Annotated in this window: 50 protein-coding genes (2 of these 50 cut by a window edge); 30 read left to right on the top strand and 20 right to left on the bottom strand. The window is 66.0% G+C overall.

Annotated elements, in window-relative coordinates:
* A protein-coding gene (locus QQL87_RS20805) for an NAD(P)-dependent oxidoreductase (RefSeq protein ID WP_284418281.1) crosses the window boundary here: on the top strand, window positions 1-513 show its 3' portion. Its footprint begins 453 nt before the window's first position; 513 of the gene's 966 nt are visible here — the last part of the coding sequence; its start codon lies beyond the left edge, outside the window; the stop codon is at window positions 511-513.
* A gap of 6 nt (window positions 514-519) precedes the next feature.
* Here the strand turns inward: QQL87_RS20805 and QQL87_RS20800 are convergent, their stop codons facing one another.
* From QQL87_RS20800 to QQL87_RS20790, 3 genes are all read right to left on the bottom strand, one after another.
* A complete protein-coding gene (locus QQL87_RS20800; protein WP_284418280.1) occupies window positions 520-1,830 on the bottom strand; it encodes a tetratricopeptide repeat protein in 1,311 nt (436 codons plus the stop codon).
* A 1-nt stretch (window position 1,831) separates the two neighbouring features.
* Window positions 1,832-2,842, bottom strand: a complete 1,011-nt coding sequence (locus QQL87_RS20795; RefSeq protein ID WP_284418279.1) for an aldo/keto reductase — start codon at window positions 2,840-2,842, stop codon at window positions 1,832-1,834.
* Between the two features lie 229 nt (window positions 2,843-3,071).
* Window positions 3,072-3,494 (bottom strand): PaaI family thioesterase, encoded by a 423-nt coding sequence (locus tag QQL87_RS20790; RefSeq protein WP_284418278.1) that lies wholly within the window; start codon window positions 3,492-3,494, stop codon window positions 3,072-3,074.
* A gap of 80 nt (window positions 3,495-3,574) precedes the next feature.
* Here QQL87_RS20790 and QQL87_RS20785 point away from each other — a divergent pair, with 80 nt between their 5' ends.
* A complete protein-coding gene (locus tag QQL87_RS20785; protein WP_284418277.1) occupies window positions 3,575-4,204 on the top strand; it encodes an NUDIX hydrolase in 630 nt (209 codons plus the stop codon).
* 25 nt (window positions 4,205-4,229) lie between these two features.
* Window positions 4,230-5,411, top strand: coding sequence for a hypothetical protein (locus tag QQL87_RS20780; protein ID WP_284418412.1), 1,182 nt, complete (start codon window positions 4,230-4,232; stop codon window positions 5,409-5,411).
* A gap of 209 nt (window positions 5,412-5,620) precedes the next feature.
* Here the strand turns inward: QQL87_RS20780 and QQL87_RS20775 are convergent, their stop codons facing one another.
* Entirely contained in the window at window positions 5,621-5,923 is a 303-nt protein-coding gene (locus tag QQL87_RS20775) for a hypothetical protein (RefSeq protein WP_284418276.1), read from the bottom strand.
* Between the two features lie 190 nt (window positions 5,924-6,113).
* Between QQL87_RS20775 and QQL87_RS20770 the strand changes: the two genes are divergently transcribed.
* From QQL87_RS20770 to QQL87_RS20725, 10 genes are all read left to right on the top strand, one after another.
* Entirely contained in the window at window positions 6,114-6,590 is a 477-nt protein-coding gene (locus QQL87_RS20770; RefSeq protein WP_284418275.1) for a hypothetical protein, read from the top strand.
* A gap of 234 nt (window positions 6,591-6,824) precedes the next feature.
* The gene (locus QQL87_RS20765; RefSeq protein ID WP_284418274.1) at window positions 6,825-7,787 is read left to right on the top strand and encodes a TAXI family TRAP transporter solute-binding subunit; all 963 of its coding nucleotides are present in this window, start codon (window positions 6,825-6,827) and stop codon (window positions 7,785-7,787) included.
* A 160-nt stretch (window positions 7,788-7,947) separates the two neighbouring features.
* Window positions 7,948-10,041, top strand: a complete 2,094-nt coding sequence (locus tag QQL87_RS20760; protein WP_284418411.1) for a TRAP transporter permease — start codon at window positions 7,948-7,950, stop codon at window positions 10,039-10,041.
* Window positions 10,038-10,412 (top strand): DUF1850 domain-containing protein, encoded by a 375-nt coding sequence (locus QQL87_RS20755; RefSeq protein ID WP_284418273.1) that lies wholly within the window; start codon window positions 10,038-10,040, stop codon window positions 10,410-10,412. Before QQL87_RS20760 ends, QQL87_RS20755 begins: the two co-directional genes overlap by 4 nt.
* Before the next feature lie 22 nt (window positions 10,413-10,434).
* Window positions 10,435-11,235 (top strand): SDR family NAD(P)-dependent oxidoreductase, encoded by an 801-nt coding sequence (locus QQL87_RS20750; protein WP_284418272.1) that lies wholly within the window; start codon window positions 10,435-10,437, stop codon window positions 11,233-11,235.
* A 70-nt stretch (window positions 11,236-11,305) separates the two neighbouring features.
* Window positions 11,306-12,073 carry a tetratricopeptide repeat protein gene (locus QQL87_RS20745; protein WP_284418270.1) on the top strand — a complete coding sequence of 256 codons (768 nt, stop codon included), beginning with the start codon at window positions 11,306-11,308 and terminating at the stop codon, window positions 12,071-12,073.
* 101 nt (window positions 12,074-12,174) lie between these two features.
* Window positions 12,175-13,551, top strand: a complete 1,377-nt coding sequence (locus tag QQL87_RS20740; RefSeq protein ID WP_284418269.1) for a tetratricopeptide repeat protein — start codon at window positions 12,175-12,177, stop codon at window positions 13,549-13,551.
* 123 nt (window positions 13,552-13,674) lie between these two features.
* Window positions 13,675-15,579, top strand: a complete 1,905-nt coding sequence (locus QQL87_RS20735) for a propionyl-CoA synthetase (protein ID WP_284418268.1) — start codon at window positions 13,675-13,677, stop codon at window positions 15,577-15,579.
* Between the two features lie 241 nt (window positions 15,580-15,820).
* Window positions 15,821-16,093 (top strand): hypothetical protein, encoded by a 273-nt coding sequence (locus tag QQL87_RS20730; protein ID WP_284418267.1) that lies wholly within the window; start codon window positions 15,821-15,823, stop codon window positions 16,091-16,093.
* 183 nt (window positions 16,094-16,276) lie between these two features.
* The gene (locus tag QQL87_RS20725) at window positions 16,277-17,008 is read left to right on the top strand and encodes an OmpW/AlkL family protein (protein WP_284418266.1); all 732 of its coding nucleotides are present in this window, start codon (window positions 16,277-16,279) and stop codon (window positions 17,006-17,008) included.
* A 300-nt stretch (window positions 17,009-17,308) separates the two neighbouring features.
* On the opposite strand, the gene QQL87_RS20720 is transcribed toward QQL87_RS20725, so the two are convergent.
* Complete coding sequence (locus QQL87_RS20720) at window positions 17,309-18,004, bottom strand: DUF1013 domain-containing protein (RefSeq protein ID WP_284418265.1); 696 nt, start codon at window positions 18,002-18,004, stop codon at window positions 17,309-17,311.
* Between the two features lie 278 nt (window positions 18,005-18,282).
* On the opposite strand from QQL87_RS20720, the gene ispH reads away from it, so the two are divergent.
* From ispH to rnhA, 3 genes are all read left to right on the top strand, one after another.
* Window positions 18,283-19,251 (top strand): 4-hydroxy-3-methylbut-2-enyl diphosphate reductase, encoded by a 969-nt coding sequence (ispH, locus tag QQL87_RS20715; RefSeq protein WP_284418264.1) that lies wholly within the window; start codon window positions 18,283-18,285, stop codon window positions 19,249-19,251.
* Window positions 19,252-19,408: 157 nt separating this feature from the next.
* On the top strand, window positions 19,409-20,380 hold the full coding sequence (locus QQL87_RS20710) for a homoserine kinase (protein ID WP_284418263.1): 972 nt from the start codon (window positions 19,409-19,411) through the stop codon (window positions 20,378-20,380).
* Entirely contained in the window at window positions 20,377-20,841 is a 465-nt protein-coding gene (rnhA, locus tag QQL87_RS20705) for a ribonuclease HI (protein ID WP_284418262.1), read from the top strand. The genes QQL87_RS20710 and rnhA overlap by 4 nt, the downstream gene beginning before the upstream one ends.
* A 61-nt stretch (window positions 20,842-20,902) precedes the next feature.
* On the opposite strand, the gene QQL87_RS20700 is transcribed toward rnhA, so the two are convergent.
* The 6 genes from QQL87_RS20700 to QQL87_RS20675 all read right to left on the bottom strand — a co-directional run bounded on the left by QQL87_RS20700 (window position 20,903) and on the right by QQL87_RS20675 (window position 29,484).
* Window positions 20,903-22,048 (bottom strand): NAD(P)/FAD-dependent oxidoreductase, encoded by a 1,146-nt coding sequence (locus tag QQL87_RS20700; protein WP_284418261.1) that lies wholly within the window; start codon window positions 22,046-22,048, stop codon window positions 20,903-20,905.
* Window positions 22,049-22,402: 354 nt separating this feature from the next.
* On the bottom strand, window positions 22,403-22,888 hold the full coding sequence (locus QQL87_RS20695; RefSeq protein ID WP_284418260.1) for a peroxiredoxin: 486 nt from the start codon (window positions 22,886-22,888) through the stop codon (window positions 22,403-22,405).
* Between the two features lie 156 nt (window positions 22,889-23,044).
* A complete protein-coding gene (locus QQL87_RS20690; RefSeq protein WP_284418259.1) occupies window positions 23,045-24,736 on the bottom strand; it encodes a long-chain fatty acid--CoA ligase in 1,692 nt (563 codons plus the stop codon).
* Window positions 24,737-24,933: 197 nt separating this feature from the next.
* Window positions 24,934-26,352, bottom strand: coding sequence for a serine hydrolase (locus tag QQL87_RS20685; RefSeq protein WP_284418258.1), 1,419 nt, complete (start codon window positions 26,350-26,352; stop codon window positions 24,934-24,936).
* Window positions 26,353-26,526: 174 nt separating this feature from the next.
* Window positions 26,527-28,317: a glucan ABC transporter ATP-binding protein/ permease gene (locus QQL87_RS20680; protein ID WP_284418257.1), complete on the bottom strand. Its 1,791-nt coding sequence runs from the start codon at window positions 28,315-28,317 to the stop codon at window positions 26,527-26,529.
* Window positions 28,318-28,422: 105 nt separating this feature from the next.
* Window positions 28,423-29,484, bottom strand: coding sequence for an ABC transporter substrate-binding protein (locus QQL87_RS20675; protein WP_284418256.1), 1,062 nt, complete (start codon window positions 29,482-29,484; stop codon window positions 28,423-28,425).
* A 260-nt stretch (window positions 29,485-29,744) separates the two neighbouring features.
* Here QQL87_RS20675 and QQL87_RS20670 point away from each other — a divergent pair, with 260 nt between their 5' ends.
* The 5 genes from QQL87_RS20670 to QQL87_RS20650 all read left to right on the top strand — a co-directional run bounded on the left by QQL87_RS20670 (window position 29,745) and on the right by QQL87_RS20650 (window position 33,041).
* Window positions 29,745-30,149 carry a hypothetical protein gene (locus QQL87_RS20670; protein ID WP_284418255.1) on the top strand — a complete coding sequence of 135 codons (405 nt, stop codon included), beginning with the start codon at window positions 29,745-29,747 and terminating at the stop codon, window positions 30,147-30,149.
* A gap of 103 nt (window positions 30,150-30,252) precedes the next feature.
* The gene (gene hisE / locus QQL87_RS20665; RefSeq protein WP_284418410.1) at window positions 30,253-30,654 is read left to right on the top strand and encodes a phosphoribosyl-ATP diphosphatase; all 402 of its coding nucleotides are present in this window, start codon (window positions 30,253-30,255) and stop codon (window positions 30,652-30,654) included.
* Between the two features lie 64 nt (window positions 30,655-30,718).
* Window positions 30,719-31,300, top strand: a complete 582-nt coding sequence (locus QQL87_RS20660; RefSeq protein WP_284418254.1) for a YqaA family protein — start codon at window positions 30,719-30,721, stop codon at window positions 31,298-31,300.
* Window positions 31,300-31,914, top strand: a complete 615-nt coding sequence (locus tag QQL87_RS20655) for a hypothetical protein (RefSeq protein WP_284418252.1) — start codon at window positions 31,300-31,302, stop codon at window positions 31,912-31,914. Before QQL87_RS20660 ends, QQL87_RS20655 begins: the two co-directional genes overlap by 1 nt.
* 158 nt (window positions 31,915-32,072) lie before the next feature.
* Complete coding sequence (locus QQL87_RS20650; protein WP_284418251.1) at window positions 32,073-33,041, top strand: NAD(P)H-dependent flavin oxidoreductase; 969 nt, start codon at window positions 32,073-32,075, stop codon at window positions 33,039-33,041.
* A 218-nt stretch (window positions 33,042-33,259) separates the two neighbouring features.
* Here the strand turns inward: QQL87_RS20650 and QQL87_RS20645 are convergent, their stop codons facing one another.
* The 6 genes from QQL87_RS20645 to QQL87_RS20620 form a co-directional block, all read right to left on the bottom strand.
* Complete coding sequence (locus QQL87_RS20645) at window positions 33,260-36,397, bottom strand: autotransporter outer membrane beta-barrel domain-containing protein (RefSeq protein ID WP_284418250.1); 3,138 nt, start codon at window positions 36,395-36,397, stop codon at window positions 33,260-33,262.
* Between the two features lie 138 nt (window positions 36,398-36,535).
* Window positions 36,536-37,348, bottom strand: a complete 813-nt coding sequence (locus QQL87_RS20640) for a helix-turn-helix transcriptional regulator (RefSeq protein WP_284418249.1) — start codon at window positions 37,346-37,348, stop codon at window positions 36,536-36,538.
* A gap of 479 nt (window positions 37,349-37,827) precedes the next feature.
* Window positions 37,828-39,399 (bottom strand): ABC transporter substrate-binding protein, encoded by a 1,572-nt coding sequence (locus QQL87_RS20635; protein WP_284418248.1) that lies wholly within the window; start codon window positions 39,397-39,399, stop codon window positions 37,828-37,830.
* A gap of 222 nt (window positions 39,400-39,621) precedes the next feature.
* Window positions 39,622-41,148, bottom strand: coding sequence for an ABC transporter substrate-binding protein (locus QQL87_RS20630; protein ID WP_284418247.1), 1,527 nt, complete (start codon window positions 41,146-41,148; stop codon window positions 39,622-39,624).
* A gap of 138 nt (window positions 41,149-41,286) precedes the next feature.
* Window positions 41,287-42,918, bottom strand: coding sequence for an ABC transporter substrate-binding protein (locus tag QQL87_RS20625; protein ID WP_284418246.1), 1,632 nt, complete (start codon window positions 42,916-42,918; stop codon window positions 41,287-41,289).
* A gap of 46 nt (window positions 42,919-42,964) precedes the next feature.
* Window positions 42,965-43,420, bottom strand: coding sequence for a hypothetical protein (locus tag QQL87_RS20620; protein ID WP_284418245.1), 456 nt, complete (start codon window positions 43,418-43,420; stop codon window positions 42,965-42,967).
* Window positions 43,421-44,127: 707 nt separating this feature from the next.
* Here QQL87_RS20620 and minC point away from each other — a divergent pair.
* From minC to QQL87_RS20600, 4 genes are read left to right on the top strand one after another with little or no spacing between them, the layout of a single operon-like run.
* Window positions 44,128-44,823 (top strand): septum site-determining protein MinC, encoded by a 696-nt coding sequence (minC, locus tag QQL87_RS20615; RefSeq protein ID WP_284418244.1) that lies wholly within the window; start codon window positions 44,128-44,130, stop codon window positions 44,821-44,823.
* Window positions 44,824-44,843: 20 nt separating this feature from the next.
* A complete protein-coding gene (gene minD / locus QQL87_RS20610) occupies window positions 44,844-45,659 on the top strand; it encodes a septum site-determining protein MinD (RefSeq protein ID WP_284418243.1) in 816 nt (271 codons plus the stop codon).
* Entirely contained in the window at window positions 45,656-45,931 is a 276-nt protein-coding gene (minE, locus tag QQL87_RS20605; RefSeq protein WP_284418242.1) for a cell division topological specificity factor MinE, read from the top strand. The genes minD and minE overlap by 4 nt, the downstream gene beginning before the upstream one ends.
* A gap of 3 nt (window positions 45,932-45,934) precedes the next feature.
* A complete protein-coding gene (locus tag QQL87_RS20600) occupies window positions 45,935-46,726 on the top strand; it encodes a thioesterase family protein (RefSeq protein ID WP_284418241.1) in 792 nt (263 codons plus the stop codon).
* A gap of 252 nt (window positions 46,727-46,978) precedes the next feature.
* Here the strand turns inward: QQL87_RS20600 and QQL87_RS20595 are convergent, their stop codons facing one another.
* The gene (locus tag QQL87_RS20595; RefSeq protein WP_284418240.1) at window positions 46,979-48,670 is read right to left on the bottom strand and encodes a methyl-accepting chemotaxis protein; all 1,692 of its coding nucleotides are present in this window, start codon (window positions 48,668-48,670) and stop codon (window positions 46,979-46,981) included.
* A 247-nt stretch (window positions 48,671-48,917) separates the two neighbouring features.
* Between QQL87_RS20595 and QQL87_RS20590 the strand changes: the two genes are divergently transcribed.
* Together QQL87_RS20590 and QQL87_RS20585 are read left to right on the top strand one after the other, a co-directional pair.
* The gene (locus QQL87_RS20590; protein WP_284418239.1) at window positions 48,918-49,331 is read left to right on the top strand and encodes a DUF1801 domain-containing protein; all 414 of its coding nucleotides are present in this window, start codon (window positions 48,918-48,920) and stop codon (window positions 49,329-49,331) included.
* Between the two features lie 428 nt (window positions 49,332-49,759).
* The gene (locus tag QQL87_RS20585) at window positions 49,760-51,391 is read left to right on the top strand and encodes a porin (protein ID WP_284418237.1); all 1,632 of its coding nucleotides are present in this window, start codon (window positions 49,760-49,762) and stop codon (window positions 51,389-51,391) included.
* 175 nt (window positions 51,392-51,566) lie between these two features.
* On the opposite strand, the gene QQL87_RS20580 is transcribed toward QQL87_RS20585, so the two are convergent.
* The gene (locus tag QQL87_RS20580) at window positions 51,567-51,968 is read right to left on the bottom strand and encodes a hypothetical protein (RefSeq protein ID WP_284418235.1); all 402 of its coding nucleotides are present in this window, start codon (window positions 51,966-51,968) and stop codon (window positions 51,567-51,569) included.
* 291 nt (window positions 51,969-52,259) lie between these two features.
* Between QQL87_RS20580 and QQL87_RS20575 the strand changes: the two genes are divergently transcribed.
* Window positions 52,260-53,339: a hypothetical protein gene (locus tag QQL87_RS20575; RefSeq protein ID WP_284418234.1), complete on the top strand. Its 1,080-nt coding sequence runs from the start codon at window positions 52,260-52,262 to the stop codon at window positions 53,337-53,339.
* Between the two features lie 131 nt (window positions 53,340-53,470).
* Window positions 53,471-53,950 (top strand): DUF5680 domain-containing protein, encoded by a 480-nt coding sequence (locus QQL87_RS20570; RefSeq protein ID WP_284418233.1) that lies wholly within the window; start codon window positions 53,471-53,473, stop codon window positions 53,948-53,950.
* 1,074 nt (window positions 53,951-55,024) lie between these two features.
* Here the strand turns inward: QQL87_RS20570 and QQL87_RS20565 are convergent.
* Complete coding sequence (locus tag QQL87_RS20565; protein WP_284418232.1) at window positions 55,025-56,587, bottom strand: AMP-binding protein; 1,563 nt, start codon at window positions 56,585-56,587, stop codon at window positions 55,025-55,027.
* 164 nt (window positions 56,588-56,751) lie between these two features.
* Here QQL87_RS20565 and QQL87_RS20560 point away from each other — a divergent pair, with 164 nt between their 5' ends.
* Window positions 56,752-56,934: the 5' end (the start) of a hypothetical protein gene (locus QQL87_RS20560; protein ID WP_284418231.1), read on the top strand. The gene runs 447 nt beyond the window's last position; only the first 183 of its 630 coding nucleotides appear in the window; the start codon lies at window positions 56,752-56,754; its stop codon lies beyond the right edge, outside the window.

Raw genomic sequence — 56,934 nt, 5'->3', positions numbered from 1 at the left:
GCGCCGTATCTCGCCAAGATCGCCGTCTCGGGCGTGTCCTATGTCGGTGAGGGCGAGCTCGCGCGCATCTGCAAGATCGCGCACAACGTGTTCCTCGGCGTCGTCATCCAGAACCTCGCCGAGATCACCATCCTGGCGCAGAAGGCCGGCGTGCCGCGGCATGCCTTCCTGAACTTCATGAATGCCAGCGTGATGGGCTCGACCTTTACGAAGTACAAGAGCAATGCTCTGGTCAATCTCGACTGGACCACGACCTTCACGCCGCCGCTGCTGCGCAAGGATCTCGATCTCGGCCTGTCGGCGGCGCGCCAGCTCGACGTTGCGATGCCGGTGACGGCAGCGACGCGCGAGGCGCTGCAGGCCCATGTCGGCGCCGCCTCGCTGCAGGCCGATCCCGCCGCCTACCTGGAAAAGGATTTTGCCGCGCTGCTCGAGACCGTGGCGCTGGCCGCCGGCCTCAAGCTGCAGCCGGAGAACGTGCCGATGCCGACCGGGCTGGAGACGGAGGGATAGCCTCCGTCATCCAACCGTCAGCGCCCGCCAGCGCGTGTCGCGGGCGGAGGGGCGGCGGTGCAGGCGGGCATCCAGCAGGTCGCGCGCCTGCGCGAGCGAGCCGCTCCGGATCAGGGACAGGATGTAGGTATCCTCGATCACCTCGCGCTGGGCATGGCTGCCGCCGAGGCGAGCCATCTCTGCCTGCACCGGCGCGAGTTGTTCGGCGCAGATCCGGTAGCTCTCATTGTAGAACGCCTGGAACGCCCGATAGAGCCGCGGCAGCAGTGAGCTGGCCGGCGAGCCGCTGTCCGACGAGGCCTTGAACGTGCGAAGCCGCTGGTTCACGGCAACGTCGTCCTCGGTCACGGCTGAGATCATCGCCCGGTGCATCTCGACGAAGGGAAGCCGTGAGGTCGGAAATCCCGTTCTCGCGTAGGCGTCAATCTCCTTCCATGACTCCCATGCGATCGGATGCTGTTCGAGGCTCAGGCGCCAGAGCAGAGACGCGCAGTCCGAGAGCGTGTTGAGTGGCGGCGCAGCCGCCACGGCCGGGCTCAGGACATCGAGATGGATCGCGATGGCGCGTGCCGCGTCGCCCTTGTCCAGCGCGCCGAGTGCCTGGTGCCAGCGGATGTGACCATGCAGCATCCCGGTGCGGTCGTAGTCGCCGATCCACCCCTCGACCAGCGCATCGGCTTCGTCGACCGCGCCGTCCTCGAACATCGCGTGCAGCAGCGCATGCACGGCATAGGCGTTGTGCCGGCGCAGCGCGAAGCTGCGCTCGGTGACGGCGCGGCCCTTGGCGAGCTCGCCGGCTTCGGTCAGCGCCCAGCCATGGTTCGACATGAACCACCAGTCCTCGCCATAGGCGCCGGCAAAGCGGTCGCAGAGATCGCGGCGCGCGGCGTCGTGATCGGCGCGGCCGGAGAAGGCCAGCAGGCCGAAGGCGCCGAGCGGAAGCGCCATGACCATGGCGTCGCGCGGCCAGCTCGCCAGATGTGTCAGCGTAGAGGTCAGTGCGTCCGCGCCGCGGCCCTCGATGGCGAGCGAGAGCGTCGCGACATGGCTCTGCTCGCGCGCGGTGCCGCGCTTGGCGACGAGGTCGCGGGCCCGCGCGATGGTCTGCAGCGCCGCCTCGCGCTGCATGTAGATGGCATGGATGCGGGCGCGGGCGGCATGCGCCAGCGCAAACTCCGGATCGAGCATGATGGCGCGCTCGAACGCCGCGGCGGCGCCGGGCCAGAACGCGAGCAAGAGATCGATGCCCTCGCGATAGGCTGCGGCGGCCTCGGCCGAGGCGGTCGACAGCGGCAGGCCGTAGCGATCCTCCTCCATGTCAGCCCACCCGCGGCCTGCGGCCTTCGATCGGGTAGGCCGGGTCATTGTAGCCGGGAGTGGAGGCGTGTCCGGTGACGACCAGCCGGTCGATCAGCGCCTCGTCGTCAGCGGCAAAGGGATAGTCCAGCGCATGGATATAATCGTCCCACTGCGCCTCGGTGCGGGGACCGGCGATGACCGAGCTGATGAAGGCCGAGTTCAGCACCCAGGCCACCGCGAACTGGCCGGGCGCAAATCCCTTGGTTTCCGCGTGACGCTTGATCTCCTGCGCCAGCTTCAACGACTCCGGCCGCCACTCGGTCTGCATCATCCGTGTGTCGTTGCGGCCGGCGCGCGTCTCCTTGTCGGGCGGTGCATCGGAGCTGTATTTGGCGGTCAGCACACCGCGTGCCAGCGGGCTGTAGGGCACGACGCCGAGGCCGTAATAGCCGCAGGCCGGCAGATGCTCGACCTCGGGCATCCGGTTCATCGCGTTGTAATAGGGCTGGCTGACCACGGGACGGTCGATGCCCATCCCGTCGCAGAGATTGCAGATCTCGGCGACGCGCCAGGCGCGGTAGTTGGAGACGCCGAAATAGCGGATCTTGCCGGCGCGCAGGAGGTCGCCGATCGCGCGCACGGTCTCTTCCAGCGGCGTCGCATGATCCTCCTTGTGAAGGTAGTAGATGTCGATGTGGCCGGTGCCGAGCCGTTTCAGGCTTTCGTCGGCGGCCTGCAGCACCCAGCGCCGCGACAGGCCGGCGCGGTTGGGATCCTCGCCCATCGGATTGGCGAGCTTGGTCGCGACGATCCAGCGGTCGCGCTCCCCGGCGATCGCGCGGCCCACCACCTCTTCCGAGGCGCCCTTGTTGTAGGCGTCCGCCGTGTCGATGAAATTGATGCCCGCGTCGCGTGCCTTGGCGATGATGCGCCCCGACGTGGCTTCGTCGGTCGGGCCGCCGAACATCATCGTGCCCAGGCAGATCGGCGACACTTTCAGGCCGGAGCGGCCGAGCTGGCGATATTGCATTCGTGCCTCATTTCAACCACCACCACCCGCAGGTGGGGTGGGTACGATAGCTCTCTCAGCGCGTCATTGCGAGCGCAGCGACGTGTCCGCCGAAGCCCGCAGGGCGAAGGCGGAAGCAATCCAGGGCCGGGTCGGGACTCTGGATTGCTTCGTCGCGGAGCCTGTCATCGGGCCGCGCTTTGCGCGGACCCGTTGGCTCCTCGCAATGACGGCTTCAACAGTAGGACCCTCACTCGCTCTTCAAGATCTTGAACACGCCCGAGGCCATCGCGATCACGCGGGTCCCGGCCGTCACCTCGGTGGTGATGAACACCAGGCTGCGGGTGATCCGCACCACATGCGGCCGCGACACCAGCATCTCGCCGATCTTGCCCGCCTCGACGAAATGCGTGTCGAATTGGATGGTCGCCATGTGCTCCTTGCCGGCGGCAAAGCGGGCGGTCATGCCACAGCTGCGGTCGGCCAAGGTCATGATCACGCCGCCCTGGACCAGGCCGCGGCGATTGTGATGCTTGTCCTCGGTCTGAATCGCGTATTCGTGGACGCCATCGACCACCCGCTGCCACAGCGGGCCGATCAGATGCAGGAAGCCCGAGGTGTCGACGATCTCCCAGCCGTCGGACTTCATTCTCGCCGCGGCTGACTTCGTCATGTGTGCGATCCTTCAAAGGCGGTGCCGCACGCCGGCACATGGCCGTTTCATCCGTCGTAGGGCTGGTGTAGTCAAGCTGCATGCCCATGCCGTTCGACGATGCCACAAGGCGGAAAATCGAAAGCTGCTGCGCCGGCTTCGTGCGCCTCGATGCGGCGGCGCCGATGTTGTCGCTGAAACGCGCGGCGGTGGTCATCGCGCTGGCCCCGCAGCCTCACACCGATGCAACGGCGCTGCTGCTGACCCTGCGTGCGGCGAGCCTGCGCAGCCACGGCGGCCAATGGGCGCTGCCGGGGGGACGCTGCGATGCCGCCGAGACCCCCGTCGAGGCTGCCCTGCGCGAGCTGGCGGAAGAGCTCGGGCTCGTCCTCGCGCCGGACGCCGTGCTTGGCCAGCTCGACGATTACCCGACACGGTCCGGCTATCTGATTACCCCCATCATCGTCTGGGCGGCCAATGGCCGCACGCTCCGGCCGAATCCGGACGAAGTCGCCTCGGTGCACAGGATCGGCCTCGATGTCATCATGGCGGATGAGGCGTTCGACTTCACCGTCATCCCTGAAAGTGCGCGGCGCGTGATTCGCTTTCATGCCCGCGAGGGCCTCATCCACGCGCCCACCGCCGCCCTGATCTATCAGTTCCGCGAGGTGCTGGCCGGCCGCGACACCCGCGTCCACGACCTGGAACAGCCGGTGTTTGCCTGGAAGTAGCCGCCGTTTCGGCTACAAGGGCGGCATGCTGCATCAGCCGATTCGCATGCTTGCCCTGATTCTCGCCTGCGCTGTCGCGGGCGCATCGCCATTGCTGGCCGGGGAACCCGGCGCGGCCGCGGCCCCGCGCGACGCCTTGGCCCAGATGGCCTCGCCGGCGGCGATCGCGGAGTACCAGCGCCGGCTCGCCGAGTATCAGCAGGCCCGCGCCGAGTTCGACCAGGAGGCGGGCGCCTATTGGAAGGCGATCTCCGACAAGCGCCGGGTGCGCAATGCCAAGCGCCGCGACCGCCAGCCGATCGGGCTCGACGACTACGTGCTGGAGCAGCCGCCGGTCTATAACGGGCCGAAGCGGCCGGTGAATCCCGAGCCGGAGCCCGAAGGCGAGCCGCGCGAGCGCAAATACATTCCGGTGGTCGCCGATCTGCTCAAGGCGGCGCAGGAGCATTTCCAATGGTCGCCGCAGCGCCCCGCCAACGACATCGATTTCAAGCGCGCCTATGCCCGGTTCGCCGCCGCCGCGGGGTTGACGCGCGAGCAGGCGGTGCGCGTCTATGCGTTCGAGACCGGCGGCAACGGCCGCCACGACTCGCAATCGGGCTTCAAGGGCAATCGCGCGATCTCGACGGCGATCGGCTACAATCAGCTCCTGACCACCAACAGCGTCGAACTGCTGGCAGAGCAGGGCCCGCTGTTCATCCGGCTGCTCGGCGAGCGGGTGGCGCAGACGTCAGGGCCGGCGCGCGGCGCGATGGAGCACAAGCTCGCGGTGCTGAAGAAAATGGTCGCGATCGCGCGCTCGGTGCCGGACGACTGGTCGGCGCATGAGAAGATCGGCAACACGCAGCAGGGCTGGGCCATGCATGCGATGGTGCTCGACATCGACGTCGGGCCGATGCTGCAGACCCACAAGCTGCTCACCTCGGTGCTGTTCGCACGCACCAAGGGCTACACGCGGCCGCTGTCGGCCGCCGAGCTCGAGATGATGAACCTGACCGGCGACGGCACCGGCTTCGACATGGTGACGATGCCGCTCGAGATGCGCGACCAGGTGCCGACCGCCAACTTCTTCCAGCGCGGCGGCTACGAGCGCAATCCCGTCGCCGTGCGCCACAACACCGTGGCGAAGCTGCTCGCGGTCACCGATGCCAGGATGGATTCGCTGAGCAGCCTGCCCGGCGCCAAGGAGCTGGCGGCGGCGTTCTGAGGTGTTCGACAGGCACGATCCCGGCCGCACATTCAACTGTCGTCCCGGGCAAGCCCTGGCGTCGCATCGCGACGCGAGGGCGCTGACCCGGGACCCATAGCCACAAGCCGTCGTGATGACGGAGATCGTAGCTCCAGCAAGTTCGAAAATCGAGGACGGTGGTTATGGGTCCCTGCTTTCGCAGGGACGACACCGTCGACGTAGCGAGATCAATCATCGGCGCCGAACGAGAAGCTGCCGTCGCCCTCGAGATAGGGGCCCGTCCGGATATAGAGCTGGCCGTTCTGGCCGACGAAGAACAGCGTGCCTTTCGGGACCTTCTTGGCGCCCTTCAGCAGCATGTCGGCGTTCTTGGTGCCCATCTTGTAGGCGAGCGTCTTGCCGTCCTTGCCGTAGGCGTAGCCGGTGTCGGGCTTCAGCTCCCACGGCTCCGGTGGGGCGGCCTGCGTCACGCTGGTCAGCGCACACAGCGTTCCGACGGCAATGCAAATCTTCAGAAGCGGCCTCTTCATGTCCTCCTCCACCCATTCACCGAGGTCTGGCATCGGCGACTTGAACAAATCGCGAACGCTGTCCTGACGTCAACCTTGTCCAGTCGCAGCGTCCCGTGAACGTTTCCGGATTTTCCATTCCCGATCTCGCGATTATCGTGCAGCGTGGTCTAGAAACATAGGTCAATAAATCACTTTGGGGATGATTCGGATGAGCCTCGTCACGAAGATCGGTTGGGTTGCGGCGTTGTCGCTGGTGACGTTGGCATCCGCCCGGGCCGACGACTTCAAGCTGTCCAACAACCAGCGCATTGCCTGCAGCCGCGGTCTCTCCGCCGGCAAGCTCAACACAGCCGTCTGCAAGTCCTACGCCTACCTCTTCAACGTCAAGACCTCCGAATATTTCCGCTGCCAGGTCTCGCTGTCGCTGACCCGGGACAACAAGGAGGTCATCAACGTCCAGACCGACGGCGGCTGCACCAGGAAGCCGCGGGTGTTCGATACCGATTCGAAATACGAGTTCGATGCCACCGAGACCGAGCCGGCGAACACCAATTCCTTCTTCGGCAATGGCGGCTACTCGATCTGGGTGGCGGACACGACCCAGCAGAAGGTGCGTGGCTGCATCACGATCTCCTCCGGGCTTGGCTCGGACATCTCCAAATGCCTCGACATGACCTTCCAATGAGCTGGGAGGATGTATCGGCCCGTCGTCGTCGGGAGGAATGATCATCTGCCGATGAAGCCCTGGCAGCCGTCAATGCAGAGTTGAAGCTCGGGCCTGCCGGTTCCGGTCGCGTCACTCGGCCGGACAAAGCCGGCTTGGCCGCCTTTCCTCGTGGTCTTTCTTGGCCGTCTTTCGGATGGGTTGACCCCGCGCCCGCATCCGTCCAATTTGCCGGCAAAATCAATGGGAGGACCCATGCGTTTCTCGAAATTCTTTGGCACTGCAACCGGTTTGGTTCTGGCCGCCGGCTGCCTGCTCGCGGCTCCCGCGGCGCAGGCGCAAAGCTTCATCAACGTGCTGACCGGCGGCACCTCGGGCGTCTATTACCCGCTCGGCGTCGCGATCGGGAAGATCTACGGCGACAAGATCCCGAACGTGAAGACCCAGGTGCAGGCGACCAAGGCCTCGGTCGAGAACCTGATCCTGCTGCAGCAGGGCCGTGGCGAGCTCGCCTTCGCGCTCGGCGACTCCCTCAAATCGGCCTGGAACGGCGAGGAAGAGGCCGGCTTCAAGACCAAGCTCGACAAGCTGCGCACGCTCGGCGCGATCTATCCGAACTACATCCAGATCGTCGCGACCGCCGAGTCCGGCATCAAGACGCTGGCGGACCTGAAGGGCAAGAGCCTGTCGGTCGGCGCGCCGAAGTCCGGCACCGAGCTGAACTCGCGGGCGATCCTCGCGGCCGCCGGCATGAGCTACAAGGACCTCGGCAAGGTGGAGTATCTGCCGTTCGCCGAATCCGTCGACCTGATGAAGAACCGCCAACTCGGCGCCACCTTGCAATCGGCCGGCCTCGGCGTCGCCTCGCTGAAGGATCTGTCGACCTCGTCGCCGATCACGGTGGTGTCGGTGCCGAAGGAGGTGGTCGACAAGATCGGCCCTCCCTTCGTAGCGGCGACCATCCCGGCCAACACCTATACCGGCCAGGACAAGGACGTGCCGACCGCGGCCGTGATCAACTACCTCGTCACCAGCTCGGCGGTGTCAGACGATCTCGCCTACCAGATGACCAAGCTGATCTTCGACTCGCTGCCGGAGCTCGCCAATGCGCACGCGGCCGGCAAGGAGATCAAGCTGGAGACGGCGGCGCAGGACAGTCCGGTGCCGCTGCATCCGGGCGCCATCCGCTACTACAAGGAAAAGGGCGTCATCAAGTAGGGGCGCTGCCTGCCTCGCTCGGATCGCGGGGTTGATCATTCGCCATCGGCTGCGCGGGAGACTCTCCCGCGCGGTCTTATCGTTTCAGGTGGTTGCGGGCATCGTCGGCAGCGCCTGATGGGGCTGCGCTGGGGGGAACATGACGATCGAAGCCGTGAACATGGAAACGCCTGTGAAGGTCGAGTTCGACAATTTCGAGCACGGCTTTCCCGAAGGCTTCGGTCCCGGCCGCTGGGGCTATCTCGCCTACGGCATCGGTCTCGCCTTCGCGGTGTTCCAGCTCTATGTCGCGGCATTCAACTATCTGCCGAGCCAGGTCGTGCGCGGCGTCCATGTCGGCTTTCTGCTGCTCCTGACCTTCGGCCTGATCGGCAATTTCACGGCCAAGACCGATGCCGGGCGCATCGCCGGCTGGGCCATCGGTGCCATCGGTTTCCTCTGTGGCCTCTACCAGTGGATCTTCTACGCCGATCTGATCGCGCGTGACGGCGATCCGACCCGCGTCGATCTCGTGGTCGGGACCTTGCTGGCTGTCCTGATCTTCGAGGGCACGCGGCGGCTGATGGGGCTGGCGCTGCCGCTGATGTGCGGCGCCTGCCTGCTGTACTGGTTCTTCGGCCAGTATCTGCCGGCGCCGCTCAATCATCGCGGCTATGATTTCGATCAGGTGATCACGCATCTGTCGTTCGGCACCGAGGGCTTCTACGGCGTGCCGATCTATGTCTCGGCGACCTACATCTTCCTGTTCATCCTGTTCGGCTCGTTCCTCGAACATGCCGGCATGATCCAGCTGTTCACCGACGTCTCGCTCGGCCTGTTCGGCCGTACCCGCGGCGGTCCGGCCAAGGTCGCGGTGTTCGCCTCGGGCATGATGGGCACGATCTCCGGCTCCGGTGTCGCCAACGTCGTCACCGTCGGCCAGTTCACGATTCCGCTGATGATCAGGTTCGGCTACCGCCGCGCCTTCGCCGCCGGCGTCGAGGCCACGGCGTCGATGGGTGGCCAGATCATGCCGCCTGTCATGGGCGCGGTCGCCTTCATCATGGCCGAGACCCTGGGTGTCGATTACTCGGTGATCGTCAAGGCGGCGGTCATTCCAGCCATCCTCTATTTCGCCTCTGCCTTCTGGATGGTGCATCTGGAGGCCGGCAAGCACGGCCTGACCGGCATGAAGCCGTCGGAAATCCCGAGCGCCTGGAAGGCGCTGGTCGCGCGCTGGTACCTCGTCCTGCCGCTCGCCGCGCTGGTCTACATGCTGTTCGAAGGCTTCACGCCGCTCTATGCGGGATCGATGGGCCTCGCGCTCACGGTGGCCTTGATCCTGGGCACCTCGATCACGATGGGTTTCTCGAACCAGGTGTTGCGCTACGTGTTCTGGATCGGGCTGGCGCTCGTCGTCGGCGCGCTGTCGCGCAACGGGCTGCAGATCGTGCCCGTCGCCTCGGTCGTGGTCGCGCTCGTCGTCGTCACCGGCTTCGTGCGCGGCGGCATGGCGACCTTGCATGCGTGCCGCGACTCGCTCGCCGAAAGCGCGAAGTCGGCGCTCACCGTCGGCATGGCCTGCGCCATCGTCGGCGTGATCATCGGCATGATGACGCAGACCGGCGTCGGCTCGATCTTCGGCAGCTGGGTGATTGGCCTCGGCAAGACCAGCCTGTTCGCGGCGCTGATCATGACGATGCTGCTGTCGATCCTGCTCGGCACGGGCATTCCGACCATCCCGACCTACATCATCACCGCGGCGCTCGCGGCCCCCGCGCTCGCCAAGCTCGGCGTACCCTTGATCGCGAGCCACATGTTCGCGTTCTACTACGGCATCATGGCCGACCTCTCGCCGCCGGTGGCGCTGGCCGCATTGGCCGCAGCCCCGATCGCCAAGGAGAACCCCGACAAGATCGGCTGGGAGGCGATGCGCATTGCGCTCGCCGGCTACGTCATTCCCTTCATCTTCGTTTACTCGCCGGCGCTGATGCTGCAGACGGGCGACCCGATGGAGGCGCAGCTCGGCTTCTATGGCGCGGTCGCCTATGCGACCGTCAAGGCCCTGATCTCGATCGCGCTGTTCGGCATGGTCGCGATCGGCTTCCTGTTCACGCGCATGACTGTGATCGAGCGCCTGCTGTCCTTTGCCGCCTCGGTCTGCCTGCTCGGCGAATTTCCCTATAGCGACGTGCTCGGCTTCGCGCTGGCGGTGGCGATCGTGGCGTGGCAATGGCGGCAGCGGCCGCCGGCTGCGGTGGTGGCGTCAGCTTGAGCCTCTGTCTCGCTTCCGCCGGTGTCGTGAAGGCGCTGACGCTGGCCGGCTTCACCTTGGCCTGGACGCATTCGGTCGAGAAGACGGCGTGGCAGGAGGACTGGCGCGTGACCGCGGACGGGCTTCAGCTCGTTGCGGCGCGCGTCAAGGGTTCGGGCGCCGGCATGGAGCCGCCGCCGGAGGCGCGGCTGGTCGACGGCTGGTTCCAGTGGCAGGTGCAGCGCGAGCCGCTGTCGCGGATCGTGCTCGGCAACTCCGGCGCCGCCGGTGAATGGCGGATCTGTGCGGATGGGCAATGCCGGACGCTGTCGGAGATCTTCGGTCACGACATCGGCGCCACGACAATCATGATGAGCGCCTGCGACGAATAGCGAACAACAACGGGAGGACGCGATGGATCGGCTCAAGGGCAAGGTGGCGCTGGTGGTCGGCGCCGGCTCGATCGGACCGGGCTGGGGCAATGGCAAGGCCACCGCGGTGACCTTCGCGCGGCAGGGTGCCAAGGTGTTCTGCGTCGATCGCAACAAGGAGGCGGCGGCGGAGACGGCGGCGATCATCACCAGTGAGGGCGGCCAGGCCGAGGCGTACACCGCCGACGTTTCGAAGGCGGTTGAGGTCGAGGCGATGGTCAAGGCCTGTCTCACGGCCTATGGCCGCATCGACGTGCTCGACAACAATGTCGGCATTGCCGAGATGGGCAGCGTTGTCGATGTCGAGGAAGCCGAATGGGACCGCGTCTTCGCAGTCAACCTCAAGAGCGCCTACCTCGCGATGAAGCACGTCGTTCCCGTGATGATCGGGCAGGGCGGCGGCTCGATCATCAACATTTCCTCGGTGGCCTCGATCCGCCAGGTCGGCATCTCCTATGTCAGCTACGGCGCCAGCAAGGCGGCGATGAACCAGATGACGCGCACGACCGCGGTCGAATTCGCGCCCAGGCACGTCCGCGTCAATGCGATTCTGCCCGGCTTGATGAAGACGCCGATGGTCGCGCATTCCGCGGGGCTGGCTGCGAGCTACGCCAAGGGCGACGTGGAGGAGATGTGGAGGAAGCGCGACGCGCAGGTGCCGATGGGGCACATGGGCGACGCCTTCGACGTCGCCAATGCCGCGCTGTTCCTCGCCTCCGACGAATCGAAATATGTCACCGGCATCACGCTGGTGGTCGATGGCGGGCTCACCTGCCGCAGCTAGGCCGAGCCGATTGCATCGCGGCGCCCGCTGGGTCATACCCGGAGAGGCGCGATTTGAGCAGGACCTGACGATGCAGCCATGCCGCTTCGGAGCGGTCATCCTGGCCCTGATGGCCGCCTCGCAGCTCCTGCCGGCGGCGGCGCGTGCTGTCGTCGCGGCCGAGCCGGGCAAGGCGCCGGTGGTGGACGCGGCCGCCTGCATGACGGCCTCCGAGGCCGGTGATGGCGACAAGGTGCTCACCGAATGCGGAGCGCTGATCGACAATCCCAAGGCTGCGCGGACCGATCGCATCAATGCGCTGATCGCACGCGCCTCGATCTACATCACCAAAGGCGACGCCGATCGCGCCATCGCCGACTACGACGTCGCGCTGCAGCTCGACCCGACGCTCGCCGACATCCTCAACGCGCGCGGCGAGCTGTATCGAAAGAAGGGCAACAGGCCAAAGGCGCTGGCCGATTTCGCCGCGGCGCTCCGGCTCAATCCGGATCATGCCAGCGCCCGCAGCAACTATCATGCGCTTGCCGTCGAGCTCGAGCGGCTCGGCGCGCAGATGGCCGTCGCCGGCCGGCCGAGCTTCAACTGTGCCGCCGCGCGGCACGCCGTCGAGAAGGCGATCTGCGCTGATCCCGAGCTCGCCAATCTCGATCGCGAGATCGACGGCTCGCAGGCCCGGGTCGTTCGCGAGGCGGCAGGGCCAGCCGCCGCACGCGCGTTGCAGCGCGAGCAGGAGGCTTTCATCGCCCGCCGCAATGCCGCGTTCGGCCGTGCCGGCTACGACCTCAAGAAGGCGATGCAGGATCGGCTGCGGCGGCTGAACGGCTCCGACGGCTATTGACCATCAGCTCGGCGGCTTGAACCCGGTTCCGGCCGGGGGCGACAACGGAGGGAGATCCTGCGTCCCCTCAACCTGCCCTGTCGAACCCTCGAGCCACGACGATGCATGCTCACGTCAACGCACCCCGCCGATCCGCCTACGCGCTCTGCCTCGCGGCCAGCCTTGTCCTCGGCCTCGGAGCCTGGCCCGCCCTCGCCGAGGGGACCGAATGTGCTTTCGGCAGCAAGGCGGGACCGGCCGAGCTGATCGCGGCCTGCACCTCCGTCATCGACCAGACGGCAAGCGCGCCGAAGGAGCAATCCACCGCGCTGGTCGCGCGCGCCGACGCCCGTGCCCGCACGATGGGAGGCATGACCCAGGCGCTGAAGGATCTCGACCGAGCCATCGCGCTCGACGGCAAGAATGCGCGCGCCTACCGGCTGCGTGGCGATCTCCTGCGCGAGGCGGGCGGCGACGCCGGCAAGGCTACCGCCGATCTCAGCATGGCGCTCTCGCTCGATCCCAGCGATGCCGAAGCCTATGAGCTGCGCGGCGTGGTCTACACCGAGCAGCGCCGGCTGGACCGTGCGCTTGCCGACTATGACCAGGCCATCCGGCTGAAGCCGGACTACGCCCAGGCCTATGCCGACCGCGGCGTCGCGTTCTATCTGCGCGGCGACAACGAGAAGGCGGTACAGGACTACAATGAGGCGATCCGGCTCGATTCCGATCGTCCCCGCACCTTCACCAACCGCGCCGCCGCCTACAAGAAGCTGGGCCAGATGGACAAGGCGCTGGCCGACGATCACGAAGCGATCCGGCGCGATCCGAAGGTGCCGGAATATTTCGACAATCGTGGCCTCACCTATGCCGCGCTCGGCGACTACGACAAGGCGATCGCCGATTATGACCAGGCCATCAAGCTGCAGCCGAAGCCGAACTTCCTGACCAATCGCGGTGATTCCTATCAGTTCAAGAACGAGCTGGGCTCGGCCTTGAGCGACTACGACGCGGCGTTGCGGCTCGATCCGAACTTTGCGCTCGCCTACAACAACCGTGCCGTGCTGTTCAAGAAGATGGGCGAGCGTGCCAAGGCGCTGGCCGACTACGAAGCTGCCTTGCGTCTCGACCCCGGCAACGACAATGCCGCCGCTGGCCGCAAGGTCATGCTGGCGGAGATCAGGAGGTTCGGCGCCGAGCCGCCACGTCCGTTGAATGCGCCGTCGGAGCGCAGCGGCCCGTCGTTCGATTGTGCCACGGCGGTGCGTGAAGTGGAGAAGGTCATCTGCGCCGATCCGCAGCTCTCGGTGCTGGATCTCGGCATTTCCGAAAGCTACGCGCGGCTCCTGAAGTCCTCTCGCGGCCGCCCCGCCGCCGAGCTGCGCGGCACGCAGCGCGACTTCATCGCCGAGCGCAATGCCCGGTTCGGCAAGCCCGGCTACGACCTTCGTCTAGCCCTGCAGCGCCGCCTGGATGCGCTGCGCGCCGCAGCCCCTTGATCCGGCCGGGAAAATGACCGTGACCCCAGGTTGCGCCTGATCTGGATCAATTCATGACGGCTTGAACTGTCGCTTTGTCCCGTGACAATAGTCGGGAATAAACACAGATCTTGGGGAAACGTCATGAGCGCTGCGAGCCGCTATCACGAGGTCCATGCACGGTCGCTGCGGGATCCGGAAGGGTTCTGGGCCGAGGCCGCGCGAGCGATCGACTGGATCGAGCCGGCCAAGAAGGTTTTCGATCCATCGATGGGGGCCTATGGCCGCTGGTTCGCAGGCGCCGTCGTCAACACCTGCTACAACGCGCTCGACCGTCACGTCGCCGCCGGCCGCGGCGAGCAGCTGGCGCTGATCCATGATTCGCCGCTCACCAACTCGGTCACGCGGCTCACTTATGCCGAGATGCTGAAGGAGGTGCAGACGCTCGCCGCGATCATGCAGGATTTCGGCGTGGTGAAGGGCGACCGCGTCATTCTCTATATGCCGATGGTGCCGGAGGCGATGGTCGCGATGCTCGCCTGCGCGCGCATCGGCGCGGTGCATTCGGTGGTGTTCGGCGGCTTCGCCGCCAAGGAGCTCGCCACCCGCATCGACGACGCGACGCCCAAGCTGGTGCTGTCGGCGAGCTGCGGCATCGAACCGGGCCGCATCGTGCAGTACAAGCCGCTGCTCGACCAGGCGATCGAGCTCTCCGACAAGCGGCCGCAGGCCTGCATCATCCTGCAGCGGCCCGAGCATGTCTGCGAGCTCAAAGCCGGCCGCGACTATGATTGGGCGGCGCTGCGCAAGTCGGCACTCGCCAATGGCAAGCTCGCGCCATGCGTGCCCGTTCTCGCCACCGATCCGCTCTACATTCTCTACACGTCCGGTACCACCGGCATGCCGAAGGGCGTGGTGCGCGACAATGGCGGTCACCTCGTCGCGCTGAAATGGTCGATGGAGAATCTCTACGGCATCAAGGCGGGCGAGGTGTGGTGGTGCGGCTCGGACATCGGCTGGGTGGTCGGCCACAGCTACATCATCTATGGCCCGCTGATTCATGGCGCGACCTCGGTAATGTATGAGGGCAAGCCGGTCGGCACGCCCGATGCCGGCGCGTTCTGGCGCGTGATCGCCGAGCACAAGGCGGTGGCGCTGTTCACGGCGCCGACGGCGTTCCGTGCCATCCGCAAGGAGGATCCGGAAGGCACCCTGCTGCGGAAATACGATTTGTCGCAGTTCCGCACGCTGTTCCTGGCCGGCGAGCGCGCCGATCCGCCGACGGTGGAATGGGCCGAGCAGCAGCTCAAGGTGCCGGTGATCGACCATTGGTGGCAGACCGAGACCGGCTGGTGCATCGCCGGCAACCCGGTCGGCCTCGGCCTGCTGCCGGTCAAGCATGGCTCGCCGACGGTGCCGATGCCGGGCTATCAGGTCGACATCGTCGACGAGGCGGCGAAGCCGGTGCCGGCCAACACCATGGGCTCGATCGTGATCAAGCTGCCGATGCCTCCGGGTTGCCTGCCGACCCTGTGGCAGCAGGAGGACCGCTTCAAGGAGTCTTACCTCACCGAGTTCCCCGGCTACTACAAGACCTCGGACGCCGGCTTCAAGGACGAGGACGGCTACGTCTTCGTGATGGGGCGCACCGACGACATCATCAACGTTGCCGGCCATCGTCTGTCGACCGGCGGCATGGAGGAGATCCTGGCCTCGCATCCCGACGTCGCCGAATGCGCCGTGCTCGGCATCAAGGATGCGATCAAGGGCGAGGTGCCCTGCGGCTTCCTCGTGCTCAAGGCCGGCGTGTCGCGCAGCCCGTCCGTGATCGAGAAGGAGATCGTGGCGCTGGTGCGCGACAAGCTCGGGCCCGTCGCCGCGTTCAAGCTCGCCATCACGGTCGGGCGGCTGCCGAAGACGCGCTCCGGCAAGATCTTGCGCGGCACGATCAAGAAGATCGCCGACGGCGAGCAATGGAGCATGCCGGCGACGATCGAGGATCCCAAGGTGCTCGAGGAGATCGGCGAGGCGCTGAAGAGCCGGGTCTAGCGCTGTTCTTGCGGCCCATCCTTCGAGACGCCCGCCTACGGCGGGCTCCTCAGGATGAGGGCTGTGTTTGCGGCAAATGCAAGACCCTCATGGTGAGGAGCCCGCCGCAGGCGGGCGTCTCGAACCATGAGGCCCGGAAATTCGAGCTCACGCGAGAGAATCCCCCCGGGCTTGACCCGGGCGCCCATTATCGTCAAGCAACGGCTCCAGCGCAGCTTGATTGACGAGTATGGACCGTTCGATGCGACAGACATCCGCCCGCCTGGCCCTGGTGCTGATGACAGCGCTTTCGCTTAACGCCTGCGCCAGCCGCAATCAGGGCCCGCCCGTCGCGCTCGGCAATGACGACGACGACGTGGTCTGCCAGGCTGGCGGCAAAGTGGCGCCCGGCTCGGCCGAATATGTCGCCTGCCGCAAGGATCGCGACGTGCAGCGGCAGCGCGCCGAGGCGCGCGCCGATCGCCGGCAGCGCGATCTCGGCGAATACATGATGAACCATCCCGACCGTCCGTGAGCGCGACTGCAACCGCCTCTCATCGCGCGTGACCTCGATGCAACAGTTGCGCGACATCGGCGCTGCAACAATGCCAATTGATTGAGATCAAATCCAAGTCGATGGCGTCCCTGCCACACCTGTGACCGCAAGGCGCGGCTTTGCCCGCGCAAATGTAGCTCAAGTGTGGCTATGGGGACCTCGATGAACAGAACATTCCAACTCTCGTCGTCGCTGCTGGTGCTGGCGGCAATCTGCGGGGCCATGGGCTCCGCGCAGGCCGCCGACCTGCAGGCGGCGCCGGTCTATACCAAGGCGCCGGTGGTCGAAGCCTGGAACCCCTGGATGATCCGCGTCCGCGCGCTCGGCGTGCTGCCGGATGCTGGCGGCTCCAGCGTCAACGTCGCCGGCGTGCCGGCGCTGTCGTCGCCGAATTCGGGCCTGAAGATCTCCAACACGGTCGTGCCCGAGCTCGACATCAGCTACTTCTTCACCCGGAACATCGCAGCCGAACTGATCCTCGGCGTCACCCGGCATTCGATCAGCGGCACCGGCACGCTCGACGGCCTCAATATCGGCAAGGCCACGCTGCTGCCGCCGACGCTGACGCTGCAATATCACTTCACCGATTTCGGCGCTTTCAAGCCCTATGTCGGCGCCGGCGTGAACTACACGGTGTTCTTCAACCAGAGCGCCGCCAATCAGGTGTTCAACGGTCTCGCCGTGACCAACCTCCACATTTCCAACCAGTGGGGCGCCGCGGTCCAGTTCGGCTTCGACTACATGCTCGACAAGCATTGGGGCCTGAACGTCGACGTCAAGAAATTGTGGCTGCAGCCGAACTATTCGGCAACCGTCAACGGCGCCATTCCCGTCAGCGGACGCGCCAACATCGACCCCTGGCTGGTCGGCGCCGGCGTCACCTACAAGTTCTGATTTTTTTGCATTCCTCCCAGACTGCCATGGCGCCGGCATCCCCGGCGCCATTTTTTTTTGGAAGGTTTGAGTGTCGCAAAGCTGAGTTTGTCGCGAGTCTCTCGCCCTACCACCGCCGTCGTCCCGGCCTTGAGCCGGGACCCATACGCCGCAGCGGGAGTGAGGAACGAGGCGCTGAGTCACAACCATCTCGGGCGGTTACGCAAGCCGGTGGTTATGGGTCCCGGCGTTCGCCGGGACGACACTGAGCGCGGGGTTGGAGCCTGCAAGTGAAGTGGGGAAGACGAACGCGCCCGCGTCCTACTCCTCGTCGTCCTCGTGCTTCTTGCCACCGATGGTCTTGAGCTTGGCGAACACGGCGTCGACGTTGAGGTCGTCCTCGTCGCGGCCGGCCGGCTCGTACTCGTCCTTGCGGGTGGTCTCGGAGGCCGGCAGCAGGGTGGCGCCGCTGTAATTGGCGTCGAGCGGCTTCTCCTTGGCGGCGCGCTGCACCTCGAAGTCGAGCTCGATCTGCGAGCACAGGCCGAGCGTCACCGGGTCCATCGGCGTCAGGGTCTGGGCGTTCCAATGGGTGCGGTCGCGGACGCTGGCGATCGTGGTCTTGGTGGTGCCGACCAGGCGCATAATCGAGGCGTCCTTGAGCTCGGGATGGTTCCGCACCAGCCAGAGAATGGCGCTCGGGCGCTCGTGGCGGCGCGACACCGGGGTGTAGCGCGGGCCCTTGCGCTTGGGCTGAGGCGGCAGCACGACCTTGCTCTCCTGCAGCCGCAGGCGGTAATTCGGGTCGCGCTCGGCCTTCTCGATCTCTTCCCGGGTGAGCTGGCCGGTCGAAATCGGGTCCATGCCCTTGATGCCCTGGGCGGCGTCGCCGTCGGCGATGGCGCGCACCTCCAGCGGGTGCATCTTGGTGAAATCGGCGACCTGGTCGAAGGTCAAAGCGGTATTATCGACCAGCCACACGGCAGTTGCCTTCGGCATCAGCGGGGCGTTGCTCATGGCAAATCTCCTTTGTGCTCCGCCCCGGCCCTGGGAGGCGAAACCTGCGGTCATCGGCGATGACGGGGAATTCGCCCTATATAAGCCGTCCCGGGGGCGCGGCGCAATGGCCTGGCGAAAACGGCCTTGACAGCGCTCGAAAGCAGTCCCAAGTCCTACCCAAACGAGTTCTAGCTCAAAGACGTAAAGCCCTTACGTATCGACCGCCCCCGCTTGCCGGCCCCGGGGTGTTCCGGTCGCCGCAACAAGCCGCACAGATCAGCCCGATAGATCAGCCCATGGCAGCCAAACCAGACCTCAAAATCGTGCTTTGCTCGCCGCGCGGCTTCTGCGCGGGCGTGGTGCGCGCCATCGACACCGTGGAACGGGCGCTCGCCATCTATGGCGCCCCGGTCTATGTCCGCCACGAGATCGTGCACAACAAATACGTCGTCGACAGCCTCAAGACCAAGGGCGCCATCTTCGTCGAGGAACTGGCGGAGATTCCCGACAGTACCAACGCACCGGTGGTGTTCTCGGCCCATGGCGTGCCGAAATCGGTTCCCGCCGAGGCCCAGTCGCGCAATTTCTTTTCCCTGGATGCAACCTGCCCGCTGGTGACCAAGGTCCACCGCGAGGCGGCGATCCATTTCAAGCGCGGCCGCGAGATCCTGCTGATCGGCCATTCCCACCACCCGGAGGTGGTCGGCACCGTCGGCCAGCTGCCGCCCGGCGCCGTGACCCTGATCGAGACCGCCGAGGATGCCGCGACCTTCACCCCGAAGGACCCGAACAACCTCGCCTTCGTGACCCAGACCACGCTCTCGATCGACGATACCGCCGACATCGTGTCGGTGCTGAAGGGCCGCTTCCCGAACATCTCCGGCCCGCACAAGGAAGACATCTGCTACGCCACCACCAACCGCCAGCTGGCGGTGAAGAAGGTGGCGCCGGTGGTCGACGCGCTGATTGTGGTCGGTGCGCCGAACTCGTCGAACTCGCAGCGTCTGCGTGAGGTCGCCGAGCGCGAGGGCTGCCCGATTGCGGTGCTGGCGCAGCGCGCCTCCGACATCGACTGGGCGCGCTTCGAGGGCATCACCAGCCTCGGCATCACTGCCGGCGCCTCGGCGCCGGAGGTCATCGTCGAGGAGATCATGGGCGCCTTCGCCGAGCGCTACGTGCTCCATGTCGAGACGGTCTCCGCGGCGGAAGAGAACGAATTCTTCCCGCTGCCGCGCTCGCTGCGGCCGGAAGCGGCGGCCGAGTAGGCCTTACGCTGGCGGCTGTTATTTTCGGTCCGCCGGGGGCGCGTCGGCCTTGAACGCGGCGCCTGCATGCGCGATGAAGGCGCAACAGGCCTCCCTTGCCTCGAAGTTCGCATCGGGGGAGGCGAGGGCAGGCGAACTTCGACAATCAGGATGGGGCATGGCGGTCTACACCGACGTCACCGCCGACGAGCTCGCGGACTTCCTCAAGACCTACGACATCGGCGAATTGCTGTCCTACAAGGGCATCGCCGAAGGCGTCGAGAACTCCAACTTCCTGCTGCACACCACCCGCGGCTATTACATCCTCACGCTTTATGAAAAGCGCGTGGCGGTGGACGATCTGCCGTACTTCCTCGGGCTGATGGCCCATCTCGCGGAGCGCGGCATCAGCTGTCCGCAGCCGGCGCGCAACCGCGATGGCGCCGTCTATTCGAGTCTCGCAGGGCGTCCCGCGGCGATCATCAACTTCCTGGAAGGCATGTGGCCGCGCAAGCCGACCGTCACCCATTGCGCCGGCGTCGGCGAGGCGCTGGCGCGGATGCATCTCGCCGGACGCGACTTCCCGCTGGTGCGCAGGAATCCGCTCTCGGTCTCCGGCTGGCGGTCATTGTTTGCCCAGGCGGCCGACCGCGCCGACACCGTGCAGGCCGGCCTGTCTGCGCTGCTGTCGACGGAGCTGGACCTGCTCGAGCGCTCCTGGCCGACGCATCTGCCGGAAGGCGTCATCCATGCCGATTTGTTTCCGGACAACGTCTTCTTCCTGGGCGACGAGCTGTCCGGGCTGATCGACTTCCCGTTCTCCTGCAACGACATCCTCGCCTATGACATCGCGATCTGCCTGAACGCGTGGTGCTTCGAGGCCGATCACTCGCTCAACGTCACCAAGGCGCGCGCCTTCTTCAACGCCTATGGCCGCGCGCGGCCGCTGTCGGAGGCCGAGCTGGAGGCGCTGCCGCTGCTCGCGCGTGGTGCCGCGATCCGCTTCCTGCTGACGCGGCTGGTGGACTGGCTCAACGTGCCCGCGGGCGCGCTGGTGAAGCCGAAGGACCCGCTCGAATATGTGCGCAAGCTGCGTTTCCATCAGGCGGTGACGAGCGTGCGCGACTACGGCATCGGAGCGGCGGCATGAGCGAGATTCCGACCGTCAGCATCTACACCGACGGCGCCTGCTCGGGAAATCCCGGACCCGGCGGCTGGGGCGCGATCCTGCGCTTCGGCGACAAGGAAAAAGAGCTCAAGGGCGGCGAGCCGCACACCACCAACAACCGCATGGAGCTGATGGCCGCGATCTCGGCGCTCGAAGCGCTGAAGAAGTCGTGCCAGGTCGAGCTCTACACCGACAGCCAGTATGTCCGGCAGGGCATCACCGGCTGGATCCACGGCTGGAAGCGCAACGGCTGGAAGACCGCGGACAAGAAGCCGGTCAAGAACGCCGAGCTGTGGCAGCGGCTCGACGAGGCGCTGAAGCCGCACAAGGTCAACTGGCATTGGGTCAAGGGCCACGCCGGCCACCCCGAGAACGAGCGCGCCGACCAATTGGCGCGTGATGGCGTGGCGATGGCACGGCTGCAGAAGAACGTGCGCGGCTAGCGTTTCGGCAGCTGGTGCGCGCCCGGTCGCATCATGGCGTCGAGGCGGCCTGCGCCCGCTGCTAAGCACGCGCCGGCGACACGCGCTCGATGGCGAAATCATCCAGCAATGGCGAGCTGCGGCCGGCGATCAGCGCCGCAATCAGCTCGGAGGCGAGATAGCTGAAGGTGATGCCGTTGCCGCCATAGCCGTAGGCCGCAAAGATATTGGGGAAGCCGGGAACGGCGCCGATCAGGGGCAGTCCGTCGTCGGTCGTATCGAACGTTCCGGACCATTGATAGTCGGTCTCGAGGATGGCGCGCGGCCACAGCGCCGAAAGCTCCGCAGCGAGGCGGCGCGACTTCTCGGGAATGGCACGATCGCGGGTCGCGGGCTCAATCAGCTCGTCGTCGTCTTCTCCTCCGAAGATGATCCGGCCATCCGGTGTCGTGCGGGCATAGTGGTAGTCTTCGCTCGCTTCCCAGATCAGCACCTCGTCCTTCCAGAGATTTTGCGGCTGCGGCACGGTGGCGATCGCCCAGCTCGATGCGACACGCTGGATCGTGGGCTGGATGATCCGAGGCATCGCATATCCCGTGGCCAGAACGACACGGCGCGCCTCGATCTCATGACCACCGTCAAGCCCGACGACGACGCTGTCCTTGCCGGCATCGAAGGCGACGGCATCGCCCTGCACGAGGCGCGCGCCCTGCGACAGCGACAGTGAGAGCAGGCCGCTTGCGAGCTGGACCGGATCGGCTTCGGCCGCGCCGGGCGACAGGATCGCGGCGGCGCGGGCAAAGCCGAAATTGTCGAGCAGGGCTCGATGATCGAGAAAGACGCCGGGCAGGCCGGCTCGGACACGAAGCGCCAGTTCGTCCCGAAGGGAGCGGGCGTCGTCGTCGCGCGCGAGATAGAGCGATTGCCTCGGCCGCAATTGGCCCGGCAGCGCGCGCTCCAGGATCAGGCGCTGCAGCTCGTTCACGGCGCGCAGACTGGCCTGGTAGCATCGCGCGGCACGGTCGAAGCCGATCAACAATGCGAGCTCATTCAGTGATCTGTCGATCTCCCACAACAGCATGGCGGTGCTGGCCGCCGTGCTGCCGCGACACGGCTTCTCACGATCGATCAAGACGACCTCGCGGCCCTGGCGGGTTAGCCGTTCGGCCATCATCGCGCCTGTGATCCCCGCGCCGACGATCAGGATGTCGCAGCGAAAGCTGGTCAAGACGGGCGGGATGGGAAAAGCAGGCGCACTTGCCCAGGGCGGTCTCGCGCTGCGCAGGTCGGCCTGCTGCAGCTGTTCCGGCTGTTCGCTGAAGATGTCGACCTCCTTCTGAATTGAGGAACCGGCACCCTTAACGCCGTCCAGCGGCTTACGTTCAGTTGAAACTGGGGTGGCGCGCGTGAATTGTCCGCGCTCACACGCCGAGAACGAGCACGCCGACCAGCTGGCGCGCGATGGCGTGGCCACAGAACGTTTCAGGTGCCCTTCTCGTTTCGGCAAGACACGCTGGACAAAATAAGCAAAAGGCCCGCGCGTGAGCGCGGGCCTTCATATTCAGATCAAGCCATACTGGCCTTACAGCTGCCCGAGCAGCGTGTCGCCGCCGGAGACCTCGACCTTGCCCGGGGCGGCCTCGAGGTTCAGCTTGGTCACCGTGCCGTCCTGGACCAGCATCGAGTAGCGCTTGGAGCGGATGCCCAGCCCGGCGCCGGAGGCGTCGAGCTCCAGGCCGATCGCCTTGGTGAAGTCGGCGTTGCCGTCGGCCAGGAACACGGCCTCGTCGCGCTGGTCGGTGTCGCGCTTCCAGGCGTTCATGACGAAGGCGTCGTTGACCGAGACGATCGCGATGGTGTCGACGCCCTTGTCCTTGAGCGCATAGGCGTTGAGGAAGATGCTGGGCAGATGCATCTTGTGGCAGGTGCCGGTATAGGCGCCGGGCACCGCGAACAGCGCGACCTTCTTGCCCTTGAAGATGTCGTCGGTGGTTTTGACCTGCGGGCCTTCGCCGGTCATGACGCGGAATTGGGCCTCTGGCAGCTTATCGCCAACCTGGATGGTCATATCGAAACTCCTTCCCCTGGATGTGTCTTGAGACTGTGTCTTGAGACTGTGTTTTGCGCGGTGCGCGCTACACTATTCGGCGGGCCATAAACGGCAACGGCCCGCCGTCATCACGTATCCGTCATCGCACGTCGTCTGTGCCCGCGCCAGCGCGCCTCAGGCGGCGGCCGCCGGCTTCTTCTTCTCGTCGCGCAGCTCGCGGCGCAGGATCTTGCCGACATTGGTCTTCGGCAGCTCGGTCCTGAACTCGATCTGCTTCGGCACCTTGTAGTTCGTCAGCTGCGCGTGGCAGTGCTTGATGATGTCCTCGGGCGTGAGGTTGGGATCCTTCTTCACGACGAACGCCTTGACGAGTTCGCCGGTCTTCTCGTCCGGCAGGCCGATCACGGCGGTCTCCAGCACGCCTGGATGCATCGCGATGACCTCTTCGACCTCGTTCGGATAGACGTTGAAGCCCGACACCAGGATCATGTCCTTCTTGCGGTCGACGATCTTCACCGAGCCGTCGGCGGCCATGATGCCGACATCGCCGGTGCGGAAGAAGCCGTCTGATGTCATCACCTTGGCGGTCTCGTCGGGGCGATTCCAGTAGCCGGCCATGACCTGTGGGCCCTTGGCGCAAATCTCGCCGGCCTGGCCCAGCGGCACCTCGTTGCCGTCATCGTCGCGGATCGACAGCCAGGTCGACGGCAGCGGCAGGCCGATCGTGCCGGTAAAATCGGTCGAGGTCGGCAGGTTGCAGGTCAGCACCGGCGCGGTCTCCGACAGGCCATAGCCTTCGGCGATGCTGCAGCCGGTCACCTGCTTCCACTGCTCGGCCACCGGGCGCTGCACGGCCATGCCGCCGCCGTTGGAGACCTTCAGCTTGGAGAAGTCGAGCTTGCGAAAGTCGGGGTGGTGCAGCAGGCCGTTGTAGAGCGTGTTGACGGCCGGGAAGTTGTTGACCTGATACTTCATCAGCTCCTTGATGAAGCCCGCGATGTCGCGCGGATTGGGGATCAGCAGATTTGCGCCGCCGGCGCGCATCGCGAGCAGGAAGCAGCAGGTCAGCGCGAAGATGTGGTAGAGCGGCAGCGCGCAGACGATCAGCAGCTGGTCGACATGCGGCGGCTTGTCCATCACCGGCTGCAGCCAGGCGTCGTTCTGCAGCACGTTGGCGATGACGTTGCGATGGAGCAGCGTGGCTCCCTTGGAGACGCCGGTGGTGCCGCCGGTATATTGCAGGAAGGCGACGTCATCGGGACCGATGACCGGCTTCTGGAAGCGCTTGCCGCGGCCGGCGGCGAGCGCGTCATTGAAGGGCACGGCGCCCGGCAGCGAGAACGCCGGCACCATCTTCTTCAGGCGGCGGACGACGAGATTGACGAGCACGCCCTTGAAGCCGAGCAGGTCGCCCATGCTGGCGATCACGATGTGCTTGACGCTGGTGTGGCCGACGACCTGCTGCACCGTATGGGCGAAGTTTTCCAGCACGATGATCGCCTCGGCGCCGGAATCCTTCAGCTGGTGCTCGAGCTCGCGCGGCGTGTACAGCGGGTTGACGTTGACGACAGCGTAGCCGGCGCGCAGCACGGCCGAGATCGCGATCGGGTATTGCAGCACGTTCGGCATCATCAGCGCGACGCGCGTGCCCTTGGCCAGCCCCAGCCCCTGCAGATAGGCTCCCATCGCGACCGACATGTCGTCGAGCTCGCGATAGCTGATCGCCTTGTCCATGCAGATGAAGGCCTTGCGGTCGGCGAATTTCTTGAAGCTCTCCTCCAGCAGCTCGACCAGCGATGGATACTTGCTGGCATCGATGTCGGCGGGAACGCCGGCCGGATAGTGCTTGAGCCAGATGCGCTCCATGACCCTTCCTCTCCTGATCGTCTCTTATGGTCGCTTGATGCGTCTGCGGCGCCGGTCATTCCCGGCGGCATTCGGCGGCCAATATCGAATTTCCGGCCAAGCAAGGCAAGCGGCCGGGGCGTAGACGAAAGAGGCAGGGTAAAGGTCGTCGGGCCGTTCGGCGACGGGAGGGGCTGCCCCCCGCGTGCGCCGCGAGATCAGCCGTTCTTGGGCGCCGGCTTGCCGTCGCCCTTTGGCTTGGCGGCGGCCTTGGGTTTGCCGGGCTTGGCCGCGGCGTCGGAGACGGGCTTTTCCGCCGATTTTGCGCCGGCATCGTGCCTGGCTGCCGTGTGGCCCGCGGCGGCGGGCTTCGCCTCTGACGGCTTGGCGTCCGTCTTGGATCCGGCTTTCGCGTCACCCTCGCCCTTGGCCGCCGTCCGGATGGCCGGCTTGGCGTCCTTCTTGGCGTTCGCATGCGCCTTCTTGCCGCGGTGCCTGGGCGGGGTCTGAGCGTCGGCATCGGCCGCGACGGCCGCGATCAGCGCCGCGCCGGTGCGCGTCGGGCCGGTATAGACCAGGATCGGTTCCGAGGGGGTCGGGGCTGCGGCGAGCAGCTCCGAGGGCTTCATCGTCGGCGTCTGCAGGCCGGCGAGCAGGGTGCCGCCGGTCGCTTCGCCTTCGCCGCTCGCGACCGTGTCCTCGTCGTCGTCGCTCGCGGGCCGGTGCCGCCGGCCGTTGCACATGTCGTCGCGCAGGTTCGGCGGTGTGGCATCGACCGGCACCAGTTGCTCGACATTGCCGAGCGGCGCCTTCAACCAGCCGAGCTGGTTGGGGTTGAAGCCGCGGTCGAGCATCTGGATCGCCCGTACCGCGCGCATCTGGCCCGAGCTCGCGCCGAGCACGACCGCGATCAGGCGCTTGCCGTTGCGGGTCGCGGAGGCTACCAGATTGTAGCCGGAGGCGCAGATGAATCCGGTCTTGAAGCCGTCGGCGCCCGGATAGCGTCCGATCAGCCGGTTGAAGTTCTGCACCACGCGGCGGCCGTAGCGGATCGACGGGATGTGGACGAAGTATTCGTATTCCGGCAGGTCGCGGATGATCGACCGCGCCAGGATCGCGAGATCGCGCGCCGAGGTGATCTGACCGTCGGCAGGCAGACCGTTCGGATTGACGTAGCTCGTCTGGGTCATGCCCAGCTTCTGCGCGGTCTCGTTCATCATGATCGAGAAGCCGTCGATCGAGCCGCCGATGCCCTCCGCCAGCACCACCGCCATGTCGTTGGCAGACTTGACCAGCATCATCTTCAGGGCGTTGTCGATGGTGACCTGCGTGCCCGGCCGGTAGCCCATCTTGGACGGCGATTGCGAGGCCGCGGTGGGCGACACCGTCAGCAGGGTGTCAAGCGAGGCCTTGCCGTCCTTGACCGCTTTCAAGGTCACGTAGGCCGTCATCAGCTTGGTGACGGAGGCGGGGTACCACGGATAGGTCGCGTTCTGCGCCTCCAGCACCTTGCCGCTGTCGGCCTCGACGAGCAGCAGCGCCTCAGCGCTGGCCGAGCGTGGCGCGAGCATGAGCGCGGCGGCGAGAACGATGATCGTGACGGGAGAATAGCGGAACAACAGGCGAAGCGTCTGCACTGGTCTGGTCCGGTCCTTTGAGAACCCGCCTCGCGCGGCGAGGTGGGCAAACGGGCTTTCGGGTTTCAAGCGTGTCCGGCGCCGCTTCGGTTGCGGCAGGTCGCGAACCTATACCGCCTCGACGCTCCAGAACAGAGGCGAGCCATTCAATTCCACGATGAAAGCGTCCCGCGTTCAGGCCTTGACGATGGAGTCGTCGCTCTGCGGCTGTGCGAGACTCGCACGCGCGTTCTCCTGCACCATGAACTGGGCCTTGGCGAGTTCCGCGAAGTGGCCGCCTTTGGCGACGAGTTCATCGAACGTTCCGCTTTCGATCACGCGTCCGTTCTCGAATACCAGGATCCGCGTCGCGTTGCGGATGGTCGAGAGCCGGTGTGCGATCACGAAGGTCGTGCGTCCCTTCATCACCTCGTCGAGCGCGGCATTGAGCTTGGCCTCGGTGACGGCATCGAGCGCCGACGTCGCCTCGTCGAGAATCAGGATCGGCGGGTCCTTCAACAATGCGCGAGCGATCGACAGCCGCTGGCGCTCGCCGCCGGAGAGCATCCGGCCGCGCTCGCCGGCATTGGTATCGAAGCCCTGATCGGCGCGGTCGATGAAGTCGAGCGCCTGGGCGCGGGCGGCCGCGGTGCGCAGCTCCTCCTCGGTCGCATCGGGCTTGCCGACCAGCAGGTTTTCGCGAATCGAGCGGTTGAACAGCAGCGCCTCCTGGAACACGACGCCGATGTTCCGGCGCAGCGCCGCGAGCTTCAATCCGCGCACATCCATGCCGTCGATCTTGATGAAGCCGGACTGCGGATCGAAGGCGCGATGCAGCAGCGCGATCGCGGTCGATTTGCCGGCTCCGGTCGGTCCGACCAGCGCGATGGTCTGGCCGGGCAGGGCGGTGAAGCTGAGGTCCTCGACCGCCGGACGCTTGCCGTCATAGGAGAACGAGACGTCGTTGAATTCGACGAGGCCCGAGAGCCTGGCGACCTCGATCGCATCGGGGCGGTCCCGCACCGCCGGCACGGCGTCGAGCACGGTGAAGAACTCGGCCAGCCGCGGCGCCTCCATGAACACGTTGTTGATGAAGGACACGACCTGCTCGAGCTTCTGGATCAGCATGGTCGCGAACGACACGAACATCACGATCTCGCCCACAGATGTGAGCCCGGCCTGATGCAAGGCGATGCCGAGCGTGAAGATCGCGAGCACGGTGATGGTGGTGGAGGCGCGGGTGATGACGGTGACCAGCGCCCACCAGCCGAGCACCGGCATCTGCACCGACAGCAATTGCCCGGCGACGTTGCGCAGGCCCTGCACCTCGGCGTCGATCCGCACGAAGCTTTGCACCAGCGCGACGTTGCCGAGCGCGTCGGAGGCGCGCGCCGAGAGGTTGCTGTAGTGCTCCTCGACCTCGCTCTGCATGCCGTAGGTCTTGCGCACCACCAGCGTCGTCAGCACGGTGAACACGACGCAGAGCACGAACAGCAGGATCGCGAGCCGCCAGTTCAGATACAGCGACAGCGGCAGCAGCACGAGCACCGACATGATCGCCGCGAAATGCTCGCGGAAGAACGACAGCCACAGCTTCCACAGCGCGTCGGTGCCGTTGATCATCACCTTCATCAGCCGGCCGGAATGGGTGCCGGAGTGGAATGTCAGCGGCAGCTGCAGGATGTGCTCGAAATAGCTCGTCAGCACGGCGTGGCGCTGGCGGTGCGCGAGCCGGTCGGCCTGCAGCGCGACCCAGGCGCTGGCGAGAATCGTGAACAGCCCGAATCCGGCCCAGGCCGCGAGCAGCGGCCAGGCCGTGCTGGTGGATGCGTTGCTGGACAGTGAATCGACAATGCGTCCGAACAGCACCGGCTCGGCAAACTGCGCCACGGCGAGCGCGAGGTTTGCAATGGCCAGGATCCAGCCGAGCCGTGCCTCCTTTCCAAGCAATTGGAGCACGCGGGCATAGATGCGGAGCAGGGACATGGGCGAGGCGCTTTGTACTGGCGACGACGGAATCGGCGCCGGGCGGCGCGCGGCGCATGTTAGCAACAGACCGGCCTGGGGTGACAGCGCAATTGCGGCAATGCTTCAGTTGACCAGCCGGCTGTCGGCGGGGGGCAGGAAGCTGTCGTCGAAGATGTCGGCCGCCGCAGGACGCTTGTGCTGGAATTTGAAGTCGTCCGCGATCTGGGTCAGCGCCCGCTCGAACCGGGCGGCATCGATGCCGCCGATGCCGTCGCGGCGCACGTCCGACGTCAGCACGTTGTCGGCCAGCACGGTCTGCAGCCGCTCCAGCTCGAGCTCGCGCGAACCGTCGTCGATCCGGCTCACCACGTCCGCGATTGCGCCTTGAGGGTCCTTGATCGCGAGCTGGAGGCCGGACGTCAGCGCCCGCAGCACGCCCTTGACGGCTGCAGGCTGCCTGGCTGCAAAGGCCGGATTGACGATCACGGCGTGGCCATAGGCCTCGCAGCCATAATCGGCGAAGCGCAGCACCGCGAGATCGGCCGCGGGCACGCCGCGGTCGCGCAGGTTGATCGCGGAGAGGTAGGAGAATCCGCTGACGGCGTCGACCTGTCCCGCCGACAGGATCGGCTCGCGCACCGCGGCGCCGACGCGCGACAGCTTGATGGTCTCGGTCTTGAGATGGCTGTGCCGCGCCACGGCCGGCCACAGCCGGATCGAGAGATCGCCCTCGGCTATGCCGAGCGTCTTGCCCTCGAGGTCGGCTAGCCCGTTGATGCCGCGGCTCTTGCGCGCGATGATCGCGTAAGGCGCCGTGTTCAACAGCACGAACACCGCCTTGACGGGCTGGCTGCCGGCGCCGTCGCGATAGCGGATCAGTTCGTTGATGTCGGCGAGCGCCATGTCGGCGTCGCCGGACGCCACGCGCGCGATCGCATCGGGCGAGCCCTTGGCGGTCGTCATCGTGACGGTGACGCCCTCGCTACTGTACAGCCCGCGGCTGGCCGCGAGCACGATCGGGGCCGTGCTGCCGTCGAGCGGACGATCCAGCGCGAACATCACGGCCACCGGACGTTTCGGCTCCTCCGCTGCCGCATGCTGTTGCGACAGCAACGCAGGCACGACGATCGCCGCGAGCAGCGCCACGACAAAGGCAAGCAGGGTGACGGGTCGTTGCATACGCATCAGGTCACGCCGGTATTCGCAGGCCGTACCGGTGTTGTCTCACCGGTGTTCTCATCAGTTCACCAGCTTGGGCGCGATCGATGTGTCAGATTCGTGACGGGGACGCTCGGGGCCGGCGGTGCCTGATCATGTCCGATCGAATCTGAACGGTCCATGAGCAAGGCCTGCGGCGATTTGCGGCTTCGACTCCGGGTTTCGCGCCGGGAACTGTGGGCAGGCTGGAGAGTTGGTTCGGCGAATTTGATCGTACGGAGGATCACATGATCGCACAGCGCGGAAGTTTTTCACGCTTTGGCCGTGCTACCGTCCTGGCGACGGTGGCCGCGGTGACTTTGACGGCCGTCCAGCCCACCCTCGCCTTCGCCGGCTCTGCGCCGGCTGAGAAGCGTGTCGTGGCGAAGACGGCGAGCGACGAGGGCCTGACCGATGTCAGCGCGCGTCGTCGACACTATCGCGGCAATGGCGGCGCGGCTGCTGCGGCGGCCTTCGCCGGCATCGTCGGCACCGGACTCGCGATCGCCGCGGCCCAGAACCGCCGGTCCTACTACGAGGACAACTACTACTATGGCCGGCCGGCCTATTATGGCTACCAGCCGGGCTATCAGTCCTATGGCGGCGGCCCCTACTACGGCGGTGGCGGCTACTATCACCACCCGCATTGGTGATATTGGACGATCTGAAACCATCCGCCGGCCCCGCGCCGGCGGATTTTTCATGCCTGCCGCAGACATTAACACCGGCGCCATTGATTTTGACTATTGTGGTCGGATGACCGATTCGATCGAGCGGCTCTATCGCGCAATTCTGGCTGCGAGGGACCTGGACCCCGCGCGCTCGCGCACGGCCAAGCTGATGCAGCAGGGCAGGGCGAAGATGGCCAAGAAAATCGGCGAGGAGGCCATCGAGGTCGCCATCGATGCCGTCGGCGGCGATGCCCAGGCGGTGGTGCGGGAGAGTGCCGACCTGTTGTACAATCTGGCGGTGCTGTGGGCCGAGCTCGACATCCAGCCCGAAGATGTCTGGCGCGAGATGGAGCGGCGCGAGCTGATGCTCGGCATCGCCGAGAAGCTGCCGAAATCGCCCGCAAAGGTCGTCAAAGCCGCCCCCGGGCGGGTGCCAGGGCGACCGATCGTCGCGGCTGAGGGCCGGACGATGCGCAAGCGGCATTGACGCAGGCATACGACCGGCACATCGGCCATGGACAAACCCGGCCCGGTTTGCTTCATCGCGGACCATGCTCAGACGGATCTATGACTGGTGTATCGACGCCGCCCACAAGCCCCATGCCCTCTGGATCATGGCGGCGATCGCCTTCGCTGAAAGCTCGTTCTTTCCGGTGCCGCCGGATGTGATGCTGATCCCGATGTCGCTGGCCAAGCCGCAGCGCGCCTGGCTGTTCGCCGGCGTCTGCACCGCGGCGTCGGTGGCTGGCGGCATCGTCGGCTACGCGATCGGCGCGCTGCTCTATGATTCGCTCGGCCAATGGCTGATCCAGCTCTATGGCCTCGGTGACAAGGTCGAGGCGTTCAGGGCCTCCTACGCCGAGTGGGGCGCCATCATCATCCTGCTCAAGGGGCTGACGCCGATCCCCTACAAGCTCGTCACGATCACGTCGGGCTTCGCCGGCTACAACCTGTTCCTCTTCATCGTCTGCTCGATCGTGGCGCGCGGCGGCCGCTTCTTCATCGCCGCGATCGTGCTCAACCGCTATGGCGAATGGATCAAGGTGCACATCGAGAAGCATCTCGGGCTGTGGGTTGCGATCGGCGCGGCCGTGCTGGTGGCCGGCTTCGTCATCGCGGTGAAGCTGATCTGATGCGGCCGCGGCGCCCCGGGCTGGCTGCAGCATTGGCGCCGCTCGTCGTCGTGCTTTGCGCTGCCACGGCTTGGGCTCAATCGGCCCCGCCGCTGGGTCTGCGCGAGGCGCCGCCGCAGCAGCAGCCACCTCCGCCGCCGGCGCCGCCGCAATCCAGTCCCGGCCTGGTGGACGAGCTCGGCAAGCTGTTCGAGAAGATGTCGATCATTCCCCTGAAGCGTCCGGAGGCCACCCTGGCGCCGCCTTCGACCGAAGGCGAGACAGACGGCGCGTCGTCTGACCAGCAGCCCCGGCAAGCCGATCGGCCGATCGCTCCGAAAGCTGGCGACAACCCGTCCGGCGTTCTGAAGGAGACCGGCGACACGCTCTCGCGGCTCGCCAAGCCGTCCACCATGATCTCCGGCCGCATGGCCTGTCCGCTGGCCGGCAACGGCACGCCGGATTGCAAGCTCGGCGCCGACCGGCTGTGCCAGGGCAAGGGCTACAAGGAAGGCAAGAGCCTCAACACCGATTCGGCCGAGACCTGCTCGGCCCGGGTGCTGATTCCCGGGCGGCAGCGCAAGCCCGGCGACTGCCGCACCGACACCTTCGTGACCTCGGCGCTCTGCCAATAGGCCGCCGCACAGCCTTGCGCGCGTCGCGGCCAGCGCCTCAACGCAAGACCCTCCACGGGCTTTTCCGGTCCCTCTGCGAGCGAATTGCCATCACGGCCTGATGTCGGGCATGCTTGCAAGCGAGCATCTCCGCATTTCACGAAGAGGAATTCCCGTCCATGTCCATGCCCGCCTTGTTCAAGGGGCGCCTGTCGATCCCCGTGATCGGCTCGCCATTGTTCATCATCTCCGTGCCCGATCTGGTGATCGCGCAGTGCAAGGCCGGTGTGGTCGGCTCGTTTCCCGCTCTCAACGCGCGGCCGGCCGCGCTGCTCGACGAATGGCTGGCGCGCATCACCGAGGAGCTCGCGGCGTATGATCGCGCGCACCCGGAAGCCCCGTCGGCGCCGTTCGCCGTCAACCAGATCGTGCATCGTTCCAACAACCGGCTCGAGCAGGATCTGGCGCTGTGCGAGAAGTACAAGGTGCCGATGCTGATCACCTCGCTCGGCGCACGCGAGGAGCTGAACCAGGCGGCGCATCGCTGGGGCGGCATCGTCTTCCACGACGTCATCAATCAGAAGTTTGCCCACAAGGCGATCGAGAAGGGCGCCGACGGCCTGATCCTGGTCGCGGCCGGCGCCGGCGGCCATGCCGGCACGATCTCGCCGTTCGCCTTCGTCGCGGAGACGCGGACCTGGTTCGACGGACCGATCGCGCTGTCGGGTGCCATCGGCAATGGCCGCGCCATCCGCGCCGCGCGCATTCTCGGCGCCGACTTCGCCTATATCGGCTCGGCCTTCATCGCCACCAAGGAGGCGAATGCGGTCGGGGGCTACAAGGAGATGATCACGAAGTCGGGCGCCGACGACATCATCTATTCGAACCTGTTCACCGGCGTGCACGGCAACTATCTGAAGCCGTCGGTCGTCGCCGCAGGCCTCGATCCCGACAATCTGCCGACATCCGATCCGTCGAAGATGAGCTTCGGCACCGACGAGTCCGGCGAGCGCGCCAAGCCGAAGGCCTGGAAGGAGATCTGGGGTTCGGGCCAGGGCATCGGCGCCATCAAGGACGTGCTGCCCGCCGCCGAGCTGATCGCGCGCTTCAAGAAGGAATATGATGAGGCGATCGACCCGCCGCTGTGAGGTGGAAGGGGCGGTTGTGCGCCCATCTCGGTGTCATTCCGGGGCGACGCGCGACAGCGCGGCGAGCCCGGACTCCATCGGGACGCGTGATCTGCCGTGAGATGGATTCCGGGTTCGTGCTTCGCACGCCCCGGAATGACGACGGAGAAAGCGGCGACGATTTACGAGATTTTTCCCCGTAGCCTCTTTCCACTTTTCATCGAACCAGTCTTTCGTCATCACCACGTATATCGGATGCGTCCCGTGCCGGAGGTGGTGCGCGAGCGCTCGCCCCATTCGGTGTCGGCCCTGATCATGAGGGAGACGCCGCTGGCGAGCTGCCATTCGGCGCCCGATGAGGTCAGCAGCAGGTTCTGCGATGGCCGCGTGCCGAATACGGTGAAGCCGCTGGCTGTGCCGAGCGCGGTGAAGTTGGCGGACAGCGCCGGATTGCTGACGACGTCATGGGCGTAGGCGGTACGTCCGAACAAGGTGAGCTGGCTGCCGCTCTCGATGGCGATCGTCCGGTCCGTGTGCACGCCGAGCTCGGCGCGGAACGCGGTCGCATTGCGGCCGGCATAGGTGAGAGCGAACTGGTTGGAGCCGATCGCTGCGGTCTCCGCATAGCCGGGCGTGCGGAAGCTCTGCGCCTGGATCGAGCCGTACGGCGTCCATTCGGCCGAGAGAAACGGCACCGGCAGGCGATGACCGGCCTCGATGCGGCCGCCAAAACTCTGCGCGTTGAAGCGCGCGGTGAGCTGGTCGAGGCCTGCGACCGTGACGGTGCGCGTGGTCGACATCCAGTAGTTGGCGTAGCTGGCGGCGGCCGTGATGGTCGTCGGGCCGATCTCGTGCCGGCCATAGACACCAGCCATCATCAGGTCGCTCGTGCCGCCGCCATTGCTGTCAGACCAGCTCATGGCGCCGCCGGCCAGCGAGAAGCCCGCCCGCGTGTTTGGCGCGACCCGATAGTCGGCCCCGGCAGCAACCGCGCCCGCGCGGGCGGAGCTGTCACGGCTGCCGGTCGCCGCATCGCCGGACAGCCGGCTGCCGGCACCGAAGCCGGTGCCCCAGACATTCCAGCGCGCGTCGGAACGGTCGGGCGATTCGAATGCGGCAAAGGCGTCGCGCACGGCCGCCGGCGTGTGTCGGCGCTCGCCAGCGTAGCCGAGCGGCGCGGAGCTGCTGTCGCCATTGCGGCCCGACGGGTTGGACAGCAGTGTCAGGAATGATCCGCCGAGCTGCGTGGCGCCGCTTGGGGCCTGCGTCCCGCTCTGGCCGGAGAGCTGGTCGAGGGCGCGGCCGGCCGCATTGGACGGCATGTTCAGCAAGGTGTCGAACCCGGCCGGGGGCGTCACGCCGCCGCCGACCGCGCGGTTGATGCCATTGGCGACGTTGGTCTGGTTGATGCTCGCGCCCGGAGACAGCACCATGAGGCTGGGATCGAGCACGAGATAGGCGTTGGTGAGGTCGTAGGTGAGGTGCGGGTTGCGCGCCGGGCTGAAGCTGCCGGTGACGTTGAACCCGGCGAACTCCGTGCCGCCGAGCCCGCCGGTGGCGTTGAGGATGGTGTAGGTCTGCTGCCGGAAGCTGCCCGGCAGCGCCACGGCATTCACGGTGGCGCCGGTCAGTGTCGCCGTGCCCGTGACGTTGGTACGGTCGGCGGCGCTCGGCGAGACGTCCACCGTGTAGGTGCTGCCGGCGTTGAACTGCAGATTGCCGTTGACGGTCAGGGTGCCGATCGAATTGCCGGGCGCCAGCGTGCCGCCGGCGTTGATGATCACGCCGGGCAATTGGCCGGTGCCGCCGAGCGTGGCGCCCGTGTTCACGGTGAGGCCGCTGGAGGCAGCGATCGAGCCATTGACGGCCAGCCTGCCGGCGTTGACGACCGTCGCACCCGTATAGGTGTCGAGGCCGGCCAGCGTCAGCGTGCCGGCCCCCAGCTTGGTGAGGCCGCCGCTGCCGCCGAGCGCCTGGCTCACGGTGAAGGCGTTGGCGGGATCGGTGATGTCGAAGCCGCCGCCGCCCGCGCCCCAATTGATCGTGCGCGCGGTCGAGCTGAACGAGGTGCCGGTGACCTGCAATGTGCCGCCATTGAAGGTCAGGCTGCCCGTTGCGCCGCCGAGATTGGCGTCGGAGGCGACACTGACCGTGCCGCCGGCGAGGGTGGTGCCGCCCGTGTAGCTGTTGACTCCGGTGAGCCTCAGCGTGCCGGCCCCCAGCTTGGAGAGGCTTCCGCCGCCGAGCGCCTGGCTCACCGTGAAGGTGTTGGCGGGGTCGGCGATGTCGAAGCCGCCGCCACCTGTGGCCCAATTGATGGTGCGCGCGGTCGAGGCGAAGGAGGTGCCGGTAACCTGCAGCGTGCCGCCATTGAAGGTCAGGCTGCCCGTTGCACCGCCGAGATTGGCGTCGGAGGCGACACTGACCGTGCCACCGGCGAAGGTGGTCCCGCCCGCATAGGTGTTGGCTCCAGTGAGCGTCATTGTGCCGGTGCCGGTCTTGGCCAGCGAGCCGGCGCCGGAGATGATCCCGCTCACGGTGGTCGAGCTGTTGTTGCCGCCGACGGTGAGCTCGTTGGCGCCGAGAATGGTGTTGCCGGTGCCGGCGATGGAGCCGGCGCTCAGCTTGCCGTCACTCGCCGGCCCGTTCGAGCCAGCGAAATTCACCGTGCCGCCATTGATGATGGTCGCGTCGCCGCCGGTGCTCTGGCCGAAGAAGCTGAGGGTGCTGCCGCTCTGGTTGGTGATCGTCGAGCTGCCGGCCGTGCTGGTGTCGTAGAACTCCACGGAGCCGTGATTGTCGATGGTGGCGTTGCCGGCTGTTGTCGCGTTGAAGAACACCAGGCTGCCCAGATTGTTGAACGTGGCATGGCCGAGCGTGGCGCTGTTGCTCAACGAGACCGAGTCGTTGGTGATGTTGGCGAAGCCGGCCGTGCTGTTGCCGAAGAAGCTCAGTCCGGATCCGGTGATGGTGGCCGTTCCGGCTGAGGCGCTGTTCCAGAACGACATCGCCACGAACATGCCGCCGGTCATGTTGAACGTGGCGCTGCCGCCATTGATGACGATGCCGGCCCCGGCCAAGGTGAGAGTCTGCAAGTTGGTCGAGAAGGTGTAGTTCGACGCGCCGGTGTCGAACACCAGCTCGCCGAGCGTGGCGCTGCTCGTGATCGTCAGGTTGGAGGTGCCGGAGGTGCCGAAGGTGGCGGTGCCGGTCGGCAAATTGCCGGTGTCCCAATTGGTCCCGGTGTTGAAGTCGACCGATCCGGGCGTCGCGAGCCACGTCGCGTTCTGAGCTGTCGCAGGCAGTGCCGAGGTCAGCAGCAGGGTGGTCAGCGCCGTCGAAGCCAGCAGGGCACGGCGGGTCGGCAGGGCAGGCATTGCAGTCTCCGGAGATGATCGCGTTCGCGGCGCGCCAGATCGTCGGCGCAGCCCATGACCCGATCACGCTACCGGCGCGGCAACCCGGCCGTCAGCGTAGCCAAATGGCTACGTGCGCCGCTTCGTGTCCATGTGTTGTCAGCGTGCAATGAAACGCGCCATCAGCTCGGCCCGGCTGGAGACGTCGAGGGCGCGGTAGATCTGCTCGATATACTTGTGTGCCGTCCGGGGACTGATGTTCAGCGCAGCCGCGATCCGCTTCTCGCTGTGGCCGGCTGCCAGCAGTTCGAGCACCGAACGATGCCGCGGCGCCAGCTCGGCGATCGTGAAGGGGCGGCCGGTGTGGCCTTTGGCCATGACGGCAAGCGGATCCGGACGCTGCGCCAGCCAGGAGGTGTGCTGCGAGAGCTGCAGAATCATCTCGCGCTCGCGCGCCGTGAAGCCGGTGTCGCCCCACGCCCGCATGGCGGCGACGCAAAGCTCCGCGCCGCCGCCGATCGGCACGATGGCGGCCACGACGTCATCCGCGCCGAAGCCACGGACGTAGCCGGTGACGTGAGGGTTTCGATACCAGGCGTCGTCCGCGACGATATCCCGCCGCAGGAAGCTGCGGGCGCAGCCGGGCGCGGCGAAGGCCCTCTCCCACATCGGGTGCTCGCCATAGGCGCGCGCCTGCAGATAGGTCTGCTCCCATCGCTGCAGCGTTGCGTGATCGAGCCCGTGCACCTGCGATAGCGCCACTTCGGCCGTCCCGTCGCTGTCGGCTCCGCGGCCGGGGTCGGCGCCCCCGACCACGCTCCACCACACGGGCCCGGAGCCAATCAGCTTCGCCAGTTCGGCCATCAGATGCGCGCAGGCTTCGCCCGGAGTTGTGCCGAGCTCTCCTACCTCCCCCACGAGCCTCAGCATCGCCCGCCAGTCGTCGGAGCCGGGGGTGAACGGCGATGTCATCTCTGGCAGCTTTCTCTTGCTCGCTTCGACGGAGGCTCGAGCTTTCGTCCCGGATGACGGCGCCTCGTTCCGTCCGACGTGCCGAGAGCCGTGGCTGGATCCGCTGAAAATGGCCGGCGTCAAGCCATGTGGCGGGCCAGGGCGGTGATCGGAAGTCCGTACGCAATCATCGATTGATGGATGGAAAGACGTAGTGATCAGATCACGGGAAGGCCGCCGCGACCACGAACCAAGAGGCGTAGCGGAATGCCGCAATTCAACTTTTACTAGAGGTATTGGCTGTTGTTGCCATTCTGACGTGTGTCAAAACGCCGCAATTTGGCGGCTCCCGCGCAACGGTGCGAGTCGGGTGAGCAGTTCGCGGCCTCGGCCGCGCTGATCCCGTCCCCGTTCGGCATCAGCAACGCCAGCTCGAAACGAAAAGACGCGGCAGCCGGTGGCTGCCGCGTCCCGATGTCAGAGTCCTGGTCCGGCGCAGACTATTCCAGCTCGATCGCCTGGAACTTGCCGCGCTCGTCGAGCGCCGTACCCCAGATCTTATGCGAGGCTTGGTGCTCGGCGCGGCCGAAGCCGAGCTTGGCGCCAAGGCCGAGATCGACGCTTTGCATGTTCTCCAGCGTGTCGATCAGGGCCTCGGTGTCGACCTGCGGGCCGACCTTGCGCAGCGCCTGGATCAGCACATTGGCCGCGATATAGCCCTCGAACGAGACGTACGAAGGAGCTTCGCCCGGGAAGTACTTTTCCAGCGCGGACTTGTACTCGAGCACGGCGCTGGAATAGCCGCCGACGGCCGGCACCACCTGGGTGACGATCACGCCGCTGGCATAGCGCGGGCCGAGCAGCATCAGCTCATCGGACAGCTCGGTCGACCCCACGAACGACACGTTGGTGTAGACCATGTTCGGGTAGAGATCGCGCGTCTTCTCGATGAACTTGGCGGCAGCCCGGTAGGTCGCCACCATGACGATCGCCTTGGGCGGGTTCTTCATCGCCCTGAGCTGGTTGACCGCCTCGTCGACGTCGACCGTGTTGCGCTTGTAGTTGAACCGCACGATCGAGGTGTCGGCCAGGCCGAGCGAGCGGAACGCCTTGGCCACACCGGAGAAGCCGGCGTCACCGTAGGAGTCCTGCTGGGCGAACACCGCGATGTCGCGCGGCTGCAGACGGCGCAGCTTCACCAGATAGCGCACGACGGTGTCGGTCTCTTCCGCGTAGCTGGCGCGGTAGTTGAACACGTAGCGATCCGGCGGATCGTTGCGCAGGATGTTGGCGCCGGTGAACGCCCCGTAGAACAGCACCCGGCGCTGCAGCGCATAGGGCATGGCGACGGCGGAGGTCGGCGTGCCGACATTGCCGATATAGCCGAACACCTTGTCCTTTTCGTAGAGCTGCTTCATCGCGTCCAGCGTCCGCGCCGGCTCGTAGCCGTCGTCGGCCGAGAACAGGCGCAGCGAGCGTCCGCCGACGCCACCGCCGTCGTTGGCGCGGTTGAAGGCGGCCTCGATGCCCATCTTCATCTGCCGTCCGAGCTCCTTGGACGCGCCCGAGAACGGAGCGGCGATGCCGAACCGGATCTCGTTCGGGGTGATCCCCTGGACGTTGCTGGCGGCCGGCGGCGGCAGCGTCGCCGTCGGTGCCGTCGCGGCGACCGCCGCGGACGGGGCGATCACCCCGGCGAGGCTGGTGGCCGTCTGGCTCGGCGCGGTCTGCCCGAGCGAGCGCTCGAGTTCGGCGAGCTGGCGGCCCGCCGTGTTGCAATCGGTCTGTGACGCGCCCACGCGGTTGCGACCATCGGCAACATAGCCGTTGAACACGCGCGTCAGCTCGTCCCGATCCGAGCCGCCCGTTGAGGCCTCTCGAATCACCTCGCGAAACTTGTCGACAATGGCCTGAACGCGGCCTTGGTCGATCGCCTGACAGGCGGATGCTGCTCCCACGATCGGCCCAACCCGGCTCGCAAGATTACGCACCACATCCGCATTAGTGCCCGCCGCGCTGGCGGGCGTTGCGAGCAATGCCGCAACCAAGAACACGCTAGAACGAAAGCTCATTGCCACTATCCCACTATGGACCCCATCCAGGTCTTCCGCCTGGTGATTTGACGCTCTGTGTCTGCGACGGAGAAGACTTAAGACCGCCACCATGCACACACCAGCTTTTCCTAAGAGCATGACCATTTCGGTAACCCGGCACGCCTTTTTCCGATCATGCTTTAGAACTCGCTAAAGCGTCGCCTACAACCAGTTCTTTCCCCTCAGTCTTAGTCTCTTCGTCTATTCCAGTTCGATCGCCTGGTACGTGCCGTTCCCGTCGAGCGCGGTGCCCCAGATCTTGTGCGACGCCTGGTGCTCCGCGCGTCCAAAAGCAAGTTGGGCGCCAAGGCCGAGATCGAGGCTGCGCATCGATTCCAGCGTGTCGACGAGCCGCTCGGTGTCGAGCGGACTGGTCTGCTTCAGCGCCTGGATCAGGATCGTCGCCGCGATGTAGCCTTCGAGCGACGTGTAGTCCGGCTCTTCGCCGGGGGCATATTTCGCCAGGGCATTCTTGTAGTCGAGGACCAGGCTCGAATAGCCGGAAACGGCCGGAACGCCCTGCGTCACGATGACGCCGTTGGTGTATCGCGGACCGAGCAGCTTCAGCTCGGTCGCAAGCGAGGTCGATCCCACGGCGGACACGTTGGCATAGATCAGGCCTGGCACGGCGTCGTGCGTCTTCTCGATGAATTTGGCAGCTGCCCGGTCGGTCCCCACAATGATGATGGCCTTGAAGCCCGGCTTGTACGCCTTGACCTGGTTGACGGCCTCTTCCACGTCCATCGTGGCGCGCGGATAGTTGATGCGTATCACGGGGTCGGCGATGTTCAACTGCCGATAGGCCTTGGCGACGCCGGCGAAGCCGTCGTCGCCAAACGCGTCCTGCTGGGTCAGCACCGCGATCTGCTTGGGCGAGATGCGCTTCATCTTGACCAGATAGCGGACCAGTGCCGCGGTCTCCTCGGCGTAGCTCGCCCGGTAGTTGAAAACATAGCGATCCGGCGGGTCGTGCCGCACCACGGCGGCGCCTGAGTTCGGCGCGAAGTAGAGCGCGCGCCGCTCGAGCGCGTAAGGGATCGCGACCTGCGAGTTCGCGGTGCCGATGTTGCCGATGAAGCCGAACACCTGCTCCTTGTCGTAGAGGTGCGCCATCGCCCCGAGGGTGCGGTTGGGGTCATAGCCGTCGTCGGCGGCCACGAGCCGCAGCGCTCGCCCGTTGATGCCGCCGGCATCATTGGCGCGCGCGAAGGCGGCCTCGATGCCCTGCCTCATCTGGCGTCCGGTCTCCTTGCGGATGCCGGAGAACGGCAGGACCATGCCGAACCGGATCTCGCGATCGGTGACGCCGCGGACCGGCTCGGTGGTGACGGCGCCGGTCGTCGCCTCAGTCCTGGACGATGGGTTTGCGGCGGCTGCCGGCTGGCCGAGCGAGCGCTCCAGGTCCGTGAGCTGCCGCTCCGCAGCCGCGCAATTCGCCTGCGAGGCCCCCGTACGGCTACGGCCTTCGGCAATATAGCCGTTGAAGGTCCGCGTCAGCTGATCGCGCTCGCCGTCATTGCTGGAGGACTGCCGGATGGCTTCGCGGAATTTGTCGACGATGGTCTGGACGCGTCCTTGCGCGATGTCCGGGCAGGCCGAGGCCTGTCCCACGATCGGTCCCACCCTGCCGGCAAGATCCCTGACGACATCAGTTGCCGCCGCGAAAGCGGGGCTGATGGAAACCGAAACCAGGCTTCCCATGATCAATGCGGACCAATGAACGGTCATCAAACTATCTATCCGTTTGCTCTAAGAGCTGCTGCTCACCCTCACCGCTCTGCTATTCGTGGCATTTCGAATTAATGTCGGGTTTCTCTGCCGCTTTTTTGTCGTGGTAGTCCGTGCTGGTTTTTGGCCAGCGGTATTCTAGTCAAGCTCGATCGGCTGGAAGTTGCCGCTTTCGTCCAGCGCCGTGCCCCAGATCTTGTGCGAGGCCTGGTGTTCGGAGCGGCCGAAGCCGAGCTGGGCGCCAAGGCCGAGATCGAGGTCGCGCATGGTCTCGAGCGTCTCCACCAGCTGCTCGGTGTCGAAGCTGCGGCCGGCGCGCTTCAATCCCTCGATCAGCACGCTCGCCGAGATGTAGCCCTCGAGCGACATGTAGTCCGCCGCTTCGCCCGGGAAGTACTTCGCCAGCGCAGTCTTGTAGTCGAGCACGAGGCTGGAATAGCCCGACACGCCCGGCACCGTCTGGGTGACGATGACGCCGTCGGTGTAGCGCGGGCCGAGCAGCAGCAGCTCGCTCGCGAGCGCCGAGCCGCCCACCGCCGAGATGTTGGCGAAGATCGCGCCGGGAAACACGTCGTGCGCCTTCTCGATGAACTTGGCGGCGGCGCGCGTGGTCGCCAGCATGATCACGGCGCGGACCGGCGTCTTCAGCAGCCTGAGCTGGCTGATGGCGTCGTCGACCTCGATGCTGTTGCGCGGATAGTTGACGCGCACGATCGCGTTCTCGTTGGCGCCGAGCGTGCGGAAGGCCTTGGACACGCCGGCGAAGCCCGCATCGCCGAAGGCGTCGTTCTGCGCGAACACGACGATCTGGCGCGGCTGCAGCTTGCGGATCTTGACGAGATAGCGGACCAGCGCGTCGGTCTCCTCGGCGTAGCTCGGCCGGTAGTTGAAGACGTAGCGGTCCGGCGGATCGTGACGCACGACGTTGGCGCCGGTGTAGGGCGCGAAGAACAGCGCGCGGCGCTCCAGCGCGTAGGGGATCGCGACGGCCGCGGTGGCCGAGCCGAAATTGCAGACGAAGCCGAACACCTGGTCGTTGTCGTACAGCTGCTTCATCGCATCGAGCGTGCGCGACGGATCATAGCCGTCGTCGGCGGTGACGAGCTTCAGGGCGCGGCCGTTGACGCCGCCGGCCTCGTTGACGCGCCTGAAGGCGGCCTCGACGCCGATCTTCAGCTGCCGCCCGCTTTCCTTCACCGGCCCGCCATAGGGGATGACCATGCCGAACTTGATGTCGTTCTGCGTGATGCCGCGCGTCTCGACCGCGGGCGGCAGGACCTGCGCCGGCATCGTCGCGGCCACGGCGCTCGAAGGGGCGAGCGTCACGGCGGGGAGGCTGGATCGGGCCGCGGCCGGCGCGGCGATCGACTGTTCGAGATCGGCGAGCTGGCGCTCCGCGCTCGGGCAGTCGATCCGGCCTGAAGTCACCAGGCTGCGGCCGTCGGCGACGAAGCGGTCGAGCAGGCGGGTCAATTCGTCGCGGTCGGCCTCGCTGGCGGCGGCCTCGCGGATGACGAGCTGGAATTTCTCGATGATCGCCTGGATGCGCGGCCGGGCGATGTCGCGGCAGGCGAGCGCCGAGCCGATGATCGGTCCGACGCGGCTGCCGAGCTGGCGCGCCACGCTCACAGTTTCGCCGGGCGCGGCATAGGCCTCGCCGGACACGGCAAAGGCTCCGCTGGCCACGATGGTCCCGAGCAGCATGGCTGCGATACGGGCGTGTGCTAACGGACCGCGTGCTGCCGCTTTCTGCGGTAGGACGTCGATCATGATCGCCTTGTGCGAGCTGTTTGAGGGTCGGCTCAGGCGGAACGGATTAGCGAACCCGCTCCATCTGACCGGTCTTCTGGTTCCACTGCATGAACTGCTGCAGCATGGGCTTTTCGGGCGTGTCGGCGTCAGCCGCGGGGGCCTGCGCCTGCGCATCCGAGGCCAGCAGCGACTTGAACTGCGACAGGGCCGGGACCTGCGGCTCGGCGCGCTCCGGCAGCGAGCTGGTCTGGTCGGCCTTGGCGTCCTGCACATCGGCCGCGACCGGCGGCAGCGTCTTCATCGACTGCACGGCGGCGACGAAGGACGAGCTCGCATCGGGCTGGCGCCACACCGGTACGATGTTGACGAAGAACAGCGCGACGACGGCGGCGACGCCGGTGGCGGCTGCGAAGCGGCCGGCGATCTTGAACACGACCGAGCGGCGGTCACGCTCACGCTCGAACTCTGGGGGCTCGCGCATGACCTGCGGATTCAACGACTGACGGAGGGATTCGAACACGGCGGTCTCCAAACGAGCATCGAGCGGTCCTTGCTGTCCCGAAGCGGGACGCTCGGCCGCCTCCGCTGCCTTGGCGTTGTCACCGACGAGAGATAGACGTGCGGCTTCCGGTCGTTCACGCAGCCACCGCGGTGCATAGTGCAGCGGGTCCTGCGGGTTCATCGGATTCTGTTCACTCAACGAACTCATACGCTACTCCTCTGACGCTCAATTCCGGTCAACTGTTCGCTTCTGCCACGGTCGTATGAGAGCTATTTTCAAACGAAGGACGGGAGCTAGTCTGCCACTTCAGTTCACACGGAATCACTTGCAGAATCAGACGTTTCGCGTCGATCACCGATCGCACGCCGAAGGTCCCTTCCTGCCGGGCGCCGGGCCACGTTGACCGTGCCTTCAGCGCCTTGATTAATCCCATGCCCCGCCCCCCAACGAGTGTCAATTGATCGGAACCGCTTAAAGCCGTCGGCTCCGCATTATATGTACGTTAAAGTTATCATCATGATGTGATCGAAATGAGGCATGACGGGTCTTGACGCAGATGCTCAGGATTTGCGTCGTATTCGCGCCAATTTTCTGCCTTGATTCGATCATCATCGAAGGATGTCAGGCGGGCGGCTGTCGATTTTCGAGCAGCTTAGCCTCGATTTAACCATCCGTTAACCATCTGGCGCCGACAGTTAACCAATCACTAAGAAGGGTTGGGTCGGATGGTCATGAGTGCCAGCGCTGAAACGGTGCGTCCTGTTATTCGTCTGCGCGGGCGCTCCTACGTCGCCTTCGTGTTCTCGCCGGCGGTACCCATTGCCGACTGGCTCAGCGAGCTCGATGCGACGCTCAAAGGCTCGCCCGGCTTCTTCATCGGCAAGCCGATCGTGCTCGATCTCTCCGCGGTGGATCTGAGCCCGCTCGCCATCACCCATCTGATCAAGAGCATCGAGGCGCGCAACATCCGCGTGCTCGGCCTCGAAGGCGTCGAGCAGGGCCGTCTCTCGCTCGGCATGCCGCCGCTGCTGTCCGGCGGCCGCCACTGCGCGGTGCAGGAGATCGAGCCGGAGAAGCCGCAGCTGCAGCAGCCGACCTCGCTGCTGCTCGATCAGCCGGTGCGCTCCGGCCAATCCATCGTGTTTCCCGACGGCGACGTCACCGTGCTCGGCGCGGTGTCGTCGGGCGCCGAGATCGTCGCCGGCGGCTCCATCCATGTCTATGGCGCGCTGCGCGGCCGCGCCATGGCCGGCATCAACGGCAATTCGGCCGCACGCATCTATTGCCAGAAGATCGAGGCCGAGCTGGTCGCGATCGACGGCTACTACCAGACCGCCGAGCAGATCGACGATGCATTGCGCGGCCGGGCCGCACAGGCCCGGCTCGAAGGTCATTCCATGAAGATCGTTGCATTGAACTGAGTAGCAGGAGGATTCGTAAGATGGCGAAAGTACTTGTTGTGACGTCGGGCAAGGGTGGCGTCGGCAAGACCACCACCACGGCGGCGATGGGCGCGGCGCTGGCGCAGGCCGGCGAGAAGGTGGTGGTCGTCGATTTTGACGTCGGCCTGCGCAATCTCGATCTCGTGCTCGGCGCCGAGCGGCGCGTCGTGTTCGATCTCATCAACGTCGTGCACGGCGTCGCCAAGCTGCCGCAGGCCCTGATCCGCGACAAGCGGCTGGAGAATCTGTGGCTGCTGCCGGCCTCGCAGACCAAGGACAAGGATGCGCTGACCGAGGACGGCGTCGGCCGCGTCATCCACGAATTGCGCAAGACCTTCGACTGGGTGATCTGCGACAGCCCGGCCGGCATCGAGCGCGGCGCCATGCTGGCGATGCGCTATGCCGACGAGGCGATCATCGTCACCAACCCGGAAGTGTCGTCGGTGCGCGATTCCGACCGCATCATCGGCATGCTCGACTCCAAGACGGTGCGCGCCGAGAACGGCGAGCGCGTCGAGAAGCACATCCTGATCACCCGCTACGATGCCGGCCGCGCCGCGCGCGGCGAGATGCTGTCGATCGACGACGTGCTGGAGATCCTGGCGACGCCCTTGCTCGGCATCGTGCCGGAAAGCCAGGACGTGCTGCGCGCCTCCAATGTCGGCTGCCCCGTGACGCTCAACAGCCCGGCGAGCGCGCCGGCGCGGGCCTATCACGACGCGATGCGCCGCCTGCTCGGCGAGGAGGTCGAGATGCAGATCCCTGTCGAGCGCAAGGGCCTGATGAACCTGCTCTTGGGACGGAGGGCTGCATGAGCGTGCTGCGGCTCTTTACGGGGCGAACAGCCTCGGCGCCGGTCGCGCGGGAGCGGCTGCAGATCCTGCTCGCGCATGAGCGCAGCCTGCGTGGCCAGCCCGATCTCCTCATGCAGCTGCGCGAGGAAATCCTCGCCGTGGTTTCGCGCCACGTGGTACTCGATCCGGACAAGGTCATCGTCCGCATGGACCGGGGGAAGCATGTCTCGACGCTCGAGGTCGACATCGAACTGCCGAGCGGCGCCGACCGCGCCTTTGCCAGCGCCGGCTAGGGCATGGCGAAGCGTGCGCTGATGCGGCCGATCTTCCGCGTCACGGACGACCAGGTCGTCGTCAGTCCCGATGCCGCGGGTCCCTGGGACCCGACGATGCAGCACGGTTCCGCGCCGTCGGCGCTGGCGGTGTGGGCGGCGGAACGCATCGCGACCAAGTCGCCGATGCGCATCGCCCGCGTCACCATCGACCTGATGCGGCCGGTGCCGCTCGCCCCGCTCGCCGTCGAGACCGAGGTGCTGCGCGAGGGCCGCAAGATTCAGCTCTGCGCCGTGCGCCTGCGCGCCGGCGACACCGTGGTGGTGACCGCGACCGTGCTGAAGATCAGGCAGGATGCAGTGCCGCTGCCGGATGATATCCGTCAGCTGCCGGTCGATCTCGCCGGACCAGACGACGCCCAGCCCGAGCCGGCTGATTTCTCCACCAGCCCGTTCGTGCGCGGCATGACGCTCCGCGCCGCGCGCGGACGCTTCGGCGTCAAGGGGCCGGGCGCGATCTGGTACCGCGTCGACTGGCCGCTGGTCGAAGGCGAGGCGGTGTCACAGGCGATGCGCGCCGTCGTCGCCAGCGACTTCTGCAACGGCACCTCGGCCGCGCTCGACTTTCACAGCTACACCTTTCTCAACGCCGACCTCACCGTGAACATGGCCCGCGAGCCGGTCGGCGACTGGATCCTGCTCGACGCCGAAAGCTGGATCGGCCCGGACGGCGCCGGCCTCGCAATGGCGCGGCTCGGTGATGCCAGGGGCTATTTCGGCCGCGTGGTGCAGAGCCTCGTGATCGAGAAGCGATGAGGGAGAGACGGTGCTCTCCCCCTCCCCCTTGCGGGGAGGGGTCGGGGGTGGGGGGCTCCGAATTCCGCTGTGAGTTGTGTAACGCGGAGTCAAGAGCCCACGCGAGGCAGTCGCTGTAGTGCCTTTGAGGTATCGAGGCACGCACGACGTTCAGCGTCCGGAGACCCCCACCCCCAACCCCTCCCCGCAAGGGGGAGGGGAGTGGAGCCGTCATCGCGATTCGAGCGGGGCGGCAACTAATAATAGCGTTCCTTACGCCGCCCGCACCGTATTCAGGAACCGTCCCACCTCCAGCCTCAGCCGGTTGCTGTCCTGCGACAGCGATTGCGCCGCCGACAGCACTTGCGACGACGCCGAGCCGGTCTCGCTGGCGCTGTGCTGCACGTCGGTGATGTTGGACGACACCTCATGCGTTCCCTGCGCCGCCTGCTGGATGTTGCGCGAGATCTCCTGCGTCGCGGCGCCCTGCTCTTCGACCGCCGCGGCAATCGTCGATGAAATCTCCGACAGCTTCTCGATCGTGCCGCTGATCTCGCGGATCGCGCCGACGGAGTCGTTGGTCGCCGCCTGGATGCCGGCGATCTGCTGGCCGATCTCGCCGGTCGCCTTTGCGGTCTGCTCAGCCAATGCCTTGACCTCGGTGGCGACGACCGCAAAGCCGCGGCCGGCCTCGCCCGCGCGCGCCGCCTCGATCGTGGCGTTCAAGGCGAGCAGATTGGTTTGCCCGGCGATGGTGTTGATCAGCTCGACGACATCGCCGATCCGCGCCGCCGCCTTCGACAGCTCACTGACGCGGTCGTTGGTCTTGCGCGCCTGCTCGACCGCCTCGTTCGCCATCCGCGCCGACTCCTGCACCTGGCGGCTGATCTCGGTCACCGACGAGCTCAGCTCCTCCGTCGCGGACGCGACCGACTGCACGTTGGCGGTCGCCTGCTCGGAAGCCGCGGCGACGGTCGTGGTCCGCTGCTGCGTGCGTTCTGCCGTCGAGGTCAGGGTCGAGGCCGAAGCCTCCAACTCGGTCGAGGCCGAAGAAACGGTCTCGATGATCTCCCCGACCGCGCCTTCGAAGCTGTTGGCCAGCTCGTGCATGTCGCGCTTGCGGCGTTCAACGGCAAGCTTCTCCGTCTCCGCCTGCTCGGCGCGCAGCCGCTCGGTCTCGATCGCGTTGTCCTTGAACACCAGCACGGCGCTCGCCATCCTGCCGATCTCGTCCTTGCGCGCGGTGCCGGGGATGTGTGCGGACATGTCGCCGCCGGCGAGCCTGCGCATCGCCTCGGTCATCGCCGTGATCGGACGCGATACGCCGGACACGATCATGCTGCCCATCGCTATGCAGAGTGCGGCAGCGAGCGCGATGGTCGCCAGGATCCATGAGCGGGATGATTGATAGACTGCGGCGCCCTTGTCGGCCTCCGCCTTGCCCTGCTCGACATTCCAGGCGAGGTCCTGCTCGAGCGCCTTGCGCGCCTTGCCGAATTCCTCACGCAGCCGGCCCATGAACAGGGCCGTTGCGGCCTCGGTCTGGTTCTTCCGTGACAGCTCGAGCAGCTGCTTGCTGTCCTCGAGATACGTGGCCCAGGGGCCCTTGAACGCGGCCACCAGCGCCTTCTCCTGCGCCGTTGTCACCGTCGGCTCGTAGAGCCGCCATGTCGCCTCCAGCTGCTGCAGGGTCTCGTCGATCAGCTTCTGCTGCTCGTTCTTCTGCTCGGCCGTCGTCGCCAGCAGGAATTGGCCCTGCCGGGCGCGATACTGCTCCACCGCTTTGGAAATGCTGCCGAGCCAGCCGGTCGCCGGCAGCCAATTGTCGCGAACCTCGGCGGCCGAGCCGTTGACGTTGGACAGACGATCGATCGAGAAGCCGCCGAGCCCCATCGCGGTGATCAGCACGATGCCAAAGGCAAGCAGCACCTTGTTGCGAATGGACAGGTTGGAAAAGGACGGCATCTGCGACTCCGGCTTCGATCGTTCCAGGGATTGAGTGCAGCCGGCTCGAGGTGTGCGCGTTGCTGCAAATGGACGGGCGTACCGAGCGCTCGACGGTGAGGCATCGTGGTATACGCGTGCGGCTGATTTGGCCGGTGAGTTATAAACATTGCTCTAAACTTGAGCAGACCAGGCTGACCGTATAAATACGGCACGCTGCGAACTACACGCAGATGGAACGACAAGCAGGTGATGGGAAATCAGCGTGATGGCGAAACCCGCGAGGACTACGAACGTCGAGAAGGGGAGCCCGTCTGCGTCGGACCTGATCGAGGCCCGGATCGCGGAGCTCGGTGATTGGCGCGGCACCAGGCTCAGCTTCGTCCGCGATCTCATCAAACAGGCCGATTCCGACATCGTCGAGGAATGGAAGTGGCGCGGCGTACCCGTGTGGTCGCATGCCGGCATCATCTGCACCGGCGAGACCTACAAGGCCGTGGTGAAGCTGACCTTCGCCAAGGGCGCCTCGCTTCCTGATCCGTCGGGCCTGTTCAACGCCAGCCTCGACGGCAACACCCGCCGCGCCATCGACATTCACGAGGGCGACGAGATCGACGAGGCCGCATTCAAGGCCCTGATCCGCGCCGCGGTCGCGCTGAACACGTCGAAGGGCAAGAAGTAGGTAGGAAGTAGGGCGGCGGCAATCGCACGGCGCCTGCGGCACGTCTGCACGCGGGAAGCGGAGGTGGCCCGGTCCAGTGCGCACCTGTTCATGCGTCACGCGCAATCGGCGCCGGCTGCGAGGGGCAGCGAATCGATCCCGATGATCTGATCTCTCCTCCAGAAGCTGGCTTCGCCGCAAACCTCACGTCGTACACCCGCAGGCTGCAATCGTGCACGGTCCTGGCCGATTCCGAGATGCTGCGCCGCAGCTTAGGCAATGTGCCAGATTGCCGCAGGGCGTCGTTTGTCTCTGAATGTGGCAAATTTAGCGCAGTTGCCACCTTATCGCCTTCCCTGAGTTACACAGCCATTGTCTCTGGCATTTTGCATACCTTAGCCTCTGGCGGTCCCGCGAACTTAGACAGGCGGGCTCGAAGGGGGATGCCAATGAGGAACGCCTATCTGCTGGGCACGGCCGCTGCTGCCCTGTGTGCGACGATGCTGACTCACCCGCTGCAAGCTGCGACGCTCGACGACGTCGTTGCGCGCCTCGATGCGCTGGAGCGGAACAATGCCAAACTGGCGCACGAGAATGCGCAACTGCGCGATCGCATCAACCACATGTCCGGCCCGAAGGCGGCGGCCGGCGAGGTTGCGCCGGCCGCGTCCAAGGGGAATCCGGTGCAGCACGCCGCCGTGGCGCCATCGCCCGCGCCGTCTGCGCCGGAGCATGCCGTGGTCTCGATCGGCGGCGCTCCGCTCTACAGCAAGGCGCCGGGCGGCAATTCCTTCGTCGACAACACCACGGTCACACTCTACGGCCATGTCGATCTGTCCGGCGACGTGTTCAATCCAAACGTGTTCGACCAGGGGACCAAGTTCGGCGTCTCCAGCAACCTGACCTATTTCGGCGTCCGCGCGCGCCACAATCTCGAGCCCTATGGCCTTCCCGGGTGGGCGGCGGTCGCGCAATTCGAAACGCTGGTGGAGGTCGCGGCGACCCCGACCGAGCGCGCCGCCATCGGCACGCGCGACAGCTTCATCGGCATGGAGAGTCCATGGGGTGCGATCAAGGCCGGTAAGGCCGACACGCCCTACAAGCGGGCGACAGCGAAGTACGATCCGTTCTCGGCGACGCTCGGCGACTACAACTCGATCATGGGCAACACCGGCGGCGATCTGCGTGCCGAGTTCGATTGGCGCGCGCCGCATGCGATCTGGTACGAGTCGCCGGTCTGGAATGGACTCCAGGCTGCCGTGATGGTCTCGCCGGGCCAGAACACCGCGCGCGACAACAGCAACTACGCGTATGGCGATTTCAACTGCCCCGGCACCTCGGCGCGCGGCAGCGGCAGCAGCTTCCCGCTGACCTCGGCGCCCGAGGGCTGCACCGACGGATCCTACGGCAATCTCTACAGCGCGTCGCTGACCTACAACCATGGGCCGTTCACGGCCGTTGCCGCCTATGAGCTGCACGAGGGAACCAACAGGGCCGGCGACGAAGCGGTGACGGCGCTGAGCAATGGCGGCGTCCTGATCGTGCCGCCGGGAGCTGTCGGAATCGCCAACGAATGGGCGGCGAAGGTCGGCGCCGGCTACAAGCTCAACGACACGATCGGCACCTTGCAGCTATACGGCATCTACGAAATCATGCGCCGCGAGCATACGGTCGCCGCATTCAACGAGCGCTCCCGCGACGGCTACTTCCTCAGCGCGACCCAGACCGTCGGCCAATGGGACGTCAGCGCCTCATGGGCCCACGCCAATGCCTCGCCCGGCTCGCCGGGCACAGGCATTCTCAACACCTATACGGTGACCCCGCCCAATGGCACCGCGGACTTCGCACTCAACACGCTGGACAGCACCGCCGACATGTATGCGGCCGGCGTGAAGTACCATTTCAGCCCGTTCGTGAGCTGGTACTTGGTCGGCTCCTACCTGCGCAACGGCGCCGGCGCGCATTACTGCCTCGGCGTCAGCGGTCACGGCTATGGCGTCTGCGGCCGCGATGCCAACAACAACGTGGTCGCCGGCAACAAGATCGAGGCGGTCACCACCGGCATGACGTTCGACTTCTGAGCGCTCGAGAGGAAGACGATGCGGAAGGGGAGCCTGCAGGCTCCCCTTGTTCCATCGAGGTTGATCCAGCCGCCTGCTCGGATTGAGGCGCAGCTGCCTCACAAGAGCGCTTGCGGCGGTCAATGGTGGGGCATGTCTGAGAGACCCCGACCACAGGATCGGCCGCAAGCATCAGTCAGTCGACGTCGAACCACTCGACGATCGTTTCGCGGTTCGGCGAGACGCCAAAGCGAGCCCGCTTGTATCGAGCGCATGCGCGGTCGGCTTTCAGGCGATCGCCGATGGCAATCTTCAGCGCCTCATGTCGCTCGCGGTCGCCGGGCAGGGCGGGATGCGTGTCAAGCGCGACCTCGCCGCGCTTGAACGCCGTTTCCCAGCGCAGCCAGATGTCCCAGTCTTCGAGGATGAGAGCGAAGAGTTGCTCATCGACAGGCGAGACGAAATAGGTGTCGCCATATTCCTCCGTGCTATGGTTGAATTCCGCCTCGTAGATGTGCGGAACGCCGTCGACATCCGCCAACCCGAGGCGGGGCCCGTCGTAGTAGTCGTTGACAGTATAGACGCGTTGCCAGGCCATCGGCCCCTTCGTTCAAGGTCGAGTGCCCACGCTCAGTTGCGCAGGAACGCGAAACAGGATAGAGAGCCCCATCCAAATTTCAACGCAGGAGGCGACGATGTCCAGACTCACGCGCTTCCCGGGCTCACTGCGCGATCATTGACGCAGCTGCCGGGATGATCGTCCCGGTTACGATTTGACACTCTCACATCTCACCGAACCGCTCGCGGCCTTCATGGCCTGCGCTTGAACAGTCGTGTCATGACATCCAATCTCCTTCTGACTCCCCGCCGGGAGCCGGAGCGTTCCGATATGCGTGAACGCCGGCTGCGGCGCTATGCGTCCCGCTACCAATCCCGCGTGCGCGAATGCGCGATGCGCCATCCCCATCTCGCCGACCTCGCTTTGAGCTTTCCGGCCCTCCTGTTTGCGCTCGCGGTGCCGCGCCGACATGTCGATCCGGAACCGGCGATCGCCTGCGTGATCGCCGGACGTCCGCTTGCGGCGGCTGCGACATCCGCCGGCATTCCGATGTGGCTGCGCAAGCTGCCGCCGGAGGCGTTCGTGCAGCCGATCGTTCCCCTGCCGGACGGCGAACTGTTCCGCCGCCAGATCGCCAATCACCTGCCGCGCTCGCCGAAGCTGATGCCGCGCTGGCTGCAGCTCGTCGCCGACATGGCGGCGATTGCGCACGACGCCGCTTCTGTCTGGATCGCCCGCGAGTCCTTGCGCGCGCCGCGGGCGCAGAGCCTCGATCGTATTCGTCTCGTCGGTCTCTGGATCTGGTTTTCGGGGCAGGCTGGGGGTTACGGCCGCGAACTCGTCGAGCAGCCTTGGACGCCGGACATGAACCTCGACACCGCACTCGCCGCCGCCTCGGCGTGGAGGACCGTCGTCACTCTGCATGCCGAACTCGCCAGCGGTTCGGTCCATGACACCTGGGTCAGTCCGGGCCGGGTTGGAGATTACGAATTCCGTCCGCTGAACGACATCGCCGCCATCGCCGACGAGTCGGTCGCCATGCGCAATTGCGTTCGAAGCTATGGCTACAAGCTGTCCCATCACGCGTCGCGACTATGGAGTGTCCGTTGCGGCGGTGAACGGGTCGCGACATTGGAGGTCGCCGTGCGTCGGGGCGACCCTCTGCTGAATGTCGTCCAGCTCAAGGGCCCGGGCAACGCACCCGTGTCGCGCGAGCTGTGGTGGGCTTCGCGCCGATGGCTGCACATGAACGACCTGCTCCACATCGAGACCGGCTTCATCAATTGGGATAAAGCGCCCTTGAGTGTGGTCACCTGGCGAACGCTGTGGCGGCCCTATTGGCTCGCCAAGCGCCGTATCCCGGACTGGCTCCCGCTCGCGCCGTCGCGCCGCGCGCTGCATGTGCTGTGAGATCGTGGATCACGTCTGTCGCCCAGCCTTGCATGTCGTATGATGAGTCCGGTTTGGCGAGGCGCACCAACGGACGGCCGGAGGCCATCCGATCAGCGTGTGGTGCCGCAAGCTCAGGAGGGGACAAGACGATGACGATCGACCTCGACGAACTAGCGGCTTTTCTCGTCGAAGCCAAGAAGCGCACCTATGCCGGCCTCGACGATGACGCGAGCGTGGCCTCACCTTTGCTCGAGGGATCGAAGCAGCTCGACTACCAAGCCGGGCGGTTTGCCTATCGGGATATCTATTTCGGCATGGGATATTTCGTCGGTCAGGAAACGGTGTCGAGGGAGACGAGGGTCATATGGTCGATGTCGTACCATGGAGGCATTCGCCCGGACCTGTCGGACAGGGGCTTGATCGTTGCGGTCTATGCCTTTCTCCGGAAGGCGCTTCTCCGAGTCGATGTCGATCGTCCCTATCGTGGGCCAGCGTCGTTTGCCGTCGATGACCTGAGCTACCGCAACGAGAGCGAGGGCGATCTCGCCCGCTTCGTCGGCGCTGAGACGGTCTTCCAGTCCGGCCGTGTCGTCTATGATCTCCGCTACGGGGGCGGCTTGCTGAAGTAATACGGCGCATGATGGGGCTGACGGCTGCGGTGAGGTGATTTGGCCGACGGGCACGGTTTTGCTCACAACGGAGACCTCGCGGCGTACATCGCTCGGCAAACATGCGTGCGCCGGAATGCGAAATTCGATTGTCGTTTCAAGCTGATTTGGCCTGTCCAGATGATCCGTGAAAAATGTTCCTATTTGAATTTTCAGAAATCGATGCTTATCCTCTCCCCATCCCGCCTCACTGACGAGGGGCGCTTCGCGAACGTCACGATGCGTTGAGGTGGGATGCGGTGGCCGCGATGGGGCGCAGCGTGCTCAGAGCATGCCGACGTACGCCACGTCGCGGACGTTGAAGTCGCAGGGTCCTGGCCTCCCGACGCTGAGGTCAAGTTTCGCGAGCATGCCCAGCGGGCAGCTAGCGGGACGACGGTGGCAAACGAGCCGGTCGCCGGGGAGACTGCGTATAATTCGTAAAGCCGTCGCGCAGGGAGGGCCGGGTTTCCGGCCGAACCTGTGGTTCTGCCGCGTGCTTTTTTGCTGCACGCGGACCGCAGGCCTCGGTCGAGGCCTGGCCTTCCCTGCACCCTCCGTTGGTTGGAGGGGACGAATTCAACAACACTCGGGCGCAGATGCGCCGCGAGGCAGCAATGTCACGTCTGCAAGGGGGCAACGCTTCAGTGTTGTTTGGAGACAGCGGAACGCGGTGGCGAGTCTCGCGCCACACAAAGAGTGTCGTCCCGGCGAACGCCGGGACCCATAACCACAGGCCGATGTTCGAGGCACGCGGGTCGATCCACCTGCGCTCACGACGTCGCCCTGTGGTTATGGATCCCGGGTCGCGCTTCGCTTGCCCGGGACGACAGCGGAGTGCGGGAGCTACGAGCGGAGTTCACGCAATCGCTTTTTGGGAGCGGCGTGAGAGAGCCTTTGCTCGATCATGAATCGCCACGGGCGTGTGAGCCGTGTCTTTGGTTCTTCGTCATTGCGAGCGAAGCGAAGCAATCCAGGGTCGCGCATGCCGCTCTGGATTGCTTTGGCGCAAGGGCGCCTCGCAATGACGAGGAGGTGAGGCCGTACGCCGTGGAGCTATCCCACCATCCGTCCGCGTCCTTCCCAATAGCGTGCGCGCAGCACCTTCTTGTCGATCTTGCCGACGCCGGTCATCGGCAGCTCCTTGACGAACTCGATGCGCTTGGGCGCATGTGCCGAGCCCTTGCGCGCCTTCACCAGCTCGATCAGTTCGGCGGCATTCGGCTCTGCGCCGGCGCGCGGCACGACGATCGCGGTGACCGCCTCGCCCCATTTGTCGTCGGGCACGCCGACCACGGCGCACATCGCCACATCAGCATGCTGGGTCAGCACATCCTCGATCTCGCGCGGAAAAATGTTGAAGCCGCCGGAGACGATCATGTCCTTCTTGCGGTCGAGGATGTACAAATAGCCGCGCTCGTCGCGGCGGGCGATGTCGCCGGTGTGCAGCCAGCCGTTCTTCAGGGTCTCGGCCGTTGTCTCTGGCCGTTTCCAATATTCCGTCATGACATGCGGCGCGCGCACGCAGATCTCGCCGGCTTCGCCCTGTGCGACCTCCTGATCATCGTCATCGAGGATCTTGACATCGCAGGCCGCGATCGGAAAGCCGCACGACAGGAACAGCTCCGGCTGCTTCGGATCATGATCGGCCTTGCGCAGCACCGAGACCGGATAGCACTCGGTCTGGCCGTAGAGCTGCGAGAACACCGGGCCGATGCGCTCGATGCCTTCGACCAGCTGCGTCGGCGACATTGCGGACGCGCCATACAGCACGAGCTCGAGCGAGGAGAGGTCGGTCTTGGCCAGCGCGGGGTGATCGAGCAGCACGTAGATCATGGTCGGCACGAACAGCGTGAAGTTGATGCGCTCGCGTTCGATGGTCTTGAGCACGGCTTCGGGGTCGAATCCCCTGAGCATGTGCACGGTGCCGCCGCGCATCAAGGTCGGCAGCACCTTGGTGCCGGCGACATGGCTGATCGGCGCCACCGTCAGATAGCGGGCCTGCTCCGGGATCTCGAAATCGGCCAGGATCGCGGTGGCGAAGCCGCCATATTCACGATGATGGCGCAGCGCGCCTTTCGATTTTCCGGTGGTGCCGCCGGTGTAGTTCAAGGTCGCGATGTCATCGGGAGTGGCGAAATTGCGTGCGCTGGCATAGCCGGCCTGTTCGATCGCGACAAGCAGGTCGGCGCCGTAGTCCGCCGGCCCAAGCGTGAAGACGTGACGCACGCCGTCGGCGCGGGAGGCCAGCTCGCCGCCGCGATCGCGGAACGCCGCGGCGTCGACGACCAGCACCTGCGACTCCGAATCCGACAGCTGGAACAGCTGGTCGTCGAGCGATCCCAGCGGATGCAGCCAGGTGATGGCGAGCCGCGACAACTGCGCCGCCATGCCGGCGCACCACGAATCGGCGCGGTTGGCGGTGAGGAACGCGACCCGTGTTCCCGGCGGCAGGGCGAGGCGCATGAACACGCTCTGCATGCGCCCGATCAGGTCGATGGCGCCCTGGTAGGACAAGGAACCGCCTGGCCAGCTGAACGCGGTGCGCTGCGGATGGCGCGACAGCGTCAGGAGGGTCTGCTCGCAGACGACCGGAAATGAATGGAGCTGATGGCTCATGCGATGTCCTCCCGGGATGCCCCTGATCGTTGTCGACGTCGCGGGGCTTGGAACGAAGGCTAGCAGAATGCCGGTCGCGCTCAACCCGGCGCGAGAGCTATTGCCCGCGAGCCGGAACATCGTCGCGTGCGGGACGTTGCCGCCCTATCATGAGGAGCATGGCCATGCGCAATTCGACGGCTTTTTTCACGGGGGCTGGGACGGTTGCGATCGCCGTCGCGGCGGGGTTGGGCGGCGGACTGCTGATGGGCGAGAGCATGCATCCGAAGACGCCCGCGATGGAGACGACACGGGTCGAGCGCCGTGCGACCGATGCACCGTCGCCGAGCCCGGCCGCGACGTCCTAT

It is taken from the genome of Bradyrhizobium sp. SSBR45G, assembly GCF_030159255.1.
Lineage (GTDB): Bacteria > Pseudomonadota > Alphaproteobacteria > Rhizobiales > Xanthobacteraceae > Bradyrhizobium.
The sequence above is the reverse complement of the archived record's forward strand: the minus strand, read 5'-3'. Positions and strand labels throughout refer to the sequence as shown.

Excerpts from the sequence above, each read along its gene's own strand:
- QQL87_RS20675 (WP_284418256.1), bottom strand. The coding sequence starts at position 29,484 with ATGCGTATGCAACGACCCGTCACCCTGCTTGCCTTTGTCGTGGCGCTG.
- QQL87_RS20600 (WP_284418241.1), top strand. The coding sequence starts at position 45,935 with ATGGCGAAGCGTGCGCTGATGCGGCCGATCTTCCGCGTCACGGACGAC.
- ispH (WP_284418264.1), top strand. The coding sequence starts at position 18,283 with ATGGCAGCCAAACCAGACCTCAAAATCGTGCTTTGCTCGCCGCGCGGC.
- QQL87_RS20750 (WP_284418272.1), top strand. The coding sequence starts at position 10,435 with ATGGATCGGCTCAAGGGCAAGGTGGCGCTGGTGGTCGGCGCCGGCTCG.
- QQL87_RS20625 (WP_284418246.1), bottom strand. The coding sequence starts at position 42,918 with ATGATCGACGTCCTACCGCAGAAAGCGGCAGCACGCGGTCCGTTAGCA.
- QQL87_RS20690 (WP_284418259.1), bottom strand. The coding sequence starts at position 24,736 with ATGGAGCGCATCTGGCTCAAGCACTATCCGGCCGGCGTTCCCGCCGAC.
- QQL87_RS20585 (WP_284418237.1), top strand. The coding sequence starts at position 49,760 with ATGAGGAACGCCTATCTGCTGGGCACGGCCGCTGCTGCCCTGTGTGCG.
- QQL87_RS20775 (WP_284418276.1), bottom strand. The coding sequence starts at position 5,923 with ATGAAGAGGCCGCTTCTGAAGATTTGCATTGCCGTCGGAACGCTGTGT.
- QQL87_RS20780 (WP_284418412.1), top strand. The coding sequence starts at position 4,230 with ATGCTGCATCAGCCGATTCGCATGCTTGCCCTGATTCTCGCCTGCGCT.
- minD (WP_284418243.1), top strand. The coding sequence starts at position 44,844 with ATGGCGAAAGTACTTGTTGTGACGTCGGGCAAGGGTGGCGTCGGCAAG.
- QQL87_RS20710 (WP_284418263.1), top strand. The coding sequence starts at position 19,409 with ATGGCGGTCTACACCGACGTCACCGCCGACGAGCTCGCGGACTTCCTC.
- QQL87_RS20660 (WP_284418254.1), top strand. The coding sequence starts at position 30,719 with ATGCTCAGACGGATCTATGACTGGTGTATCGACGCCGCCCACAAGCCC.
- QQL87_RS20680 (WP_284418257.1), bottom strand. The coding sequence starts at position 28,317 with ATGTCCCTGCTCCGCATCTATGCCCGCGTGCTCCAATTGCTTGGAAAG.
- QQL87_RS20740 (WP_284418269.1), top strand. The coding sequence starts at position 12,175 with ATGCATGCTCACGTCAACGCACCCCGCCGATCCGCCTACGCGCTCTGC.
- QQL87_RS20580 (WP_284418235.1), bottom strand. The coding sequence starts at position 51,968 with ATGGCCTGGCAACGCGTCTATACTGTCAACGACTACTACGACGGGCCC.
- QQL87_RS20790 (WP_284418278.1), bottom strand. The coding sequence starts at position 3,494 with ATGACGAAGTCAGCCGCGGCGAGAATGAAGTCCGACGGCTGGGAGATC.
- minC (WP_284418244.1), top strand. The coding sequence starts at position 44,128 with ATGGTCATGAGTGCCAGCGCTGAAACGGTGCGTCCTGTTATTCGTCTG.
- hisE (WP_284418410.1), top strand. The coding sequence starts at position 30,253 with ATGACCGATTCGATCGAGCGGCTCTATCGCGCAATTCTGGCTGCGAGG.
- QQL87_RS20570 (WP_284418233.1), top strand. The coding sequence starts at position 53,471 with ATGACGATCGACCTCGACGAACTAGCGGCTTTTCTCGTCGAAGCCAAG.
- QQL87_RS20745 (WP_284418270.1), top strand. The coding sequence starts at position 11,306 with ATGCAGCCATGCCGCTTCGGAGCGGTCATCCTGGCCCTGATGGCCGCC.
- QQL87_RS20670 (WP_284418255.1), top strand. The coding sequence starts at position 29,745 with ATGATCGCACAGCGCGGAAGTTTTTCACGCTTTGGCCGTGCTACCGTC.
- QQL87_RS20590 (WP_284418239.1), top strand. The coding sequence starts at position 48,918 with ATGGCGAAACCCGCGAGGACTACGAACGTCGAGAAGGGGAGCCCGTCT.
- QQL87_RS20650 (WP_284418251.1), top strand. The coding sequence starts at position 32,073 with ATGTCCATGCCCGCCTTGTTCAAGGGGCGCCTGTCGATCCCCGTGATC.
- QQL87_RS20725 (WP_284418266.1), top strand. The coding sequence starts at position 16,277 with ATGAACAGAACATTCCAACTCTCGTCGTCGCTGCTGGTGCTGGCGGCA.
- rnhA (WP_284418262.1), top strand. The coding sequence starts at position 20,377 with ATGAGCGAGATTCCGACCGTCAGCATCTACACCGACGGCGCCTGCTCG.
- QQL87_RS20785 (WP_284418277.1), top strand. The coding sequence starts at position 3,575 with ATGCCCATGCCGTTCGACGATGCCACAAGGCGGAAAATCGAAAGCTGC.
- QQL87_RS20640 (WP_284418249.1), bottom strand. The coding sequence starts at position 37,348 with ATGACATCGCCGTTCACCCCCGGCTCCGACGACTGGCGGGCGATGCTG.
- QQL87_RS20735 (WP_284418268.1), top strand. The coding sequence starts at position 13,675 with ATGAGCGCTGCGAGCCGCTATCACGAGGTCCATGCACGGTCGCTGCGG.
- QQL87_RS20635 (WP_284418248.1), bottom strand. The coding sequence starts at position 39,399 with ATGAGCTTTCGTTCTAGCGTGTTCTTGGTTGCGGCATTGCTCGCAACG.
- QQL87_RS20595 (WP_284418240.1), bottom strand. The coding sequence starts at position 48,670 with ATGCCGTCCTTTTCCAACCTGTCCATTCGCAACAAGGTGCTGCTTGCC.
- QQL87_RS20800 (WP_284418280.1), bottom strand. The coding sequence starts at position 1,830 with ATGGAGGAGGATCGCTACGGCCTGCCGCTGTCGACCGCCTCGGCCGAG.
- QQL87_RS20565 (WP_284418232.1), bottom strand. The coding sequence starts at position 56,587 with ATGAGCCATCAGCTCCATTCATTTCCGGTCGTCTGCGAGCAGACCCTC.
- QQL87_RS20645 (WP_284418250.1), bottom strand. The coding sequence starts at position 36,397 with ATGCCTGCCCTGCCGACCCGCCGTGCCCTGCTGGCTTCGACGGCGCTG.
- QQL87_RS20655 (WP_284418252.1), top strand. The coding sequence starts at position 31,300 with ATGCGGCCGCGGCGCCCCGGGCTGGCTGCAGCATTGGCGCCGCTCGTC.
- QQL87_RS20730 (WP_284418267.1), top strand. The coding sequence starts at position 15,821 with ATGCGACAGACATCCGCCCGCCTGGCCCTGGTGCTGATGACAGCGCTT.
- minE (WP_284418242.1), top strand. The coding sequence starts at position 45,656 with ATGAGCGTGCTGCGGCTCTTTACGGGGCGAACAGCCTCGGCGCCGGTC.
- QQL87_RS20720 (WP_284418265.1), bottom strand. The coding sequence starts at position 18,004 with ATGAGCAACGCCCCGCTGATGCCGAAGGCAACTGCCGTGTGGCTGGTC.
- QQL87_RS20795 (WP_284418279.1), bottom strand. The coding sequence starts at position 2,842 with ATGCAATATCGCCAGCTCGGCCGCTCCGGCCTGAAAGTGTCGCCGATC.
- QQL87_RS20765 (WP_284418274.1), top strand. The coding sequence starts at position 6,825 with ATGCGTTTCTCGAAATTCTTTGGCACTGCAACCGGTTTGGTTCTGGCC.
- QQL87_RS20760 (WP_284418411.1), top strand. The coding sequence starts at position 7,948 with ATGGAAACGCCTGTGAAGGTCGAGTTCGACAATTTCGAGCACGGCTTT.
- QQL87_RS20695 (WP_284418260.1), bottom strand. The coding sequence starts at position 22,888 with ATGACCATCCAGGTTGGCGATAAGCTGCCAGAGGCCCAATTCCGCGTC.
- QQL87_RS20630 (WP_284418247.1), bottom strand. The coding sequence starts at position 41,148 with ATGACCGTTCATTGGTCCGCATTGATCATGGGAAGCCTGGTTTCGGTT.
- QQL87_RS20575 (WP_284418234.1), top strand. The coding sequence starts at position 52,260 with ATGCGTGAACGCCGGCTGCGGCGCTATGCGTCCCGCTACCAATCCCGC.
- QQL87_RS20770 (WP_284418275.1), top strand. The coding sequence starts at position 6,114 with ATGAGCCTCGTCACGAAGATCGGTTGGGTTGCGGCGTTGTCGCTGGTG.